The 54,812-nt window shown below is 60.1% G+C and carries 59 protein-coding genes and 1 other RNA gene (2 of these 60 cut by a window edge); 35 read left to right on the forward strand and 25 right to left on the reverse strand.

Going from position 1 to position 54,812, the window contains the following annotated elements; genetic code table 11:
• The 3 genes in view from ACQZ5G_RS10280 to ACQZ5G_RS10290 are tightly spaced (at most 48 nt apart) and all read right to left on the reverse strand, a layout consistent with a single transcriptional unit that may run on beyond the window.
• Positions 1–586, reverse strand: the 5' portion of a protein-coding gene (locus ACQZ5G_RS10280) for a 5-(carboxyamino)imidazole ribonucleotide synthase (protein ID WP_448737749.1). The gene continues 491 nt to the left of window position 1, outside the view; 586 of the gene's 1,077 nt are visible here — the first part of the coding sequence; its start codon is at positions 584–586; its stop codon lies off the left edge, out of view.
• Between the two features lie 11 nt (positions 587–597).
• The gene (purE, locus tag ACQZ5G_RS10285; RefSeq protein WP_035236741.1) at positions 598–1,065 is read right to left on the reverse strand and encodes a 5-(carboxyamino)imidazole ribonucleotide mutase; all 468 of its coding nucleotides are present in this window, start codon (positions 1,063–1,065) and stop codon (positions 598–600) included.
• A 48-nt stretch (positions 1,066–1,113) separates the two neighbouring features.
• Complete coding sequence (locus tag ACQZ5G_RS10290) at positions 1,114–1,317, reverse strand: YdcH family protein (RefSeq protein WP_003497661.1); 204 nt, start codon at positions 1,315–1,317, stop codon at positions 1,114–1,116.
• A 235-nt stretch (positions 1,318–1,552) separates the two neighbouring features.
• Between ACQZ5G_RS10290 and ACQZ5G_RS10295 the strand changes: the two genes are divergently transcribed.
• Positions 1,553–1,729: a YdcH family protein gene (locus tag ACQZ5G_RS10295; RefSeq protein ID WP_003506164.1), complete on the forward strand. Its 177-nt coding sequence runs from the start codon at positions 1,553–1,555 to the stop codon at positions 1,727–1,729.
• A 102-nt stretch (positions 1,730–1,831) separates the two neighbouring features.
• On the opposite strand, the gene ACQZ5G_RS10300 is transcribed toward ACQZ5G_RS10295, so the two are convergent.
• On the reverse strand, positions 1,832–2,596 hold the full coding sequence (locus ACQZ5G_RS10300) for a sulfite exporter TauE/SafE family protein (RefSeq protein WP_065656505.1): 765 nt from the start codon (positions 2,594–2,596) through the stop codon (positions 1,832–1,834).
• Between the two features lie 104 nt (positions 2,597–2,700).
• Here ACQZ5G_RS10300 and ACQZ5G_RS10305 point away from each other — a divergent pair, with 104 nt between their 5' ends.
• From ACQZ5G_RS10305 to ACQZ5G_RS10330, 6 genes are all read left to right on the forward strand, one after another.
• A complete protein-coding gene (locus ACQZ5G_RS10305; protein WP_035262906.1) occupies positions 2,701–3,354 on the forward strand; it encodes a thiamine phosphate synthase in 654 nt (217 codons plus the stop codon).
• 8 nt (positions 3,355–3,362) lie between these two features.
• A complete protein-coding gene (locus tag ACQZ5G_RS10310; RefSeq protein ID WP_035262893.1) occupies positions 3,363–4,463 on the forward strand; it encodes a tetratricopeptide repeat protein in 1,101 nt (366 codons plus the stop codon).
• 164 nt (positions 4,464–4,627) lie between these two features.
• Positions 4,628–5,428, forward strand: coding sequence for an inositol monophosphatase family protein (locus tag ACQZ5G_RS10315; RefSeq protein WP_035262908.1), 801 nt, complete (start codon positions 4,628–4,630; stop codon positions 5,426–5,428).
• A 201-nt stretch (positions 5,429–5,629) separates the two neighbouring features.
• Positions 5,630–6,646 (forward strand): hypothetical protein, encoded by a 1,017-nt coding sequence (locus ACQZ5G_RS10320; protein WP_003520359.1) that lies wholly within the window; start codon positions 5,630–5,632, stop codon positions 6,644–6,646.
• A 2-nt stretch (positions 6,647–6,648) separates the two neighbouring features.
• Entirely contained in the window at positions 6,649–7,680 is a 1,032-nt protein-coding gene (locus ACQZ5G_RS10325) for a peptidoglycan -binding protein (RefSeq protein ID WP_035262896.1), read from the forward strand.
• Positions 7,681–7,769: 89 nt separating this feature from the next.
• The gene (locus ACQZ5G_RS10330; RefSeq protein WP_448737748.1) at positions 7,770–9,416 is read left to right on the forward strand and encodes an FAD-binding dehydrogenase; all 1,647 of its coding nucleotides are present in this window, start codon (positions 7,770–7,772) and stop codon (positions 9,414–9,416) included.
• A 1-nt stretch (position 9,417) separates the two neighbouring features.
• On the opposite strand, the gene ACQZ5G_RS10335 is transcribed toward ACQZ5G_RS10330, so the two are convergent.
• Positions 9,418–11,217 (reverse strand): ABC transporter transmembrane domain-containing protein, encoded by a 1,800-nt coding sequence (locus ACQZ5G_RS10335; protein ID WP_448737747.1) that lies wholly within the window; start codon positions 11,215–11,217, stop codon positions 9,418–9,420.
• Between the two features lie 260 nt (positions 11,218–11,477).
• Here ACQZ5G_RS10335 and rpmE point away from each other — a divergent pair, with 260 nt between their 5' ends.
• On the forward strand, positions 11,478–11,699 hold the full coding sequence (rpmE, locus tag ACQZ5G_RS10340; protein ID WP_003497640.1) for a 50S ribosomal protein L31: 222 nt from the start codon (positions 11,478–11,480) through the stop codon (positions 11,697–11,699).
• 156 nt (positions 11,700–11,855) lie between these two features.
• Here the strand turns inward: rpmE and rcdA are convergent, their stop codons facing one another.
• From rcdA to ACQZ5G_RS10355, 3 genes are all read right to left on the reverse strand, one after another.
• Positions 11,856–12,371, reverse strand: coding sequence for a protease adaptor protein RcdA (gene rcdA / locus ACQZ5G_RS10345; RefSeq protein ID WP_035262902.1), 516 nt, complete (start codon positions 12,369–12,371; stop codon positions 11,856–11,858).
• Between the two features lie 404 nt (positions 12,372–12,775).
• The gene (locus ACQZ5G_RS10350; protein ID WP_448737746.1) at positions 12,776–12,967 is read right to left on the reverse strand and encodes a DUF1192 domain-containing protein; all 192 of its coding nucleotides are present in this window, start codon (positions 12,965–12,967) and stop codon (positions 12,776–12,778) included.
• On the reverse strand, positions 12,964–14,253 hold the full coding sequence (locus ACQZ5G_RS10355; protein ID WP_035262904.1) for an MFS transporter: 1,290 nt from the start codon (positions 14,251–14,253) through the stop codon (positions 12,964–12,966). The genes ACQZ5G_RS10350 and ACQZ5G_RS10355 overlap by 4 nt, the downstream gene beginning before the upstream one ends.
• 137 nt (positions 14,254–14,390) lie before the next feature.
• Here ACQZ5G_RS10355 and ACQZ5G_RS10360 point away from each other — a divergent pair, with 137 nt between their 5' ends.
• Positions 14,391–14,546, forward strand: a complete 156-nt coding sequence (locus ACQZ5G_RS10360; protein ID WP_003520354.1) for a hypothetical protein — start codon at positions 14,391–14,393, stop codon at positions 14,544–14,546.
• Positions 14,547–14,575: 29 nt separating this feature from the next.
• Here ACQZ5G_RS10360 and ACQZ5G_RS10365 read toward each other — a convergent pair whose 3' ends face one another.
• Positions 14,576–15,061, reverse strand: coding sequence for an Lrp/AsnC family transcriptional regulator (locus tag ACQZ5G_RS10365; protein WP_065656502.1), 486 nt, complete (start codon positions 15,059–15,061; stop codon positions 14,576–14,578).
• A gap of 161 nt (positions 15,062–15,222) precedes the next feature.
• On the opposite strand from ACQZ5G_RS10365, the gene ACQZ5G_RS10370 reads away from it, so the two are divergent.
• Positions 15,223–15,789, forward strand: a complete 567-nt coding sequence (locus ACQZ5G_RS10370; protein ID WP_448737745.1) for a DUF296 domain-containing protein — start codon at positions 15,223–15,225, stop codon at positions 15,787–15,789.
• Positions 15,776–16,183 (forward strand): PPC domain-containing DNA-binding protein, encoded by a 408-nt coding sequence (locus ACQZ5G_RS10375; protein ID WP_003520351.1) that lies wholly within the window; start codon positions 15,776–15,778, stop codon positions 16,181–16,183. The genes ACQZ5G_RS10370 and ACQZ5G_RS10375 overlap by 14 nt, the downstream gene beginning before the upstream one ends.
• A 38-nt stretch (positions 16,184–16,221) precedes the next feature.
• Here ACQZ5G_RS10375 and ACQZ5G_RS10380 read toward each other — a convergent pair whose 3' ends face one another.
• The 11 genes from ACQZ5G_RS10380 to ACQZ5G_RS10430 all read right to left on the reverse strand — a co-directional run bounded on the left by ACQZ5G_RS10380 (position 16,222) and on the right by ACQZ5G_RS10430 (position 30,437).
• Complete coding sequence (locus ACQZ5G_RS10380; protein ID WP_448737744.1) at positions 16,222–17,115, reverse strand: PCC domain-containing protein; 894 nt, start codon at positions 17,113–17,115, stop codon at positions 16,222–16,224.
• Positions 17,112–17,891 (reverse strand): SDR family NAD(P)-dependent oxidoreductase, encoded by a 780-nt coding sequence (locus tag ACQZ5G_RS10385; protein WP_174037001.1) that lies wholly within the window; start codon positions 17,889–17,891, stop codon positions 17,112–17,114. Before ACQZ5G_RS10385 ends, ACQZ5G_RS10380 begins: the two co-directional genes overlap by 4 nt.
• 31 nt (positions 17,892–17,922) lie before the next feature.
• Positions 17,923–19,548, reverse strand: a complete 1,626-nt coding sequence (locus ACQZ5G_RS10390) for an acyl-CoA synthetase (protein WP_065656498.1) — start codon at positions 19,546–19,548, stop codon at positions 17,923–17,925.
• Entirely contained in the window at positions 19,545–20,714 is a 1,170-nt protein-coding gene (locus tag ACQZ5G_RS10395) for an acetyl-CoA acetyltransferase (RefSeq protein ID WP_065656497.1), read from the reverse strand. Before ACQZ5G_RS10395 ends, ACQZ5G_RS10390 begins: the two co-directional genes overlap by 4 nt.
• Positions 20,711–21,568, reverse strand: coding sequence for an IclR family transcriptional regulator (locus ACQZ5G_RS10400; protein ID WP_448737743.1), 858 nt, complete (start codon positions 21,566–21,568; stop codon positions 20,711–20,713). Before ACQZ5G_RS10400 ends, ACQZ5G_RS10395 begins: the two co-directional genes overlap by 4 nt.
• 1 nt (position 21,569) lies before the next feature.
• Positions 21,570–22,373 carry an SDR family NAD(P)-dependent oxidoreductase gene (locus ACQZ5G_RS10405; protein WP_448737742.1) on the reverse strand — a complete coding sequence of 268 codons (804 nt, stop codon included), beginning with the start codon at positions 22,371–22,373 and terminating at the stop codon, positions 21,570–21,572.
• A 76-nt stretch (positions 22,374–22,449) separates the two neighbouring features.
• Positions 22,450–23,460: a TRAP transporter substrate-binding protein gene (locus tag ACQZ5G_RS10410; protein ID WP_448737741.1), complete on the reverse strand. Its 1,011-nt coding sequence runs from the start codon at positions 23,458–23,460 to the stop codon at positions 22,450–22,452.
• A gap of 66 nt (positions 23,461–23,526) precedes the next feature.
• Entirely contained in the window at positions 23,527–25,404 is a 1,878-nt protein-coding gene (locus tag ACQZ5G_RS10415) for a TRAP transporter large permease subunit (RefSeq protein ID WP_448737740.1), read from the reverse strand.
• A 680-nt stretch (positions 25,405–26,084) separates the two neighbouring features.
• Positions 26,085–27,110, reverse strand: a complete 1,026-nt coding sequence (locus ACQZ5G_RS10420; protein ID WP_003523197.1) for a class I fructose-bisphosphate aldolase — start codon at positions 27,108–27,110, stop codon at positions 26,085–26,087.
• Between the two features lie 191 nt (positions 27,111–27,301).
• A complete protein-coding gene (locus tag ACQZ5G_RS10425; RefSeq protein WP_448737739.1) occupies positions 27,302–28,504 on the reverse strand; it encodes a phosphoglycerate kinase in 1,203 nt (400 codons plus the stop codon).
• A 67-nt stretch (positions 28,505–28,571) separates the two neighbouring features.
• Entirely contained in the window at positions 28,572–30,437 is a 1,866-nt protein-coding gene (locus ACQZ5G_RS10430) for a potassium/proton antiporter (protein ID WP_448737738.1), read from the reverse strand.
• Between the two features lie 400 nt (positions 30,438–30,837).
• Between ACQZ5G_RS10430 and ACQZ5G_RS10435 the strand changes: the two genes are divergently transcribed.
• Positions 30,838–31,101, forward strand: coding sequence for a hypothetical protein (locus ACQZ5G_RS10435; protein ID WP_448737737.1), 264 nt, complete (start codon positions 30,838–30,840; stop codon positions 31,099–31,101).
• Between the two features lie 197 nt (positions 31,102–31,298).
• Here the strand turns inward: ACQZ5G_RS10435 and gap are convergent, their stop codons facing one another.
• Both gap and tkt read right to left on the reverse strand, forming a co-directional pair.
• On the reverse strand, positions 31,299–32,309 hold the full coding sequence (gene gap, locus ACQZ5G_RS10440; protein WP_003523203.1) for a type I glyceraldehyde-3-phosphate dehydrogenase: 1,011 nt from the start codon (positions 32,307–32,309) through the stop codon (positions 31,299–31,301).
• Between the two features lie 62 nt (positions 32,310–32,371).
• The gene (gene tkt / locus ACQZ5G_RS10445) at positions 32,372–34,354 is read right to left on the reverse strand and encodes a transketolase (RefSeq protein ID WP_174058042.1); all 1,983 of its coding nucleotides are present in this window, start codon (positions 34,352–34,354) and stop codon (positions 32,372–32,374) included.
• A gap of 325 nt (positions 34,355–34,679) precedes the next feature.
• Between tkt and ACQZ5G_RS10450 the strand changes: the two genes are divergently transcribed.
• From ACQZ5G_RS10450 to ACQZ5G_RS10480, 7 genes are all read left to right on the forward strand, one after another.
• Positions 34,680–34,952, forward strand: a complete 273-nt coding sequence (locus ACQZ5G_RS10450; protein ID WP_035263131.1) for a DUF4164 domain-containing protein — start codon at positions 34,680–34,682, stop codon at positions 34,950–34,952.
• A gap of 10 nt (positions 34,953–34,962) precedes the next feature.
• Positions 34,963–35,340: a cell division protein ZapA gene (locus ACQZ5G_RS10455; RefSeq protein WP_003523207.1), complete on the forward strand. Its 378-nt coding sequence runs from the start codon at positions 34,963–34,965 to the stop codon at positions 35,338–35,340.
• A gap of 79 nt (positions 35,341–35,419) precedes the next feature.
• A non-coding RNA gene (gene ssrS / locus ACQZ5G_RS10460) (6S RNA) lies at positions 35,420–35,578 on the forward strand.
• Positions 35,579–35,810: 232 nt separating this feature from the next.
• Positions 35,811–37,073 (forward strand): hemolysin family protein, encoded by a 1,263-nt coding sequence (locus tag ACQZ5G_RS10465; RefSeq protein WP_020812224.1) that lies wholly within the window; start codon positions 35,811–35,813, stop codon positions 37,071–37,073.
• Positions 37,073–37,690, forward strand: a complete 618-nt coding sequence (locus ACQZ5G_RS10470; protein WP_448737736.1) for a 5-formyltetrahydrofolate cyclo-ligase — start codon at positions 37,073–37,075, stop codon at positions 37,688–37,690. Before ACQZ5G_RS10465 ends, ACQZ5G_RS10470 begins: the two co-directional genes overlap by 1 nt.
• Before the next feature lie 174 nt (positions 37,691–37,864).
• The gene (locus ACQZ5G_RS10475) at positions 37,865–38,689 is read left to right on the forward strand and encodes a TIGR00282 family metallophosphoesterase (protein ID WP_003523211.1); all 825 of its coding nucleotides are present in this window, start codon (positions 37,865–37,867) and stop codon (positions 38,687–38,689) included.
• A 104-nt stretch (positions 38,690–38,793) separates the two neighbouring features.
• The gene (locus ACQZ5G_RS10480; protein ID WP_003523212.1) at positions 38,794–39,636 is read left to right on the forward strand and encodes an MBL fold metallo-hydrolase; all 843 of its coding nucleotides are present in this window, start codon (positions 38,794–38,796) and stop codon (positions 39,634–39,636) included.
• Between the two features lie 38 nt (positions 39,637–39,674).
• Here ACQZ5G_RS10480 and ACQZ5G_RS10485 read toward each other — a convergent pair whose 3' ends face one another.
• Entirely contained in the window at positions 39,675–40,178 is a 504-nt protein-coding gene (locus ACQZ5G_RS10485) for a pyridoxamine 5'-phosphate oxidase family protein (protein WP_003523213.1), read from the reverse strand.
• 194 nt (positions 40,179–40,372) lie between these two features.
• Here ACQZ5G_RS10485 and ACQZ5G_RS10490 point away from each other — a divergent pair, with 194 nt between their 5' ends.
• The gene (locus ACQZ5G_RS10490) at positions 40,373–41,119 is read left to right on the forward strand and encodes a YebC/PmpR family DNA-binding transcriptional regulator (protein ID WP_003523214.1); all 747 of its coding nucleotides are present in this window, start codon (positions 40,373–40,375) and stop codon (positions 41,117–41,119) included.
• A gap of 52 nt (positions 41,120–41,171) precedes the next feature.
• On the opposite strand, the gene ACQZ5G_RS10495 is transcribed toward ACQZ5G_RS10490, so the two are convergent.
• Positions 41,172–42,173 (reverse strand): LLM class flavin-dependent oxidoreductase, encoded by a 1,002-nt coding sequence (locus ACQZ5G_RS10495; RefSeq protein WP_080819508.1) that lies wholly within the window; start codon positions 42,171–42,173, stop codon positions 41,172–41,174.
• 130 nt (positions 42,174–42,303) lie between these two features.
• Positions 42,304–44,613, reverse strand: a complete 2,310-nt coding sequence (locus ACQZ5G_RS10500) for a methyl-accepting chemotaxis protein (RefSeq protein ID WP_448737735.1) — start codon at positions 44,611–44,613, stop codon at positions 42,304–42,306.
• A 246-nt stretch (positions 44,614–44,859) separates the two neighbouring features.
• Here ACQZ5G_RS10500 and ruvC point away from each other — a divergent pair, with 246 nt between their 5' ends.
• The 15 genes from ruvC to pal all read left to right on the forward strand — a co-directional run.
• Positions 44,860–45,372 carry a crossover junction endodeoxyribonuclease RuvC gene (gene ruvC, locus ACQZ5G_RS10505; protein WP_003523217.1) on the forward strand — a complete coding sequence of 171 codons (513 nt, stop codon included), beginning with the start codon at positions 44,860–44,862 and terminating at the stop codon, positions 45,370–45,372.
• Between the two features lie 32 nt (positions 45,373–45,404).
• Positions 45,405–46,022, forward strand: a complete 618-nt coding sequence (gene ruvA, locus ACQZ5G_RS10510) for a Holliday junction branch migration protein RuvA (protein WP_003523218.1) — start codon at positions 45,405–45,407, stop codon at positions 46,020–46,022.
• A 55-nt stretch (positions 46,023–46,077) separates the two neighbouring features.
• A complete protein-coding gene (locus tag ACQZ5G_RS10515; protein ID WP_003523219.1) occupies positions 46,078–46,356 on the forward strand; it encodes an AbrB/MazE/SpoVT family DNA-binding domain-containing protein in 279 nt (92 codons plus the stop codon).
• Positions 46,353–46,760, forward strand: a complete 408-nt coding sequence (locus ACQZ5G_RS10520; RefSeq protein ID WP_142780736.1) for a PIN domain-containing protein — start codon at positions 46,353–46,355, stop codon at positions 46,758–46,760. Before ACQZ5G_RS10515 ends, ACQZ5G_RS10520 begins: the two co-directional genes overlap by 4 nt.
• On the forward strand, positions 46,757–47,797 hold the full coding sequence (ruvB, locus tag ACQZ5G_RS10525; RefSeq protein WP_003523226.1) for a Holliday junction branch migration DNA helicase RuvB: 1,041 nt from the start codon (positions 46,757–46,759) through the stop codon (positions 47,795–47,797). The genes ACQZ5G_RS10520 and ruvB overlap by 4 nt, the downstream gene beginning before the upstream one ends.
• Before the next feature lie 52 nt (positions 47,798–47,849).
• Complete coding sequence (locus ACQZ5G_RS10530; protein WP_080629651.1) at positions 47,850–48,068, forward strand: hypervirulence associated TUDOR domain-containing protein; 219 nt, start codon at positions 47,850–47,852, stop codon at positions 48,066–48,068.
• A gap of 36 nt (positions 48,069–48,104) precedes the next feature.
• Complete coding sequence (locus ACQZ5G_RS10535) at positions 48,105–48,686, forward strand: DinB family protein (protein ID WP_448737734.1); 582 nt, start codon at positions 48,105–48,107, stop codon at positions 48,684–48,686.
• A complete protein-coding gene (locus tag ACQZ5G_RS10540; protein WP_448737733.1) occupies positions 48,683–49,207 on the forward strand; it encodes an NUDIX hydrolase in 525 nt (174 codons plus the stop codon). The genes ACQZ5G_RS10535 and ACQZ5G_RS10540 overlap by 4 nt, the downstream gene beginning before the upstream one ends.
• On the forward strand, positions 49,204–49,740 hold the full coding sequence (locus ACQZ5G_RS10545) for an NUDIX hydrolase (protein ID WP_448737732.1): 537 nt from the start codon (positions 49,204–49,206) through the stop codon (positions 49,738–49,740). Before ACQZ5G_RS10540 ends, ACQZ5G_RS10545 begins: the two co-directional genes overlap by 4 nt.
• Positions 49,737–50,177, forward strand: a complete 441-nt coding sequence (gene ybgC, locus ACQZ5G_RS10550; RefSeq protein ID WP_065656478.1) for a tol-pal system-associated acyl-CoA thioesterase — start codon at positions 49,737–49,739, stop codon at positions 50,175–50,177. The genes ACQZ5G_RS10545 and ybgC overlap by 4 nt, the downstream gene beginning before the upstream one ends.
• A 261-nt stretch (positions 50,178–50,438) precedes the next feature.
• Positions 50,439–51,158: a protein TolQ gene (gene tolQ / locus ACQZ5G_RS10555; RefSeq protein ID WP_003523238.1), complete on the forward strand. Its 720-nt coding sequence runs from the start codon at positions 50,439–50,441 to the stop codon at positions 51,156–51,158.
• A gap of 52 nt (positions 51,159–51,210) precedes the next feature.
• A complete protein-coding gene (gene tolR / locus ACQZ5G_RS10560) occupies positions 51,211–51,669 on the forward strand; it encodes a protein TolR (RefSeq protein WP_003523240.1) in 459 nt (152 codons plus the stop codon).
• Between the two features lie 9 nt (positions 51,670–51,678).
• Positions 51,679–52,845, forward strand: a complete 1,167-nt coding sequence (locus ACQZ5G_RS10565) for a cell envelope integrity protein TolA (protein ID WP_448737731.1) — start codon at positions 51,679–51,681, stop codon at positions 52,843–52,845.
• A 20-nt stretch (positions 52,846–52,865) separates the two neighbouring features.
• Positions 52,866–54,173 (forward strand): Tol-Pal system beta propeller repeat protein TolB, encoded by a 1,308-nt coding sequence (gene tolB, locus ACQZ5G_RS10570; protein ID WP_003523242.1) that lies wholly within the window; start codon positions 52,866–52,868, stop codon positions 54,171–54,173.
• Positions 54,174–54,383: 210 nt separating this feature from the next.
• Positions 54,384–54,812: the 5' portion of a peptidoglycan-associated lipoprotein Pal gene (gene pal / locus ACQZ5G_RS10575; RefSeq protein ID WP_003506243.1), read on the forward strand. Its footprint extends 105 nt past the window's final position; 429 of the gene's 534 nt are visible here — the first part of the coding sequence; it begins with the start codon at positions 54,384–54,386; its stop codon lies beyond the right edge, outside the window.

Here is a 54,812-nt window from a genome sequence, read left to right on the forward strand (position 1 = left end):
AACGGGCGGCAATGATCGAAATTTCCCGCTCGAAGGAGATGAAGCTTTCGAGAATCAGCGGCACGCCGCCGAGCGCCGCAAAAGCGCCTGTAAGGTCTTCCTCACCGCGGAAAAGACGCTGGCCCTTGCCGTCATAACCCATGCGGCGGGTCTTCAGCACGCCCTTGCCGCCGAAGGCGGCCAATGCGGCCTCCAGCTCTTCCTGGCTGTCCACGGCGCGGAAATCGGCGGTCGGGATGCCGCAGCCGTTGAGGAAGCGTTTTTCCGTCAACCGGTCCTGCGAGGCGCTGAGCGCTTTCGGAGGCGGATAGACGGGAACGGAGAGGCTGAGCTTTTCGGCGGCCGTGACAGGCACGTTCTCGAATTCGTAGGTCACGACATCGCAACGGCTTGCGAGTTCCGCAAGCGCGTTTTCATCGTCATATTCCGCCACAATCTGCTCGTTGCAGGCCTGCGCAGCCGGACAATCGGCCTGCGGTTCCAGTACGATGGTACGGTGGTTGAGACGGGCTGCGGCCATCGCCAGCATACGCCCGAGCTGCCCGCCACCGATGATGCCGATGGTCAGGTTGGTCGTCTTTGCCATCACTTTTGTCGTCACTGAGCGCTGTCCATGGGATATTCCGCGACAGCCGCCGACTGGCGCGCGCGCCAGGCATCCAGCCTATCGGCGAGGTCCTCGTCGCTCAGCGCCAGCACCGCGGCGGCGAGAAGGGCGGCGTTGATCGCGCCGGCCTTGCCGATGGCGAGCGTGCCGACCGGAATGCCGGCGGGCATCTGCACGATGGAATAGAGGCTGTCCTGACCGGACATGGTCTTGGACTGAACCGGAACGCCGAAGACCGGAAGCGGCGTCATGGCGGCCGTCATGCCCGGCAGATGGGCGGCGCCGCCCGCACCGGCGATGATGACCTTGAAGCCTTCGTCCTTCGCGCCATTGGCGAAGTCATAAAGCCGGTCCGGGGTACGGTGGGCGGAAATGATGCGGGCTTCGTATTCGATATCGAGCGCATCCAGCGTATCGGCGGCGTTCTTCATGGTCTCCCAGTCGGACTGGCTGCCCATGATGATGGCGACGGGGGGCGTTTCTGCTGTCACGTAATGTCTCCGGGCTCAGGCGATGATATCGGGAATGACCTGGTCTTCGAGCTGGGTCATCTTGTCCTTGACGGCCAGCTTCTTCTTTTTCATGCGCTGTATTCTCAGCGCATCGCAGCTGGTCTGGATCATCGCGTTGATCGCCGCGTCATAATCCTCATGCTCCTGGCGCAGCCGCGCCAGCGTGAGCCTGATGTCCGCCTGGTCCTGATCGGGCATCTCGTCATCCCCATTTTATGCCAGCCGGAGAGTGTCCGGCGCGTATGTCATCCGTTCTGGAGGCTCTATCATCAAATCGCGGTAACGGGAAGTTATCCCTTGCGACCAAATTGCCCACTTATTGCCTTCATTTCGCCTTCGACAAGCCGGTCGATCCGTGTCACATTGTCGTCGCAAACCTGAAACTCCAGCGATGGAGAGCTGGAGGTAGGTTCAAAAAGGAAGGACGTGCCGCATGACCATTCAGGCTCATATTGCATCGCTCGAAAAGAAACACGGTGCTCTGGAGGAGGAGCTCGAAAGTATTCTTGCTTCCCCGTCGTCTGACGATAGAGAGATCGCGGACCTTAAACGTCGAAAACTGCGCCTGAAGGATGAACTGCAGAGGCTCAAGGCCTCGACAAGACATTGATTTATGCCAGGCCGCGGCCCTCGATGAATGAGGAGTCAACGGTCTGAGCTTTTCGAGCTCTGGCGGCGAAAACCTGCTGCCAGAGCTTTTTTATTGTCGGATTTAGAACGGCAGTCCGTCCCACAGCAGTTTAAGCGCCGCAATCAGCGCCATGGCATACATGAGTGGGTAAAACACGGCGGGTTTCAGATATTTCACCACCCTGGCGCCGGCAAGCGTCGCCAGCATCGCCACCGGCAGCAGGCTTGCCGATGTCTTGAGGTTGGTGGCGTCCAGCGCGCCGAGCGCGAAATAGGGAATGAGCTTGATCGCATTCATGATGGCGAAGAAGCGCACGCTCATGCCGGTATAGGTCTTTGGATCGAGCTTCAACGGCAGAACATAGATCTGGAAGGGCGGACCGCCCGCATGGGCCACGAAACTCGCATAACCCGACAGGCTGGACCAGAGGGTCGCAGCAGCCGGTCTTTGCGGCTTGGCCGGGATTTCCTGGCCCTTGCGGCTTTTGAAGCTCTCATGGAAATAACGCAGCACGAACAGGATCGTGACAGAGGCGACGACGAGACGCATGGCGTCTGCGGAAATGAGACTCGAGGTCGCCCAGCCGAGCGCGATACCGGCGATTGCGCCCGGCAGCATGATGAGGAGCGTTTCCCGGTGGTTGTAGTGCCGCCAGGCAAAAAGCGCCACGATATCCATGACGATCAGGATCGGCAGGAAGATGGCCGCCGCCTGCACGGGCGATACGGCAAGCGCCATCAAGGGCACGCCCATAAGAGCGAGAGCGCCGCCCAGCCCGCCCTTGGAAAGGCCGACGAGCACGACTGCGGGGATGGCGACGAGATAAAAATGAAAATCGGTGAGCATGGATGGACGGTTGATCCTTTCGCCGGTCCGGTTTATCGGATTTGTCATATGAAAACGAGTGCAGATTGCGCGGTAAGCGTCTTCTGTCTGAAATGGACGAACCGATGACCCTAGTTGAAGATCGTTGCCGCCTTGTCCTGATCGTTCCGCAATCGGACGACGCGCAAAAGCAGGCGACAGAGGTGGAAGACGCATTGCGGGGCGGCGATGTCGCTTCCGTCATCATTCCGCAATATGGTCTGGATGACGCCGCTTTCCAGAAACGCGCCGAGCTGATCGTGCCGGTTGTCCAGAAGGCAGGTGCGGCAGCGCTCATCGCCGGTGACAGCCGCGTTGCCGGTCGCGTGAAGGCGGATGGCCTGCATGTGGTTGGCAATGGCGAGGCGCTTGCCGAGGCCGTGGAAAAATTCACCCCGAAGCTCATCGTCGGCGGCGGCAATGCGGATGACCGTCACAAGGCGCTGGAGCAGGGCGAGGCCAATCCGGATTATGTGTTTTTCGGAAAGCTCGAAGGCGACATCAAGCCGGAAGCCCACCCCAAAAATCTGGCGCTCGGCGAGTGGTGGGCCTCGATGATCGAAATCCCGGCCATCGTCATGGGTGGTACCGATGTCTCCTCGGTGGTTGCAGTGGCCGAGACCGGTGTGGAGTTCGTGGCGATGCGCAGCGGTGTTTTCGATAACGCCAGTGGCGCTGCCCAGGCCGTTTCTGAAATCAACGCCCTGCTTGACGAAAAAGCGCCACGGTTTGACGGTTGATACAGGCGATGATCATGCGCTCGGTTCACCTCTGCCTTTCCGTTTCGCTGCTGGCGCTCGCTTTCGGCGCCCCGGCGGGTGTCGCTTTTGCCCAGTCCGGGCCGCAGAGCGAAAGCAATGCGCTGTCCCGCCAGCTGGAAAATGAGGCTCAGCCGACCCGTCAGGGCAGGGTGCAATCAGAAGAGCAGAAGGACTTGCAGCCGTCGGCAGGCGTGAATGTCTATCAGCGCATGGGTGCGGAGTTGCCGGCGCTGCCGCCTGAAAAGGAATTCAAGGGCCGGGTGGACGAAGCTTACGGGCATTTCCAGCGCGGCGAATATGTGCAGGCGCTCGACAAGGCGCTGAACCGCGCGCAGAACGGTGATGCAGCCGCCCAGACGCTGGTGGCGGAAATGATGTCGCGTGGTCTGGGCATCGCCCGTGACGAGAAGACCGCTGCTTTCTGGTATCAGCAGGCGGCTCAGGGTGGCGATCCCGTCGCCATGTTCAAATTCGCGCTGATCCTGATGGAAGGCAAATTCGTCACCCGCGACAAGGCGAAGGCCGACGATTTCATGCGCCGTGCGGCGGAAGCCGGCAACGCCTCTGCCCAGTTCAACTGGGGTCAAATACTGGTTTCGGAAAATCCCGGCGCCAAGGGCCTGCTGATGGCTTTGCCGTTCTATGAGAAATCCGCTGAACAGGGCATTGCCGATGCGCAATATGCGGTGTCGCAGATTTACTGGTCGCTCAAGGATGTGCCCGCCGAGAAGAAGGCAAAGGCGCGGGACTGGCTGACACGGGCCGCGAAGGCTGGATACGATACCGCGCAGGTCGATCTCGGCATCTGGCTGGTCAATGGTTTCGGCGGCGAGCGCAATCTGGATGAGGGCTTCCGCTGGCTCTACGGCGCGGCACAGCGCGGCAATGTCGTGGCGCAGAACAAGGTGGCGCATCTTTACATTCAGGCGCTCGGCACCCGGCCCGATCCGGTCGAAGCGGCCAAATGGTATGTGCTTTCCCGCCGCGCCGGGTTGAAGGATCCGTCTCTCGAGGACTTTTATCTCGGCATCACCGACGAGCAGCAGAAGAAGGCGATTGAGGCCGCAAATCGTTTCCGCCCGACGTGATGGAAGGGGAGCCTTCCGGCACCGGCGTCGACCCATGGGCTTTTTGCCTTGAATTTCCGCGCGTTTTGTGGTCTTGAACCGCAAACTTTCAATTCAAGAAAATAATGACGTGCCTGCCCGGTGAGCTTCCGGGCGGTTCGCAAGCTTTCCAGGAAACAACATCGATGGCCCGTTCAGCCCTTCTCAATGTCATGGTTCAGGCCGCCATCAAGGCGGGTAAGTCTTTGTCGCGTGACTTCGGTGAAGTGCAGAACCTTCAGGTCTCGGTCAAGGGACCGAGCGATTTCGTCTCGCAGGCGGACCTGAAAGCCGAGAAGATCGTGCGCGACGAGCTGATGAAGGCCCGCCCGACCTATGACTTTCTGGGTGAAGAAGGCGGCGAGGAAAAAGGCACGGACGGCGCACATCGCTGGATCGTCGATCCGCTGGATGGCACCACCAACTTCCTGCACGGCATTCCGCATTTCGCGGTTTCCATCGCGCTCGAGCGTAACGGTGAAGTCGTCGCTGGCGTGATCTTCAATCCGGCCACCGACGAACTCTACACCGCCGAGCGCGGCGGCGGTGCGTTCCTCAACGATCGCCGCATCCGCGTCGCTGCGCGCAAGGCGCTGACCGATTGCGTCATCGGCTGCGGCGTGCCGCATCTCGGCCGCGGCAATCACGGCAAGTTCCTCGTTGAACTTCGCCACGTCATGGGTGAGGCAGCCGGCATCCGCCGCATGGGTGCGGCTTCGCTCGACCTCGCTTATGTTGCCGCTGGCCGTCTCGACGGTTTCTGGGAAGCCGATCTTTCGCCCTGGGACATGGCGGCAGGCCTCGTGCTGATTCGTGAAGCCGGCGGTTTTGCCTCCGACATCAAGGGCGGTACGGATATCTTCGGCAGCAGCTCCGTGGCTGCCGGCAACGAATATATCCACAAGGCGCTCGTTGAGGTCGCCAACCGTCCCATTCCGGGCCGCTGATTGGTTTTCGGCGGAAAACCTGCCGTTTTCTGCAAGTTTTAGGCGCCCGGCGAATATTCGCCGGGTGTTTTTGTTTTTCGTCATCCGGTTCCAGGCTGTTTTCGTGAAACGCCTGTGACGAAAGACCGGCTTTTCGCTTCAAATCGTCGCAATTTTCAAATAGCTTCCGCTGGATAGCTGACCAGAGGGAATGCGAACGTTATGGCGGATTCGGAGCTGCTCGATCTTGGCGTCGAGAAACCGGTGACCACACGGCAATACAGCCACAAGCTGTCCAGCCCGACACCGTTTCTCTGGACGATGGTTCTGTTTCTGATCCTCGTGGGCTTTCTGGCGGCCATTCTTTACCGGCAGGCCCACACCGCCTTCATGACCAATCCGGGGCTCAACGGCTTTATTCTCGGTGTGCTGGCCATCGGCATCATTCTGGTGTTCACGCAGACGATGAGCCTGCGTTCCGAAGTTCGCTGGTTCAATGCCTTTCGTGCTGCCGGCAGCGTCGAAAAGGTCGGCCGTGCGCCCAAGCTGCTTGCGCCGATGAGCACGCTGATCGGTAAGCGTGGCGAAGTCCGGCTCTCTGCCGTTACGCAAAGGACGATCCTCGATTCCATCGCGACGCGCCTTGATGAGACGCGTGACACATCGCGTTATCTTGTCGGCCTGCTGGTGTTTCTCGGCCTGCTCGGCACCTTCTGGGGCCTGATTGGCACCATTGGCGCCATCAGCAATGTCATCCAGTCGCTCGATCCGAGCGCCGGCGACAGCAACGATATTCTCGGCTCCCTCAAGGCCGGCCTGACTGCGCCGCTAGCGGGCATGGGAACGGCCTTTTCCTCGTCGCTGCTCGGTCTTTCGGGTTCGCTGATTCTCGGCTTCCTCGATCTTCAGGCCGGTCGTGCGCAGAATCGTTTCTATACCCAGCTCGAAAACTGGCTTTCCTCGGTGACGGATACGACGGAAGGGCCGCGGGAGTTCAAGGGCGAACCCGGCGCCGTGGTCAGTACCGAGCGCTCGCTTGCGGCCATGACCAGCCTTGCCGAAGGCATTCAGGGCCTGGTCAAGAACATGCGCAGCGAACAGCAGATGTTGCGTGACTGGATCGAAGCGCAGCAGGAAGAATCGAAATCGCTCCGCCGCACGCTCGACCGGCTGTCGGCGCGGATCGACAGCGACACGAAATCTTCCGGACGCACCCGGCACGATAACGGGAGCGAGTAGCCATGGCGCTTGCGCGCAACCGCCGCCGCGACAGGGGTGTGGACTATTGGCCGGGTTTCGTCGACGCGCTGTCGACGCTGCTCATGGCCATCATGTTTCTGCTCACGGTCTTCGTGCTGGCGCAATTCGTTCTGTCGCGGGAAATCACCGGCAAGGATGAAGTGCTGACACGTCTCAACAGCCAGATTGCCGAACTGACCGAACTTCTGGCCATGGAAAAAGGCAACAAGCAGGATATTGAGGACGCGCTCGCGAGCCTGCAATCCACCCTTGCCGCATCCGAAAACGAGCGCTCGCGCCTGCAGTCGCTTCTCGATGCGGGGTCGGGCAACAACGCAAGCGCCAATGCCCGGATCGGTAGCCTGACCGGCGAGCTGGACGACCAGAAACAGGCCAATTCCCGCGCCTCCGCACAGATCGAATTGCTCAACCAGCAGATTGCGGCGCTGAGAGCGCAGATTGCCTCGGTGGAAGCCGCGCTTCAGGCATCGGAAGCCAAGGACGCCTCTTCTCAGGTCAAGATCGCCGATCTCGGCCGCCGTCTCAATGTCGCGCTGGCGCAGCGGGTGCAGGAACTGAACCGCTATCGGTCCGATTTCTTCGGGCGGCTGCGCGAAATCCTGTCGGATCGCGAAAACATCCGCATCGTCGGTGACCGGTTCGTCTTCCAGTCCGAAGTGCTCTTCCCCTCCGGCGGCAATGAACTCAACCCGGAAGGGCAGGCGGAGATGGAGAAGCTGGCTGTCGCGCTGCTCGATCTCGCCAAGGAGATTCCGGCTGAGATCAACTGGGTGCTGCGTGTGGACGGCCATACGGACAATGTTCAGCTTTCCGGTTCCGGCCGTTACCGGGACAATTGGGAGCTCTCCTCGGCCCGCGCCACCTCGGTGGTGAAATTCCTGATCTCCAAGGGCGTTCCGGCAAACCGTCTGGTCGCCGCCGGTTTCGGCGAATATCAGCCGATTGCCGAAGGCGATACGCCGGAAGCACGGCAGCAGAACCGCCGTATCGAACTCAAGCTTACCGAGCGTTGAAATCGCGGACCGCGTCATCGCGGTTGCCTTCTGATAAAAGTAAATTTACGTTCGCGTAAAAGTAATTCCGTCATATCTGGGAGGGGCTGATGGAAGGCTATGATGTGATCGTTGTCGGTGCGGGGCTTGCCGGGCTGGTGGCGGCAACCGAGGCGGCTGAGCGGGGTTTCAGCGTCTGCGTCGTGGATCAGGAGGGCGAGCAGAACCTTGGCGGGCAGGCCTTCTGGTCGCTGGGCGGTCTGTTTTTCATCGATAGTCCCGAACAGCGCCGGATGCGGGTGCGAGACAGTCTCGATCTTGCAAGACAGGACTGGCTCGGTTCGGCCGGTTTCGACCGTCCGGAAGATTATTGGCCGCGCCGCTGGGCGGAGGCCTATCTCGATTTTGCTGCCGGTGAGAAACGCGAATGGCTGCACCGCATGGGCATGCGCTGGTTTCCCGTTGTCGGCTGGGCCGAGCGTGGTGGCAGCCTCGCCCACGGCCATGGCAATTCCGTTCCGCGTTTCCATGTAACCTGGGGCACGGGTCCGGGCGTACTTGCACCTTTCGTAAAAAAGGCGAAGGCCATGGCGGCAACCGGCCGGCTGACCTTTCGCTTTCGCCACCGGGTTGATCGTCTGGAGATCGCCGACGGTCGGGTGACCGGTATTTCAGGGGCGGTTCTCGCAGCCGACCCCGTGCAGCGCGGGCAGGAGAGCAGCCGGCAAGAGCAGGGCGATTTTATCTTCGCCGCTGCGGCGGTCATCGTCAGTTCCGGCGGCATCGGCGGCAATCAGGAACTGGTGCGGCGCAACTGGCCGGTGGAACGGCTGGGCGAGCCTCCTGCCAGCATGGTCTGCGGTGTTCCCGCGCATGTGGATGGCCGCATGATCGCCATTACGGAAACCGCCGGCGGAGCCGTCATCAATCGTGACCGCATGTGGCATTATACCGAGGGTGTGAAGAACCACGATCCGATCTGGCCGGGTCACGGTATCCGTATCCTGCCGGGTCCCTCGTCCTTCTGGTGCGATGCGGATGGAAACCGCCTCGCCGCCCCCGCCATGCCGGGTTTCGATACGCTCGGCACACTTAAAATGCTGGGCGAACGCGGCAGCGGCCATAGCTGGTTCATTCTAACCAAGGCGATCATCAAAAAGGAATTTGCGCTTTCAGGCTCGGAGCAGAATCCTGATCTGACCGGCAAGGATATAAGGCTGCTGCTCAAGAGGTTGGGCAAGGAACCGCCGGGGCAGGTGCGTGCCTTCATGGAGCGCGGCGAAGATTTCGCCGTTCGGGATACGCTCGAAGAACTCGTGACGGCGATGAATGCCATCAGCGGCGACGACCGGCTGCATATAGACTATATCCGCCATCAGATAGAAGCGCGCGACCGCGAAATCGAAAACGGTTTCAGCAAGGATGCGCAGGTAACGGCCATCCACGGCGCGCGCCGTTATCTCGGTGACCGGTTGATGCGGACGGCAAAACCGCACCGGTTGCTTGATCCGGCAATGGGGCCACTGATTGCCGTGCGCCTGCATGTGCTGACGCGCAAGACGCTTGGCGGCCTTCACACCGATCTTGAGGCGCGGGTGCTGGATGGTGCCGGTGCGCCGGTGCCGGGCCTTTATGCCGCCGGCGAAGTGGCGGGTTTCGGCGGCGGCGGCATGCATGGCTATAATGCGCTGGAGGGTACGTTCCTTGGCGGCTGCCTGTTTTCGGGCCGCGTTGCGGGGCGCAAAGTGCTGGCGTGATCTAGGCCTGGGCGCGCAATTCGTCCGGCCCGGTCTGGAATTGCAGCCGGGCAAGCCGCGCATAAAGGCCATTCTGGCGAATGAGGCTCTGATGCGTGCCTTCTTCGATGATGCGGCCTTCATCCATCACCAGAATACGGTCAGCCTTCAGCACGGTGGCGAGGCGGTGAGCGATGACGATGGTGGTGCGGGTTTTCATCAGTTCATCGAGCGCCTTCTGAACCAGCGTTTCGCTTTCCGCATCCAGCGCCGAGGTGGCTTCGTCCAGCAGCAGGATTGGCGCATTGCGCAGGATGGCGCGGGCAATGGCGATGCGCTGGCGCTGGCCGCCGGAAAGCGTCACGCCGCGCTCGCCCACCTGCGTATCATATCCGTCGGTGAGACGTTCGATGAAGCTGTCGGCCTGTGCGGCGATGGCGGCGATGCGCACTTCCTCGCGCGTTGCGTCAGGCCGGCCAAAGGCGATATTGTCATGAATGGAGGAGGCGAATATCGCCACATCCTGCGGAACGATGGACAGGCGCGCGCGCAGATCGGCAAGGGTGACGTCGCGGATATCCGTGCCATCGACGGTGATGCGGCCCTGCTGCGGATCGTAAAAGCGCATCAGCAGCGAAAAGACCGTGCTCTTGCCGGCACCGGAAGGCCCGACGATGGCGACGGTTTCGCCGGCGCTGACCTTGAAGGAGAGGCCGGAAACGATCGGCCGTCCTGTCGCGAGCGGATAGACAAAATCGACATTCTCGAATTCCGCCTCGCCGCGCGGCTGCTGCGGCATGGCGACGGGCGATGTGGGTTCCGCGACGGGCGAGTGCTCGTTCAGCAGTTCGGAAAGCCGTTCGGCCGCACCGCCCGCCTGCGCCAGTTCACCCCAGACTTCGGAGAGCTGGCCGAGACCGCTTGCCGCGATGACCGAATAGAGCACGAACTGACCGAGCGTGCCCGCGGTCATGCTGCCCGACAGCACGCTTTGCGCGCCATACCAGAGAATGCCGACGACGCTGCCGAAGACCAGCGCAATGGCGACGGCGGTGAGGATGGAGCGGGCGCCGATGGCGGCGCGTGCGCCCTGATAGGCGGCTTCCACGGAGGCGCCATAACGGGCATTCGCCAGCACCTCGGCATTAAAGGACTGCACGGTGCGGCTCGCCGCAATCGTCTCGGAAGCATAGGCGGCGGAATTGGCCAATGTGTCCTGCGTGGTGCGGGAGCGGGCGCGAACCGAGCGCCCGAAGGCGATCAGCGGAAAAACGATGAAGGGAATGGCAAGCAGCGCAAGGCCGGAAAGGCCGGGGCTGGTGTAGATCATCATCGCCACAGCACCGCAGCACATGATGATATTGCGCAGCGCCACCGAGGCGGACGAGCCAAAAGCCGAGCGAATCTGCACGGTATCGGCGGTCAGCCGCGAGGTCAGCTCGCCGGATCGATTGCTATCGAAAAACTGCTGCGACAGGGTGGTGAGGTGGGCAAAGACATCGCGGCGCAGATCGGCGACGACCCTTTCACCGATGGTCATGACGTAATAATAACGCATGGCGCTGGCGAGCGCGAGGACAACAGCAATCGCCAGAAGCATGGCGAAATAGCTGTTGATCATGCCGCCATCCGGCGTCTGGAAACCGTGATCGATAATGCGGCGAACGGCAAGCGGCAGGGCGAGTGTCGTGGCGGAAGAAAGCATGAGAGCGAAAAGGGCGGCCGCCATCAGGCCGCGATAGCGCCGGAGATAGGGAAACAGGCCAAGAAGCGGCTTCAGGCTTCTTTGTTTCGCCGCTTTCTGCTCGTCAATGTCTGCCACGTCCTCTATGCTCCTCGTTCCCTGCCGTTTCGGGCCTTTTGCGGGTGAATTTCCCTCGTGCGGCAAAATTCCCGCCCCTTTGGCCATCTCCCTTCACAAGGGGATAGCAGGCTCTTGTTATCTGGGCGACCTTCATGTATAGGCTCCGCATCGAATTGGGAAGCCATAGCCCATCTGGTCTATGGCTTCATTTATTGAAATGGCTCAGTTGACGCAATTGCGGCAAATGGACCGCACGTCACTTAACCAGGAAGATTGTCATGAAGGCTGATATCCATCCCGATTATCACACGATCAAGGTGGTCATGACCGATGGCACCGAATACGAAACCCGCTCCACCTGGGGTTCGGAAGGCGCCGTCATGAACCTTGAAATCGACCCCAAGTCCCATCCGGCATGGACGGGCGGCAACCAGCAGCTTATGGACCGCGGTGGTCGCGTTTCCAAGTTCAACAAGCGTTTCGGCGGCCTCGGCCTCTGATCCTCTTGCGGACGGATCGTTTAAAAAAAGCCCGGTTTTGCCGGGCTTTTTTGTTGCCATTTTTCGGCGATGGCGCTCGCGCCCGCGTAGCACGCAAAAGAAAAAAGCAGGCCGGTGAGCCTGCTTTTCAAATTGTCCGGATAAGGTCGTCTTTTCTCAGTTGATCGAGAAAGCCGTGCGCAGGAGGTTGAGCTGCGCCTGCACGCTGTTTTCATTGTCCGGCACCTTGGCGGCTTCGGACGGGCGATAGATTTCGCGGTCGAGCAGGGCGATGCGGTTCTGGAGACGCAGCGAGCGCTCGATGAGGTCGCGGAAGGATTCCGGCAGGTCGTTCCAGCCGGGCGCATTGCGGTCGACGTTGAAGCTGTCGAGTCGCACCTTGTTCTTTTCGTTCAGAACCTGATCGCGCGTCATTTCACCGTTGTTGACGGCGCGCTGCAGAAGCAGCCAGGAGGCCATCTGCATCAGGCGGGTGGTGAGGCGCATCGATTCCGCCGCATAAAGCACCGAGGCCATACGCGGCAGCACCTTGGAGGCGGCGCGGCCGGCGCCGTCGAGATAACTTGCCGTTTCCTCAACCAAGGTCATGCCTTCGGTATAGAGGGTCTTGAACTGGTTGGAAGCAGCTGCGCGACCCGCAAAGCTTATGGTATTTAAAACCTGTTCCGACATTTTCTTTAAATCCCTGCTCACGCACCACACTGTCAGGCAACGACGACCCGGATATTTTGTTCCGGCCTTTAGTGTTTTCAGGATGGTATCTTTACCTGAAATGCGCAAGGCAATTATTAAAGAAGGGTTAATACCCACAGTTTTACGGAAACCGGCCAGCGGCAAAAAAAGAGCCGCGAAAGCGGCTCTCAAGGTAAAACAGGGAGAAAAATCAGACCAATTCGCCGTATGGAGAAGATGCCTGAGGTCCAGAAGAACTGGACATGTATAGTAATCTCTCAGAAAGCTTAATTTTTGGTTAATGGTAAACGAAAGACTGCCCCGTAATATTCATTTTCGGGCGCTGGCTGAACCTTAGCTTACGGCAGCGGAAGTGCAGTCGTGTACCTATTCTGCAGTGCGCATCAGGATCGGAAGAGATTTTCCGCCGCCTGCCTTCCGGCGGATTTCCGTGTCCTCTCCTCTTCGAGTCGAGTGATTTCGACTTGCAGAAGATCGATACGGCTGCTCAACTCGTCCACGGAAAGAAGGCTGAGATCGCCACCGATCTCATGCGCTGCCGGTTTTTGCGGACGGTCATCGTCAAAGAGGCTCATATGCCTGCTCCTTTTTCCACATAGTCGCCATCGTCGCCTGGATATTGCGGCGCGCGCGGGTCAAGCGCAATACTTTCCGGCGTGACGAGCGGTGAGGGTGTCGTTGGCATCATCGTCGAGAAATTGTCTTTTTCCTCGGTTGAAAGCGCAGCGCGCCGGCGACTTCTGATGATGGCATAGGCGGTGATGAGCAGATGCGCCACAGCCGTCACCAGAAACAGCGCATAGGGGCCGAAATGGGTCATGATCGCGCCACCGAGCGTCGGGCCGATGATGGTGCCGATGCCGTAAAGCAGCAGCAGACCACCGGAAACCTTGACGAAGTCTTCCGATGCGGCGAAGTCGTTGGCATGTGCCACGGCGATGGGATAGAGCGCGTTGGCGGCGGCGCCATAAATGGCGATCATCGAAATCAGCACATAGACATCATGCGGCTGGACCACCGCGACAGCCAGGCCGGCGACCGCGCCAAGCCCGGCCAGCCCGGCCAGCACATAGCGGCGGTCTATCCGGTCTGAAAGCCGGCCTGCGGGAAATTGCGCCAGCGCACCGACGAAAATCGTGACGGACACCATGATGGCGATCATGGTCGGGTCCAGTCCCGCCCGCGCACCGAAGACGGCGCCGAGCGTACCGTAAGCGCCATTGGCAATGCCGATCATCAGGATGCCGATGAAGGAAACCGGTGAGTTGCGGTAAAGGGCCGGCAGATCCAGCTTCACCTTCTGCAACGGCTGTGGGCTCGCCGCTTTCGAAAGTGTGGCCGGCAAAATCGCGATGCAATAGATGATGCCGCAGATCATGAACAGCGAGGTATTGCTGATATCCCCCATCGGCACGATCATCTGCCCCGCCACGACGCCGAGCAGCGTGATGGCGATATAAAGCGAGAATATCATGCCACGACTTTCATTGGTGGCGCGCTCGTTCAGCCAGCTTTCGATGATCATCGAGGTTCCGGCCGTGCAGAAACCGGTAAGCGCGCGCAGCGCGATCCATGAGGTGTCGTCGATGATAAGGCCGGTCATCAGTACCGTCAGGCACACCAGCGCCACGAAGGACCCGAATGCCCGCACATGCCCGGCGCGGCGCACGATGGCAGGCGCGACAAAGCAGCCGACGACGAATCCCGCCGCCCAGGAGGTGCCCAGAAAGCCAAGAATTTCATTGGAGTAACCTTCCGCCGAACCACGCACCGGCAGCACGAGGCCCTGAAGGCCGTTGCCGAGAAAAAGAAACAGAGTGCTGGATAAAAGAGCGAATACGGGTAGAAGATTTCTGCTCATGAAAACACTCTCATGCGTTCGGACGGACGGTCGGACAGGTCATAGGACGGGCGTTACCCGAATGAGTTGCACTCTTCTGGTGAACGGTAAAAATGTCCAGCCTGTGACGATGCAGAAATAAAGAAAAGGCTCAATAAATGACGAAGGCGATCGGCCTTTTTTTACTGCTGGCCATGGTGGTCCAGATCATCCGGCCGCTTGGTCTGCCGGGCCTGAAAAAAAGAGGCGATTGCTGGAAGATCGCGGTTGCCGCCTTTGTCATCTGGTCGGTGACGCTGCTTCTCCGTCCGTAACGAAAAGCCGCCGCGGAGGCAGGCTCCTTTCAGGCGGGTGGCGGCTCCGCATCGGGCACGACCGATAAAGTATGCTTGAGGCATTTAAGTGCGAAACAGGAGCGGGAATGGCGCACACCCTCGATCTTGTAAAGCTTGCGGCGCAGAAACTGCTCGTAGCCCGCGGTTCCCGCCACCGCCACCTTGATGAGATAATCATATTCGCCGGTTGTCAGATAGGCTTCCAGCACTTCGGGAAGAGCGGCCATGGCCTTACCGAAACGTTCCAGAACCTCATCGTCGTGACGTTCCAGCATGACCTCGATGATCACCGTCTCGGTCAGTCCCAGGTGGGCCTGATCGAGAATGGCGGTATAGCCTCGAATGACCCCTTCGTCTTCCAGCCGCTTGACGCGCTGCCAGCAAGGGCTGGGCGACAGCCCCACCTTTTCCGATAGTTCCGTATTGCTCAGCCTGCCGTTCTCCAGCAGGGCCCGCAATATTTTGCGGTCAATTCTGTCCAGCGGCTTCGTCATGCCGGCCTCCCTGAAATATATCGCAAAAAAATCTGCCGTCCGTGGGGCCGCCCGCGAAAGAAGTGTTTTCCGAAGGGCACTTTGGCGGCGCCATTCGAAAGCACCTTTGGCTGGTCTTTCAGTACCGTACTGCAAGGTACAGGCAGCAGGGAGGAGCAGGCATGGCACCAACACAGCAACAGCATTTTCCAAGGCCGAGAACGCTGATACACCCCGGTATTTCTTCGCCGGTGCGTATCAACAGCCTGCGCTCGCCGTCTGCGCGTCATATGCGGCTGTTCATCGCGCCGGGGTGCAGCCTCTACGATGGCATCGTGCGGTCTTTGGCCGAAAACGGCATCGAAAATGCCTCTTTGACCATTCTCGGCGGTTATTTCGACATCCTGTCCTATTGCGTGGCTCCACCCGACCCTTCCGGCAGGGCGGTTATCGCCTATACGAAACCCATCGATGCCGGGGCGGCCTGGCTGGTTTTCGGCAACGCGACGCTGGGGCGGAGCATGAAGGGCGAGCCGATCGTGCATTGCCATGCCGCCATGCGGACTGCGGCGGGTGTGGTCAAAGGCGGCCATTTGCTGACGGAATCCTGTATCGTCGGAGAAGGCGGCATTTCCGCACTCGTGACCTCGCTCGACAGTTTCGTGCTGCAGCAGTCCTACGATCCCGAAACCAATATTCCCCTTCTTCAACCCAGGAACCGCACGGAGCCCGCCGATGAACACGCATAACACTGTCGAATCCGGCTCCATGGGCCGCGTGGCCTATGCCCGCATCGCGCCCAATGAAGACCTCGTGCTCGGCGTCGAGAAACTGTGTCTGGCCGAAGGTTTCCGTAACGCCTTCGTGCGCGGCGCGCTGGGCAGTCTGGTGGATGCGTGCCTCGGCACCCGCAGCGGCGCGTTTTTGCAGATAAGCGGTCCTGCCGTTGAAATCGTTTCGATTGCCGGTGAGGTACGCGCCCAGCCGGATGGCTCCCTGCGCGCCGCGCTGACCGGCGTTGTCGCCGATACCGATGGCGCGGTTTACGGCGGTCCCTTCATTGCCGGCGCCAACCCCGTGTGCATGACCTTTGAGGTGACGCTGGAAGAATGGTTGCCTGCGGAAAAGCCGCAGGCGGCGTGAGGTGCGGTAAGGCGGGCGGTGGAGTTGCGCAGCGCAACTCATGCGGCCGCCCCCTGTCTTTCGGTCAGAAGCAGCTCGAAAGTGACGCAGACCGGATTCTTGCCGCGCACCAGCCGCCCGCCGCTGATCTGCGTGGTAAGATCGACCATCGCAATATCAAGCATTGCCCGTTCGCCACCCGTGGCGGAGGGGTGGATGCGGCCATTGCGGATGAGGATTTCGCTGGCATAGGCGGTGAGGCTTGTTCCGTCTTCATAATCCGCGCCGATCAGGCTGCCGATACCATTGACCTCGGCCTCTCGCAGGTCGAACTGTCTGCAGGCGGCTTCAAGCGCCGTGCAGATATCGGTATTGGGCCGCACGGTGCACAACAGCGCCCGGAGCCCTGCATCTTTCCGGTTGCGCGGTTGCGGGATGGGCGTGAAGAGGGGGAAATTGGTTTCCTCATCCTTCTGCACGTCCAGAATTGCGCCATCCAGTGCCAGCGCCTCAAGCGGCGTTTCTCCGGCAAATTCGGACTCCAAAGGCAGCAGGTGGCCCATGGATAGAACGCCTTCGGCACTTTTCCACGAACCATGGCAGTGCAGGAACGGCTGACCGTCGCGCCGCCCCATATGCAGGCCGGCATCGATGATCGTGCCTCCCGGCATGGAGAATGTTTCGCTATACCAGGCGGCATGGGCGTCATCGGGTGCGGCAGCGGGCATGACATAGTGCAACCGCTTCATCGGCACATTTTTCAGTCTGACATAACCGCCATCGAAACCCTGTTCGACAAAGGCTTCTGCAATCGCCTGGTTGACGCAGACACCGGGTCTGGCATTCAGCGTGACCGGATGGGCGTGGCAGCCGACGACGCGGAAGCGTTCGGGTGTTGCCGGCCCCGGATGGACGATGCTACGCGGAAGCCCCTCCGGGGGCGTTGTCGTCATACCGCAAGCCCTGCGGTAATGAAGCCGCCATCTACGGCCAGCACCTGTCCGTTGATGTAGCTCGCATCGTCCGACACAAGGAAAGCCACGGCAGAGGCGATCTCGTCCGTCCTGCCATAGCGGTGCATGGGAACGCGGCTGTGCCACTGGCTGCGAACATTCTCCGTATGAACCGCCTGGGTGAGGGGGGTATCGACGGGCCCGGGCGCGATCGCATTGACGCGAATCCCAGATTGCCCCAGCTCATTTGCCATAACCATCGTCAGAAGATTGACACCGCCCTTTGAAGCGCCATAGGCGCTGCGGCCGCGATTGCCGCACATGCCGGAAACAGAGCTGATATTGACGATCGAACCGGAAATTGCGCGGTCCAGCCAGTAACGCGCGGCGGCGCGGGCCACGGCGAAACTGCCGACGAGATTAACGTCAACGATACGACGGAACTCTTCCACGCTGGTATCGACGGAAAGCTTGTCGATGCCGATGCCGGCGCTGTTGACGACGGCCACCAGATCAACGGCATGATCGGCGCCGCCTGCCGTCAAGGCGGCGAAAGCCTCTTCTATCGACGTCTCATCCGCCACGTTGCAGACGATGCCGCGCGAAGCATCGATGCCGAGTTTTTCGCAGGCCGCATCCAGCGCCTCACGCTTGAGATCCAAAAGCCATGGCTGCCAGCCGCGCGCCATCAACAGCTGCGCCGTGGAAAAGCCGATACCCGATGCTCCGCCGGTGATGGCGACAGCGCCTTTCATCTCTCTCGTCTGCTGTGTCATACCGTCTCCTCCCGGTTATGCGTTATGGCCTTCAGCCAGTCAGTTTTTCCTCGAAAACCGGCATCTGGCCGCGCTTTTCCAGCTCCTCGCGGATCATCTTCTTGGTGATCTTGCCATAGGCGGATTTCGGCATGGCATCCCAGAACACAACGGCTTTCGGTAACTTGTAACGGGCCATCTTGCCGTCGAGATAGGCTTTCAGGTCGATGCCGGCGATATCCGCGCCCTCCCGCGCCACGCAGACGGCGACGCCGACCTCGCCCCACACCGCATCCGGCACGCCCAGAACTGCTGTCTCGCTGATATCCGGATGCATGAGGATTTTCTCCTCGATCTCACGCGGATAGATGTTCGAGCCGCCGGAAATATACATGTCGGAGGCGCGACCGGTGATGTAGACGAAACCGTTCTCGTCGCGGTGACCAAGATCGCCGGTGCGGAACCAGCCGTTGCGGAAGGCTTTGGCATTGGCATCGGGATTATCGTAATAACCCGCGAAAACAGCAGGGCCGATAACGCAGATTTCGCCGGTTTCACCGGCCTGAAGCTCCTCGCCCGCATCGTTCTGGATTTGCACTTCCATGCCGGTGCGATCAAAACCGCAGGTGCCGATCCGCGCCTCCGGGCCGTCTTCGGCATTGTGGAAGGAAGGCGGCAGCACGGTGATGTTGCCGGTCACTTCGCCAAGGCCGAAATATTGCACCAGCACCGGGCCGAGCTTGGCGAGCGCCCGTTTCTGATCGGCGCGATACATGGGCGCACCGGCATAGATGACATAGCGCAGCGAGGAATGATCGAAACGATCCACGGAAGGGTCTTCGATCAGCATTTTCAGAATGGTCGGCACGGTAAAGGCATTGGTGACGCGCCATTTCTCGATCAGCGCCCACACCGCGGTCACATCGAGTTTTTCCGCAGCCGGAAGCACCGTTTTTGCCCCATGCGCCACCTGCACGAGCTGGTGAATGCCCGCGCCGTGCGAAAGCGGTGCAACGACGATGGAAGCGTCGCCCGGTCCGGTGCCGGGCATCAGATCGCAAAGATGGTTGGTGATGACGAAGGCCATCTGGCCATGGGTCAGCACCGCAGCCTTGGGTCGACCCGTCGTGCCGGAGGTGAAGAAGAACCAGCAGGGATCGTCCCGATCCACCGCCTCGCTTTTTACTTTCTGGCCCAGATGGCGGGCCACGATAGTATCGTAGTCCTCGCCAAATTCGGCCGGGCCAATGGCGATGGTGAAATCGATCGCGGTTGCTTCGCGGCTTGCCCTTGCATGCTCGGGAAAAGCGCTGGCGCAGATCATGCCGCGTGCGCCGCTGGCTTTTGCCAGATAGGCCACCTCATCGGGCGACTGGCGATAATTGGTCGGCACCCACACCGCGCCCACGCGGAAGCAGGCGAACATGGATTCGAACATCTGGTTGTTGTTGGAAGACTGCACCAGAATGCGGTCACCTTTCCTGACGCCGAATTCTGTTACCAGCGCCTGCGCCATGGCATCGACGCGGGCGTCCATTTCAGCCCATGTCCAGCTCTTGTCACCCCATACGAAGCCGATGTCGGCGGGGTTGCGGCGCGCTGCCTGGGTCAGGAAATGCGAGAGATTCATGACCCGCGTGGTCGAAGGCGCAACCCCGCCCGGAGGATGTATCGTCATTTCACGCGCTCCATGATCGAGACATAGTTGGCAACCGCAGTTCCCCCCATGTTGAAAACACCGGCGAGCGAGGCGCCGGGGATCTGCATGTCGCCCGCTTCGCCCATCAATTGCATCGCCGCCATGACATGCATGGAGACCCCGGTTGCCCCAACCGGATGCCCCTTGGATTTCAGCCCGCCGGAGGGGTTGATCGGCAGGCGACCGGTTTTCAGGGCCGTGCCTTCGCGCACCACCCGGTGCCCTTCACCGGGCTTCGCCAATCCCATCGCCTCATATTCGATGAGTTCGGCAATGGTGAAGCAATCATGGGTTTCGACGAAGGAGAGGTCGTCGAGCGTCGCGCCTGCGAGTTCCAGCGAACCTGCCCAAGCGCGGCGCGCGCCCTCGAAGGCCAGCGGATCGCGGCGGCTGAGCGCCAGAATGTCATTGACATGCTTGCGGCCCCGGAAACCGATGGCCCGGTTGAGTGTCGCTGCGGTTTCCTCATCGGCCAGAATGATGGCGGCGGCGCCATCGGAAATCAGCGAGCAGTCGGTGCGGCGCAGCGGGCCTGCGACGTAAGGGTTCTTATCCGATACCGTGTTGCAGAAATCGAAGCCGAAATCCTTGCGCATATGGGCGTAGGGATTGACCGCGCCATTGGCGTGGTTCTTGGCGGCGATCATCGCCAGTTCTTCCGAGCGATCGCCATAGCGCTGGAAATAAGCCTGGGCGATACGTCCGAACTGGCCGGCAAAGCCGCCGGAAATATCGGCTTCTTCGGCACGGTAGCAGGCGGATAGCAGGATTTCACCCACCTCGGCGGTTGGCAGCGCCGTCATTTTTTCGGCGCCGACAACGAGCGCGATGCGCCCACGCCCGGCCTCGATGAAATCCATGGCGCTGTAAAGGGCGGCCGATCCCGTCGAGCAGGCATTCTCGAAACGCACGGCGGGCGTGTAGGCGAGGCGCTCATCGCCCATGGCCACCAGCGCGCCCTGAAAATCCTGTTTCGAGAAACCGTTATTCATCACGCCGACGAAAATGCCGTCTATGTCGCCGACATCGACGCCGGCATGGTCGATGGCCGGCGCCACGACTGAAGCCATCAGTTGTTCGGTATTTTCAAGGGCCGATTTGCCGAAAGGCGAATGCGCCCAGCCGACGATCTGCGCTTTGCTCATTTGCTCGTTCTCCTTGTTTGCCGTTTCGCGTCGCCTTCGCCGCGCGTGCGGGCGCGGCTGGCCATCATTTCCGCAATGCGTGTCTCGATGCGGGTCACTTCCTCGCGCAGCACCGCCGCCAGTTCCGGTTGGCGCTCCGGCCGCATGCGGCTGTCGACGGCGGCAATGCTCAACGCCCCCGCCACTGCGCCATCCGGTGTCCGGATGGCAACGCCGATACCCCAGGAATTCGAGAGGATCAGACCCGGATTGAGCGAATAACCATTGGTTCGCGTCAATTCGACATCGCGGCGCAGTCCGTCCAGCGTGATGCCGGGATAGTTCGCGGCAATCATCCCGCTATTGGCGGCAATGACGCTTTCCACCTCGGCATCGGGCAGCGCCGCCAGCATGGCGAGCGATCCCGCGCCAATGCCCAGTGGGTGCTCGAAACCGGCCTGAAGCGCGTGGGTGCGCACCGGCCAGGTGCCTTCTTCGCGATAGAGGCATAATGCGAACGTGTCGCGACGCACGGAAAGGAAGCTCGAATCCTCTGTCCGGCGGGAAATGCGCGTCAGACTGTCCTGGGCCATCTGCAGCAAGCCGAAACGGCGCGATGACAGGCTGCCGAGCACATAGGCTTCCTCGCCCAGATAATAACGCCGCGTTTCCTCATCCTGCTCCACCAGGCCTGCGCGGATCAGCGCCAGCAGCAGGCGTCGGGCCGTGGGCTTGTTCAGCCCGCTTTCGGTGACGATGACCGAAAGCGCCACACCGCGTTCGGCATGACGCCCCACCATCGATAGAAGTCCCAGCGCCCGGTCTACCGCGCGCGCGCCTGTCAGGTCGCTTTCCATCGGGATCATCGTGGCCATATCAGGAAAACGCTCCCACCGCACAGCTTTGCCCGCCATCGACCGGCAGGCAGATTCCGGTGATGAACTTGGCTTCATCGGATGCCAGAAAGACTGCCGCGCGGGCGATATCGAAGGCATCGCCCATGCGGCCTACTGGGACTGCGGCATTGCGCGCCGCCACCATATCCTCGACGGAGGCATATTGATTGCTGATCTGTTTGTAGATCAGCGGCGTATCGATCATTCCGGGCAGAACGCAATTGGCGCGAATGCCCTGGCGGGCATATTGCATTGCCAGCGCCACGGTTGCCTGGTTTACGGCGGCTTTCATGGCGTAATACGCAAAATAGGGATAACCGGTCCAGCGAATGGAGGCGAGCGAGGAGATGTTGACGATGGCCCCGCCGCCCTGCGCCAGCATCACCGGCAGTACCGCCTTGGCGGTGCGATAAACGGAGCCTATATTGAGATCGACCGAGGCTCGAAAACGTTCCTCATCCAGCTCGACCGGGCCGCCCATATGGGTCACGCCGACATTGTTGTGCAGGATATCGATGCCGCCGAAGACCTCGCAGGTCCGTGCAACCGTGGCCGATACGGAATCGAGTTCCGTGACATCGGCAGCAACCGCAATCGCCTCGAAACCTTCGCCGCGAATGATCTGCGCGGTTTCCTCGGCCGCGTCAGCGGAGAGGTCGACACAGGACACGCGCGCGCCTTCGCGGGCAAATTGCACGGCCGCAGCCTTGCCATTGCCGAAACCCGGACCAGATGATCCTGCGCCAAAAACTATGGCGCGTTTTCCCGTCAGGCGACCTGCCAAAACAGTCTCCATTACAATCGTCAGAAATAGTCGGGTCGGCCCCGCCTGACGCGGGGCCAGTTATTCAGCGGACCGATCAGGTCAGGCTGGCGCCAACGGCCTTTTCGAGAATGGCCCAGGCTTCATCGCCATATTTGCCCTTCCATTCGGAATAGAAACCGGCTTCCTTGAGGGTTGCGCGGAAGAGTGAGGCGTCGGTGTCGTTGAAGGTCATGCCGTTGGCAATCAGGTCTTCCTTCACCGAGGCATTGAGTTTCGCCACATCGGCCCGCTCGTCCTTGCCGGCCTGATTGAGGTTTTTGGCAACGATGGCGCGCAGGTCATCCGGCAGGCGCTCCCAGGCGCGCTTGTTCGCCAGGAACCAGAAGCCGTCCCACATATGGTTGGTGACCGAGCAGAATTTCTGCACTTCGAACAGCTTGGCGGTGGAAATGATCGCCAGCGGATTTTCCTGGCCATCGACAACGCCGGTCTGCAGGGCGGTGTAGACTTCAGCGAAATTGATCGAGGCTGGGGCCGACTTGAAGGCCTTGAACATCGAGGTCCAAAGCGGGCTTACCGGCACGCGGATCTTGAAGCTTTCGAGATCGGCCGGCGTGGCGATGGGCTTCGAAGCGCTGGTGATCTGGCGGAAGCCGTTATCCCAGATGGTGTCCATGGCAACGAGGTTCTGTTTGGCGATTTCGCCGCGCACATATTTGCCGAGATCGCCATCCATGGCCGCCCAAACCGAATCGTAGTTCGGGAAGGCGAAGCCGATGCCGCTGATGGATGCATTCGGCACCAGCGTCGACAGGATCAGTGGCGAAAGCGTAAAGAATTCAACGCCGCCCGAGCGTACCTGGCTCAACACATCCGTATCAGCGCCCAACTGGCTGCTGGGGAAGATGTTGATATTCACCTGGCCGTCGGTTTCCTTGGCGATACGGTCAGCCGCTTCCTTGGCGCGGATGTTCATGGGGTGCGCGGCAGGCAGGTTGTTGGCATATTTATAATTGAATTGCGCAGCGCGGGCGCGCGACACAAAAGCGGTGGCAAGAACGGCAGAACCGGCGCCGGCCAACACGGTACGTCTGTTGATATTCATTGCTTTCTCCTCCCAAAATAAAAGCATGTGTCATTCATCGGCGTGGCGGGTGGACCCGCCACGGTCTCAAAGCAGAATTGTCGAGAAGCCCGGAATTGCCGCAATCAGCAGCAGACCGATGACCATGGCTGCGAGATAGGGCCAGATGGCGCCCATGGCTTCATCAGGCGAAACATTGCCTATCTTGCAGGCGATATAGAAACCGATGCCGATGGGCGGCGCCATCAGGCCGATATTCATGGCGACCACCACCACCATCGAATAATGGATGTCGTTGATGCCAAGCGTGCGGGCGATGGGGAACATGATCGGTGCGAGCAATACGATTGCCGGCAGGCCTTCCAGCACGCAGCCGAGGATCATGAAAATCAGGATCGACACGATCATATAGGTCATCCAGCCGCCCGGCAGACCGGTGATCATCGCGGTCAACTGGAAAGCAAAGCCGCTCTGCGTCAACCCCCAGGCCATGGCCGAGGCGCAGCCGAGTATCAGCAGGATCGCCCCGGAAAGGGCGGCCGTCTCCACCAGCATGGAATAGAGCTTTTTGAGGCTGATGCCGCCATAAAGCACCGCACCGATAATCATCGCATAGAGCACGGCAATGGTGGAAACCTCGGTTGCCGTCGCCACGCCGCCGCCGACGAGGCTGCGGATGAGGAAGGGCAGAACCAGCGCCGGTGCGGCAACCAGCGCTGCCTTGCCGACCAGCGGCCACGGGGTGCGTTTTGCGCCTTCCATGTTTTCATGCCGCGCCTTCCAGCGGGCGAGCACGGCCAGCACCAGAAGCAGCACCATGGCGATCATGAAGCCGGAGGTGAACAGGCCGGCAATCGACACGCCCGCCGCCGAACCGAGAACGATCAGCACGATGGAGGGCGGAACCGTATCGGCCATGGCGGCGCCGGTGGCGAGCAGCGCAATCATTTCCTTGGGCTTGTGGCCACGGCGCTTCATTTCCGGAAACAGCGCCGGTGCAACCGTCGCCATATCCGAAACCTTGGAGCCGGAAATGCCCGAGACCAGAAACAGCGAGCCGAGCAGCACATAGGACATGCCGGCGCGAATATGGCCGAACATCGAGGATAGCAGCTCGACAATCGCCCTGCCCATGCCGGTGGCATCGAGCACACAGCCCAGCAGCACGAAAACCGGAACCGAGAGCAGAATGATGCCCGACATGCCCTCGTCAATGCGCCCGATCATCACGATGGTCGGAACCCAGGTGGTAAAGGTCAGGTAGGCGAGGGTTCCAAGGCCGAAACAGAAGGCGATCGGTACGCCCACCACCAGAAACACCGCCACGAACAGGCCGAGGAAGATCGCCAGATTGAAATTGCCGAAAGTTTCGAGCGTCGGCGATGCCAGATAGAGCAGGCCGGAGGCGAGCGTGACGGTGGCAACGGCTGCGATGATGTCCCGCAGATTTTCCCTGCGAAAGAGATTGTTGAGGACCAGCAGCAGCATCAGACAGGCGCCAACCGGCAAGGCCGCGGCGCGGAAGGACATTGGAATATTCAGCGCCGCCGAGGTGACGACCCATTCCTCGATGGCATATTCTATCGCGGGCTTGATAATCGCCGCAAGAAATGTCGCCACCAGCACAAGCGCGAGCGAATTGACATAGCCCAGAATGCGCTGCGGAAACATGTTGAGAAACAGCGTCAGTCGCAGGTGCTCGCTGCGGTCGATGGCAATTGCCGCACCCAGCATGGCAAACCACAGGAAGCTCAACGACGCCGTTTCATCGATCCAGACGATTGGCAAATGCAGGGCATAACGCGATGTCACGCCCAGCAGAAGCAGGCCGATCATCACCGCCAGCAGCACCGCCGCCACGGCCTCGACGGGTCGCATGAACCACGAGCCTGTTACGGGCCCCGTATGCAACAGCTCTCCGTCGAGTACAAATACGTCGTCATTCGCGTTTGCGGTCATGGTCATCGGGGCCTCCTCTCCCACAGAACAACCTTCGCAACGGACTGCGGCAGACAAAGAGAGTTATCCGCGTCCAGGCCAATATCATGACCGACGCATCAGGATATATCTGTCATTGCCAGACCGGCCAGACCCCTCCAAAAGCCTGAAACTAGCGGTATATTGCCTCCACAATATGGACCGTTAAAAAACTATGCGTTTGGGATACACAGGAAAAGTGCCGAAATCAACTGTATAAATGCAGTATTGCGCGGTTTTCATCGCATGTTTATAGGTCCACATAGTGGATCATACTATAATTGATTGAAATTTATCTGTGATGTAACGAGCGCGCAGCAATTTCCGGGGCTTTTCGAGAGCCGGTCGAGACGAAAGCGCTTATGACGCCGGGCGATCCGGATGGTCTGGCGCTATGCGCTGGAGAAGTCGGGGAGCGCATCCGCTGCCTATTGCGGCAATGACGGTCATAAAATCGTCAGGTCGCACGACTTGAGCGGATAAGGCTGCCCATGGTGGACATGCTTCCACGCAGGTAGCGATGCACAATCAAAACGGTTGAGAATTGTCAGTCAGGTAAAATGAAAGACGATTGGGTCCGGGTGACGGAATACGGATGATCTTGCTTTATCAAACGAAGCAGCCGCCCGTTGGGGCGGCTGCTGTTTATCTGATGTTCTCTGTCAGCCTCAGGCTGCCTTTTCGAGTTCCTGCTTCCAGTTACCCTTGGCGGCGAGGCTGTTCATCGCAGCGCGGTGCGTGAAGGCGCGCTGGCCGGCGGCGACGTTTTCCTGCTTACCGCCCCATGTCTTGAGGGCCGTATCCTGAAGCGCGCGGCCGTAGGAATAGGTCAGAGACCAGGGCAGGTCGTAGCCGGCATTCATGGCAGAGAGATGCGCCGTTGCCTCTTCGGAGGACTGGCCGCCGGAAAGGAAGGCGATGCCCGGAACGGCGGAAGGCACGGTCGCCTTCAGAACCTTCACGGTCTTTTCCGCCACTTCCTCGACGGAAGCCTTGCGGGCCTTCTTGCCGTCGATGATCATGTTCGGCTTGAGGATCATGCCTTCAAGATTCACACGGGCGTCGAACAGGTCCGCGAAGACGGTCTGGAGAACCCATTGCGTGACTTCCGCACAGCGGTCGATGTCATGCGTGCCCGGCTCGCCGTCCATCAGCACTTCCGGCTCCACGATCGGCACGATATCCGCCTGCTGGCAGAGGGCGGCGTAACGGGCGAGCGACTGGGAGTTTGCCTTGATCGAACCCCAGCTCGGACGCTGCTCACCGATGGTGATGACGCCGCGCCATTTGGCGAAACGGGCGCCGGCCTCATGATACTTGCGCAGGCGCTCGTAAAGGCCATCGAGGCCTTCGGTGATGAATTCATGCGGGTGGAAAGCCATCGGCTTGGCGCCGATATCCACCTTGATGCCCGGCAGGCTGCCGGCCGCCTTGATGATATCCACGAAAGGCGTGCCGTCGGCGGCCTTCTGGAACAGGGTCTCTTCATAAAGAATGACGCCGGAGATGTATTTCTTCATGGCGTCGTCGGAACGGAACAGCATCTCGCGATAATCGCGGCGGGCGGTCTCGGTGGACTCCAGATTGATGCTGTCGAAACGCTTTTTGATCGTTCCCGTGGATTCGTCGGCGGCGAGCAGGCCCTTGCCGTCGGCGACCATTTTGATTGCGATGTCTTCGAGACGTTCGGTCATTTGCTATTCTCCCAAGGCACAATAAATTTCCGATAACAGAAGTTCCAGGGCAGGGAAATGGCACGCTAACTCATTGAAACGATTGAAATGATTTCAATCGTTTGAAACTTTTCCTCCCGGTGCCGCTTACCAAAAAGCAAGGCCGGACAAGCATGGCTTGTCCGGCCTCGTGTCAGGCAAGTAGGATGAGTTTACTTGGCGGCGGTCAGGATGGCAACGCCCGGCAATTCCTTGCCTTCCATCCATTCGAGGAAGGCGCCGCCGGCCGTCGAAACATAGGAGAAATCCTCGGAAACGCCGGCATGGTTGAGCGCGGCAACGGTATCGCCGCCGCCGGCGACGGAGACGAGCTTGCCGGCCTTGGTGCATTCCGCCGCGTGTTTTGCAGCGGCAACGGTCGCCGCGTCGAAGGGCTCGATTTCGAAGGCGCCGAGCGGGCCGTTCCAGACCAGCGTTTCGGCGCGGGAAATCCAGGCCTTGATGCTTTCAACCGATTTTGGGCCGACATCGAGAACCATGGCATCAGCGGGAATGGCGTTGATGTCGACGATTTCATTGGCCGCACCGGCCTTGAATTCGCGGGCGACAACGCCGTCCTCCGGCAGAACGATGGCGCAGCCGGATGTAGCAGCCTCGATCATGATCTGCTTTGCGGTCTCTGCGAGATCATGCTCGCACAGCGATTTGCCGACCTGCGCGCCGCGGGCGGCGAGGAAGGTGTTGGCCATGCCGCCGCCGATGACGAGGGCATCGACCTTTTTGACGAGGTTCATCAGCAGATCGATCTTGCTCGAAACCTTGGCGCCGCCGACGATGGCGACGACCGGACGGACTGGCTGGCCGAGACCCTTTTCCAGAGCCTCAAGCTCGGCCTGCATGGTGCGGCCGGCATAAGCGGGCAGGTGGCGTGCAAGGCCTTCGGTGGAAGCGTGCGCGCGGTGGGCGGCGGAGAAGGCGTCGTTCACATAGATATCGCCATTGGCTGCCAGAGCTTCGACGAAGGCCGGGTCGTTCTTTTCCTCGCCCTTGTGGAAACGGGTGTTTTCCAGAAGCAGGATATCGCCGTCGTTCAGTTTCGCGACGGCATCCGCCGCCGGCGCACCGACGCAGTCGGTCGCGAAGGAAACGGCGTGATCCAGCACTTCCTCGACGGCGGGCACGATCTGGGAAAGCGACATATCGGCCACCGGTTCGCCCTTCGGACGGCCGAAATGGGCAAGCAGAATGACTTTCGCGCCCTTGGAGGACAATTCCAGAATGGTCGGCGCAACGCGTTCGATACGGGTTGCGTCCGTCACCTTGCCATCTGCGACCGGCACGTTGAGATCAACGCGGACGAGAACGCGCTTTCCGGCAATGTCGTTGAGGTCGTCGAGGGTCTTGAAAGCGGGCATAGGTCGATCCTGATTTGTTGCGAGTTCGGCACGGACCATACTATGCCTGATTGACGACGCAAGCCGGTCAGGCCTCATTTTCTCTCACTGTATTCGGAGCGGCGGGGGCGCTTTCTTCAACGTTGGCGGAGTGTGGCTGGCGCTTCTCTGCCAGATGGTTGCGCACACGATTGAGGATTTCCGAAAAGCTGATGAAGATCGGCAGGCTGGTGGCCGGTTCCACCGGTTCGAGGGAGATGCCCACACCGGTTATCGCCTCGTGTTCGTCCAATGTGCGGACGATCAGCACGATGGAGCCGAGGCGCACGCGGTCGGCATAATCGGCCTTTCCGGCAAGACGGGCCTCGATGAGTTCCGCGACGCTCATCGCCTGTTCGGCGGGCGAAAGCAGGCCGGGACCATAGGCTGCGTCCAGCTCCTTCGCTGGACGGGCGGGCGAGATCGCGAAGGTGCCGAAGAAATCGGCGTCGTCATCGGCAACCGGCAGGGCGCTGGCGAACAGTCGGTCGATCAGGCGGGAATAGCCGGGCGCGATGAAGAGGTAGACGAGATCGTTCTCGCGCAGCCGTCCGGCATATTGGTAGCGGATCGATTTGCCGTCGCGCACCACCAGCGAGGGCATGGCCCAGCGCGGAATACGTTCGCCCTGCATGATGGCGCTGCCCTTGGCGACCCGGTAGGAGATCAGTTCGTGATTGGCGGTGCCGGGAAGGTCCACCTCCAGCTTGTCCACCTCGCCCATGCGCGGCGGCACGATCAGTCCGAGTTTCGTCGCTACCGGCTTGATGGTCCAGCCCTGCACCAGCAGCGACACCAGCACGATGATGAAAGCGGCGTTGAAATAGACCTGCGCATCGTCAAGGCCGCCGAGAATGGGCATGATGGCGAGCAGGATGGAAACCGCGCCGCGCAGGCCCACCCATGCCACGAAGGAGGTTTCCTGCTGGGTATAGTTGAAGGGCATCAGGCTCAGCCAGACCGCGAGCGGGCGGGCGACGAAGATCAGGAACAGCGCGAGCAGCACGGCCGGAATGGCGATTGCCGGAAACTGCGACGGGGTGGCGAGCAGGCCGAGCATCAGGAACATGATGATCTGGGCAAGCCAGGTCAGCCCCTCATGGAAACGGCGAATGGTTTCCTTGGCGAAAATCCGGCGGTTGCCGGCAACGATGCCTGCCACATAGACCGCCAGAAAACCGCTGCCGCCAATTGTGCCGGTGAAGGAGAAGACCAGCAGCGCCAGCGCCAGCACGAAGATGGGCGCCAGCCCGCGGTCGGCGGCGAAACGGTTGACGACGGTGGCGATCATGACGCCGCCGAGCAGGCCGAAAATCACGCCAAGGCCCATCTGCTCGATGAAAAGCAGCAGAAAGCCGCTATCGATGCCGGCCAGCCCCTGGCCCTTGGCGATGATTTCGACCAGGGCGATGGTGAGGAAGATCGCCATCGGATCGTTGGTGCCGGATTCGACTTCCAGCGTCGAACGCACCTGATCGCGGATATGGATGCCGCCGATGCGCAGCAGGAAGAACACGGCCGCCGCGTCCGTGGAGGCGACGATGGCGCCAAGCAGCAGGCCCTCAAGCCATGAAAGCCCGAGCAGCAGGGCCGCCGCGCCGGCAAAAAAGACGGATGTGAGGATGACGCCGACTGTGGCGAGAGCGACGGCGGGTGCTGCGGAAAGCCGGAAGGACTGGATAGATGTGCCGAACCCGGAATCGAAGAGGATGACGGCAAGCACGAGCGAGCCGAGCATATAAGCCAGCGGATTGTTGGTGAATTCGATGCCGAGGCCGTCCACACCGGCTACAAGGCCGATCATCAGGAAAAGCAAGAGGAGGGGCGCGCCGAAACGGAAGGCGATGAGGCTGGAAAAGGCGGCGACGAGAACGAGAACGGTTGCGACCAGCAACAGAAGATAAAATGATTCCACGTCCACCGCCTCATTCAAACCGCGTTGATAGACCGCAACCCGTGGCGCAATGAATGCTCTGCGCGTCTGCAGTCAATGCGCCACGGGTTGCGGTCTGTCAGCGCTGTTTCTGCTGGCGTTGAAAGGCGACGCAAGGCGGGGTGTATCGAATGATACGGCAGGGCCGAAGTGCATTGCGCACGACCGTTATCCCTGTTCTCCTTGTCCGTTTCAAAATGGACCAGACAAAGGCAGGAAATTGGAATTTTTTCGGCGTGCAGGGAAAACATGCAAGGCCTGGAGAAGCGGCACATACTCTGCAGAAACAATTCATCAGCCGGTGTTTGAGCGTAACATAGAGACAATGCAGCTGCGTTAGTTCTCGCCTCCGAATTGCTTTACCCATGATCGGAGCGATCGGATGAAACGGATATCTACCTTTATGATGCTGCTGGCGGCCAGCCCGATAATTTCGGGTTGCTCGAGTACGGAGCAGACGGCAGAAAACATGGCCGCGCAACGAGAGCGCTGTCGCGTCTTCGGCTATTACGAGGGCTCGCGGGATTTCGCCGACTGCATGATGAAACTCTCCATGCAGCAAAGCGAATTGAGGCAACAGACTTTCGATACGATCTGGAGCAGTGCCGGGAATTCCGGTCCGGTCATTATCAACAATAGAAAATGACGAATGCGCGTGCCTCTTCCGGCTGGTTGAGGGACGGCTTGCATCGTCGCTTGGCCAGTGACGGTTTTCGATCCGAAGCGCCCCGCCTTGCTTCGGGATCGACGCTGGCGGGATCCCTCACTCCCGCCGGCATTTTTCAGGCAAACAAAAACCGGCAGGATTGTTCCTGCCGGTTTTTTTATGGAAGCGATGCCTGCTTAGATGGTCTTCGCGAAGGCGACGGCCGTGTCCGACATGCGGTTGGAGAAGCCCCATTCGTTGTCGTACCAGGACAGAACGCGCACGAACTTGCCTTCCATGACCTTGGTCTGGTCGATCGCGAAGATCGAGGAATGGCTGTCGTGGTTGAAGTCGCGGGAAACCAGCGGCTCTTCGGTATAGCCGAGAATGCCCTTCAGCTTGCCGTTGGCGGCAGACTTGATCGCCTCGTTGATTTCCTCGACCGTCGTGTCGCGCTTGGCGATGAACTTGAAGTCGACGACCGAAACGTTCGGGGTCGGAACGCGGATCGAGGTGCCGTCCAGCTTGCCCTTGAGGTGCGGCAGAACGAGGCCAACGGCCTTGGCGGCGCCCGTCGAGGTCGGGATCATGGAAAGGGCTGCGGCGCGGGCGCGGTACAGATCCTTGTGCATGGTGTCCAGCGTCGGCTGGTCGCCCGTGTAGGAGTGGATCGTGGTCATGAAACCATGATCGATGCCGACGACGTCATCGAGAACCTTCACGACCGGCACGAGGCAGTTGGTGGTGCAGGACGCGTTGGAAATGACCAGATGGTCCTTCGTCAGCTGGTCGTTGTTGACGCCGAAAACGACCGTCAGGTCTGCGCCGTCAGCCGGAGCCGAAACGATGACGCGCTTTGCGCCGGCCGTCAGGTGAGCGGCCGCCTTGTCGCGGGCGGTGAAAATGCCCGTGCATTCCAGCGCGATGTCGACGCCGAGTTCCTTGTGCGGCAGCGTTGCGGGATCGCGAACAGCCGTAACCTTGATCGGCTTGCCGCCGCCAACGATGATCGTGTCGCCTTCGACCTTCACATCGGCCGGGAACTTGCCGTGGATCGAATCGTAGCGCAGCAGGTGCGCGTTGGTTTCAACCGGGCCGAGGTCGTTGATGGCAACGACTTCGATATCGGTGCGGCCGGATTCGACGATGGCGCGCAGGACGTTGCGGCCGATGCGGCCGAAGCCGTTAATGGCAACTTTTACAGTCATTTACAGTCTCCCGAACAAGAATGGGCGTGGTCTTTGCTGAATGGTGAGGGCCTGGGAAGCCCTCACGCAAGTTTTGCCTCGACTGCGGCGACGACGGCTTCCGCCGTGATGCCGAAGTGCTTGAAGAGATCCTTCGCCGGCGCGGACGCTCCAAAGGAGTGCATGCCGACGAAAGCACCGTCGTTACCGATGAAATAATCCCAGCCCTGGCGGATGGCGGCTTCGACCGCTATTCTGACCGGAGCCTTGCCGATGATGGCGTTGCGATAGGTTTCCGGCTGTTCCTTGAAAAGCTCGAAGCAGGGAACGGAAACGACACGGACGGAAACGCCGTTGTCCTTCAACGTTGCGGCGGCCTTCAGCGCCACTTCGACTTCCGAACCGGATGCGAAGATCGAAACCTTGGCGTCGCTGGCGGAGACGAGTTCGTAAGCGCCGTAAGCGGAGAGGTTCTTCTCTTCATATTCCTTGCGCGAGGGCGCAAGGTTCTGGCGGGTAAGGGCCAGCGCGGAAGGACGATGCTTCTGCTCGAGAGCCAGCTGCCAGCATTCCGCCGTTTCGGTTTCATCCGCCGGGCGGAAGACGAGCAGGTTCGGAATGGCGCGCAGGGCTGCGATCTGCTCCACCGGCTGGTGGGTCGGGCCGTCTTCGCCGACGCCAATGGAATCATGCGTCAGAACGTGGACGACACGGATGCCCATGAGCGCTGCAAGGCGGATCGACGGACGGCAATAATCCGAGAAGATCAGGAAGCCGCCGGCATAGGGGATGAGACCGCCATGGAGCGCGATGCCGTTCATCGCGGCAGCCATACCGTGCTCGCGGATGCCGTAATGCAGATAACGGCCAGAGAAATCCGTCGGCGTGATGGACTTCATCTGGCTGGTCTTGGTGTTGTTGGACGGCGTCAGGTCAGCCGAACCGCCGATCATTTCCGGCAGGACGCCGTTGATGACTTCGAGCGAATCTTCCGAGGCCTTGCGGGTGGCCACAGTCGGGTTGTTTTCGATGATCTTCTTCTTGAAGGCATCGATGGCGCTGTCGAAATTGCCAGGCAGGTCGCCGGCGAAGCGGCGCTTGAATTCGGCCTTCTTGCCGGCTTCAGCGGCTTCAAGGCGGGCTTCCCAGTCCTGGCGGGTCTTGGTGGAGCGCAGGCCGGCGAGACGCCATGCATCGAGCACGTCTTCCGGAACGACGAAGGCTTCGGCTTCCCAGTTCAGATGCTTGCGGGTGGCGGCGATTTCTTCGGCGCCGAGCGGGTTGCCGTGAACCTTGTGGGTGCCCTGCTTGTTGGGCGCGCCGAAACCGATGACGGTCTTGCAGGCGATGAAGGTCGGGCGGTCGGATTTCTGCGCGGCTTCGATGGCGGCGGCAATCGCGTCCGGATCGTGGCCGTCGACGCGGATGGTGTTCCAGTGAACGGCCTGGAAGCGGGCGATCTGGTCGGTGCTGTCAGAGAGGCCGACTTCGCCGTCGATGGTGATGTTGTTGTCATCCCAGAACAGAACGAGCTTGTTGAGCTTCAGGTGGCCGGCAAGCGCGATGGCTTCGTGGCTGATGCCTTCCATGAGGCAGCCGTCGCCGCAGAGCACATAGGTGAAGTGGCTCTGCAGGTCGGAGCCGAATTCCTCTTCCAGCTTGCGTTCGGCAATCGCCATGCCGACGGCGTTCGCGATGCCCTGGCCGAGCGGGCCGGTCGTCGTTTCGATGCCGGTCGCGTGGCCATATTCGGGGTGGCCGGCGGTCTTGGAACCGAACTGACGGAAACGCTTGATCTCGTCGATCGTCATGTCCTCGTAGCCCGTCAGATAGAGCAGCGAGTAAAGAAGCATCGAGCCATGACCTGCCGACAGCACGAAGCGGTCGCGATCCGCCCAGAGCGGCGCCTTGGGATCGAATTTCAGGTAACGGGTGAAGAGAACGGTGGCGACATCAGCGGCGCCCATCGGCAGACCGGGATGGCCTGAATTGGCCTTCTCCACTGCATCCATGGCAAGAAATCGGATCGCATTTGCCATCCGGTTGTGTTTGTCGCGAGAAATCATGGCTTTTCCGTCTGTTTCCGGGTGAAAGGAGATAGTTTTACGCAACTATCCAAAAAGCGGGTTGATCCATAGCAGGTGAGGCCGGCAAGTCAATAAATCCACGGGCGTTTGCGGTTCGCTGAGGGAGAAAAAATCGTTTAGAAAATCGGGCATCCTGACAAAATCCGTGCGATAGGCGCTGCCGCCTCTTCGTTCATCCACAGAGCAAAACGTCTCAATGCACTGGTTTGATTGACGGGATGGTAAATCGGGTAATAACCTCGTGATTGTTGAAAAGGCCTGAAACCGGACGATTCGGCCGGTGGCGTGCGAGTTGGAAAAAACGATGTCGGCTGACAAGACCGTACAATCTGCGCTGACGGAGCTGAATGCTGCCATCACAAATCTCGAAAATGCCATCGATATGCGTATCGAGCGGCAAAGGGAGACGGGCGAGATCGATAATGAGGTCAAGCGGGTCCATGTCGACCGCGCAAGGCTCGCGCATGAGCTGGATCAGGCCGAGTTTCGCGCCAATCGTCTTGAAGAAGTCAACCGCGAGGTTTCCCGCCGGCTGGTGACGGCGATGGAGACGATCCGCGCGGTGCTGGATCGATAGGAGCGGGCTCATGGCGCAAGTCACAGTTATGATCGACGGCAAGGCCTATCGCATGGCGTGCGAGGCGGGGCAGGAAGACCATCTGACCGATCTCGCGACGAGGTTCGACCGGTATGTCGGGCACCTCAAGAGCCAGTTCGGCGAAATTGGCGATCTTCGCCTGACCGTCATGGCGGGCATCATGGTGATGGACGAGCTTTCCGAACTCAATCGCAAGATCGAGAAGCTGGAAGGGGAAGTCGCATCCCTTTCCCGCAACCGCGACGGCATGGCCGAGCACCGGGCGAAATCGGACGAGATGGTGGCGCTCGCCATCGGCGATCTGGCCGACCGCCTGAACGGGATTACCGAAAAACTGCTGGCGCGGCCGAAGCCCGCCGCGCATTGATGGCCTGAAGGTTTCTGAGGCGGCAAAATTTCGCGCGCTGCCCTCTGGCGGTTTTCTCCGATCCGTCCTATATCTTCTATGCGTTCTGCGCTTCCCGACAGGAACCACAATCCCTGGGGCCATACTCGATCCAAAGGGAGCTGTCCCTGGCCAGTCCCGTGGGGCTGGACACACGGTGCCCACCTACTTTTGTAGGCGCCCAGGATCGTAAATCTCCATCGGTCGCCGTGGATCGCGCTTGAAGTTTCGGATCAACCTCCGGGGCTTCCCTGTATCCTTGATATATTCGACAGTCATTTTTCATAACTGCCGGACGCGGCTTTTTTATATCGCCGTCATTGCAATGGCGGAACAATTCCTTATTATCCGGATTGGTATGTCTGTCATGCCCTTTTAAAAAAAGGGCGCTGCGGTCAAAACCGCGACGTGCCGTTCAACAGCCCAAAGAGCTAAACTTGTTTACTGAAATTATGATCGTGGTCCTGCTCACCGTATTGAACGGTGTGCTTGCCATGTCCGAGCTTGCCGTTGTCTCCTCCAGACCGGCGAGGCTCAAAGTGCTTGCCACACAAGGCAGCAAGGGCGCCACAATGGCGCTCAGCCTTTCCGAAAATCCCGGACGCTTTCTCTCCACGGTGCAGATCGGCATCACGCTGGTCGGCGTCCTTTCCGGCGCTTTTTCCGGCGCCACGCTCGGCGCGCGCTTCACGGCGTGGCTTCTGGAGCAGGGCGTTCCCGACCGTGCCGCCGATGCGCTCGGCGTCGGCTCGGTGGTCGTCGCCATCACCTATCTGTCGCTGATCGTCGGGGAACTTGTGCCCAAGCAGATTGCGCTGCGCGATCCCGAAAAGGTCGCCGCCCGCGTCGCCCCCACCATGATGCTGCTGTCCAAGGTCGGCGCGCCGCTGGTGTGGCTGCTCGACCGGTCGGGCAAGGCCGTTCTGGCGCTTCTCGGCCATAGCGGTGAATCCAACGCGTCGGTCACCGACGATGAAATCCGCACGGTTCTGGCCGAAGCCCACAGTGCCGGTGTGATCGAGACCGAGGAATCGGCGATGATCACCAGCGTCATGCGCCTTGCCGACCGCAATGCGCGCGGCCTGATGACACCGCGTCGCGATGTGGAAGTGGTCGATATCGAAGACAGCGCCGAAGAAATCCGCGAGCAGCTTCGCCAGACGCAGCGTTCGCGGCTGCCGGTGCGCAACGGCGCTTCGGATGAAATTCTCGGCGTGCTTTTCGCCAAGGACGCTTTCGATGCGCTGGCTTCCGGCAAGGAACTCAACATTCGCGAGCTTCTGCGGGAAGTGCCGGTCGTATCGGATCTGACGAGCGCGGTGGACGTCATCCAGTCGCTGCGCCGTTCCACCGTACATATGGTGCTGGTCTACGACGAATACGGCCATTTCGAAGGCATCATCAGCTCCGGCGACGTGCTGGAAGCCATCACCGGCGCGTTCCAGGAAGATGACGATGAGGAGCCGGCCATGGTCGAGCGCGAGGACGGTTCGTTCCTCGTCGCCGGCTGGATGCCCGCCGATGAGTTCGCTTATCGCATGGGTTTCCAGATCGACGAGGATGCCGAGTTCGAGACCGTTGCCGGTCTGGTTCTGGACGAGTTCCGCCGCCTGCCGGAACTGGGCGAACATGTCACCCGCAATGGCTGGCGTTTCGAGGTCATCGATCTCGATGGCCACCGCATCGACAAGGTTCTCGTGAGCCGGGCCGCCTGATGCCCGGTGACGTTGCCGAAAAAGCAAGGCTGCGCGGCGAAAGGCTCGCCGCGCGCGATGCGCTGACGCTGGCGGAGCGCCAGCAGAAGAGCCAGTCCATAACGGCCCATGGCGCCTCCGATATCCCCTTTGCACCGGGCACCGTAATTTCCGGCTTCATGCCGATCCGCTCCGAGGCCGATACCCGGCCGCTGATGGAAGCGTTGCGGACAACGGGCGGGCGTCTTGTCCTGCCCGTTGTGCTGGATCGTGAAACCATCGTCTTCCGCGCCTTTGAAACGGATACGCCGCTGGTGAAGACCGGCTTCGGCACGACCGGTCCGGGTGAGGATGCGGAGGTTCTCGATCCGGATATTCTGCTCGTGCCTCTCTCCGTCTTCGATGGCAAAGGTCAGCGGGTCGGTTATGGCGCGGGCCATTATGACCGCGCCATTGCGCGGTTGCACGCAAGGGGTCGTCAGCCTGTGCTCATCGGCGTCGCCTTCGATTGTCAGGAAGTGCCGTCCGTACCGGCGGAGCCACATGATGTGTCGCTTCACGCCATTCTGACGGAAAGCGGCCTGCGCTGGTTTTCCGCCCCGTTGTCGATCTCCGATAGTGGGCAAAAGGCGCTTTAGCACTTTTTAAAAGATGGATTACCCGCTGGAGGGTCTCCACTTTTCCTTGAATGGCGAAGACCCTCTAACTCTTTGTTTCGTCGCATTTCCGGACGGAAAACCGGGTTCCACTTTTCCTGGAAATGCACTAGAGGGGACGAAATATAGAAACATGCGCAAGATCGGGGCGGGTGAATGAGGCTTCTTTTTCTCGGAGATATGGTTGGCAAGACCGGACGCACGGCTGTCTGGGAGCGGTTGCCGGGGCTGATTTCCGACCTGAAGCTGGATTTCGTCATCGTCAACGGTGAAAATGCTGCCGGCGGTTTCGGTATCACCGAAGATATCTATCTCGAGACCATCAATGCCGGCGCCGATGTGGTGACGACCGGCAACCATGTCTGGGACCAGAAGGAAGCGGTTTCCTTCTGTGAGCGCCACGACCAGTTCCTGCGGCCCGCCAATTATCCGGATGGTACGCCGGGCAAGGGCTCGGGCATTTTTTATGCCCGCAACGGCGCGCGCATACTGGTTGCCAACATCATGGGCCGGGTCTTCATGCATCCGGAACTGGACGATCCCTTCAAGTCGGCGGAAAACATTCTTGCCGCCTGCCCGCTGAAGGAACAGGCCGACGCCATCATTTTCGATTTCCACGCGGAAGCGACCAGCGAAAAACAGTGTTTCGGCCATTTCGTCGATGGGCGCGCTAGCTTCGTTGTCGGCACCCACACCCATGTTCCGACCGCCGATGCCCAGATATTGAACGGCGGAACCGCTTACATGTCGGATGCCGGTATGTGCGGCGATTATGACAGCTCGCTTGGCATGGAGAAGGAAGAGCCGATCAACCGCTTCATTTCCAAAATGCCGAAGGGCCGTTTCGAGGCAGCGAGCGGACCTGCGACGATCTGCGGTGTCGGCGTTGAGATTTCCGACCGAACCGGACTTGCGGAAAAGATTGCGCCGCTGCGCATCGGGCCGCGGCTTTCGGAAACCCTGCCGTCCTTCTGGGTTTAATCTTCCCCCGACGCGTTCACAATGACGAGAGTGTGAGCTCTTGTAACTGGACGCTCGCCAAAACCTGTCCCATCCTCTCAGCTTCGCAAGTTCAGGGGAGTGGCATGATGCTGCGCGTGCTAATGCTTGCAATATCGGGGCTGATCGCCTGTTCGGGAGCGGCCTTCTCCCAGACGGCGAGCCGCCCTCCCGTCAGCCAGTGCCAGGCGATCGCCAGCAACATTCCGGGCGTCATGTTCGCGAGCTTCAATCCGCCGGGTGTTCAGCTGGCGCAGGCGACGGCGAAGGAAGAGGTGAAGATCAGCTTCATCGGCCATTCCACCTATCTCATCGAAAGCCCCGGCGGTGTGACTATCGCCACCGATTATAACGGCGTCTATCGTCCGCCCGTCACGCCGACTGTCGTGACGATGAACCGGGCGCATTCGACGCATTTTACCCTCAGTCCGGACCCGGCCATTCAATATGTGCTGCATGGCTGGAGCGATACGCCGGGAGAAAAGGCCGAGCACAAGGTTCTGGTGGGCGATGTCTATATCCGCAATGTCGCAACCGATATCCGCAACCGCTGGGGCGATTACGAGTCCTTCCAGGAGAACGGCAATTCCATCTTCATCTTCGAGGTTGCCGGGCTGTGCATCGGCCATCTCGGGCATCTGCATCATGAGTTGACGGATACGCATTATGCCGAGATCGGCCGTCTGGATGTTCTGATGGTGCCGGTGGATGGCGGGCTGACCATGGGGGCCGACAGCATGAGCCGGGTGGTCAAGCGCCTGCGCTCCGCGCTTATCCTGCCGATGCACCGCACCGGCCCGCCGCTGGAGCAGTTTCTGACGATGTTCGGCGAAAGTTTCCGCATTGCCTATGCGACCGATCCGGTGATCCGCGTTTCGATGAGGAACCTTCCCCGCCAGCCGCAGATACTGGTGCCAAAAGGCATGTAGCATAGCGACGGGCGAGGAAGGCCGGGGAGAGCCGTTTCTCAGGCAAAGGTGAGGTGCTGGCGAACGCCGACGTCAGGCGTCTTGTCATCCGACATGTTCGCCTTGGCGATTTCCCAGCCGAATTTCAGCGTGCTGTCCGTCGAAGCCCAGATATCGGCATCGTCGACATGCAACGCCAGCATGGTCAGTTGCGGGTCGCTTTTGCCATGTTCGTACCATGCGGCGGTGACGGAGTTCCAATATTCGTCGATCTTGGTTTTATCCTCGCGCGCTTCGAGGATGCCTGAAAGGCAGGCGTGGTAGTCATGGTCCTTGCCCACCACGCAGAAATGCGCCCGGGAGCCGGATTTCAGCGATTTCACCAGATCGGTGTCTTTTTTGGAGAAAAACCAGATGGTGTTGGTCTTGGGGTCCGCATGAGGCGCCATGGGCTGCATGTGGTTGTGCAGTCCTTCGAGACCGAGCATGCCGGCATGGACGGAATTGATCTCGTCCCAGAGCTGGCGGGCCGGTGCTTCTCGTGCTTCAGTCAGGCTGACCATATGTTTTCTCCTTCGGGTGTCATGCTGCGACGGAGGAAAAATGCCCTGTTCCGCCGCGTTCATGATCAGAACGAAGAGCGGATAAATCAGTTCCTTCCGTTGTTGCAGCAAGAGAAAGCGCTTGCGGGGTTGAATGGCGCGGCTATCGCACTTATAAGGCCCGCAATCTCCAAATTACGACAATCAGGTTTTCCATGGCTGGTCATTCACAGTTCAAGAACATCATGCACCGCAAGGGCAAGCAGGACTCCGTGCGGTCCAAAATGTTTTCCAAGCTTGCGCGCGAAATCACCGTTGCGGCAAAGACGGGCATGCCCGACCCGAACATGAACCCGCGCCTGCGTCTGGCAATCCAGAACGCCAAGGCCCAGTCCATGCCCAAGGACAACATCGAGCGTGCGATTAAGAAGGCGTCCGGCGCGGATGGCGAAAACTATGACGAAGTCCGTTACGAGGGTTACGGCCCGGGCGGCGTCGCCGTCATCGTCGAGGCCCTGACGGACAACCGCAACCGCACCGCCTCCAACGTTCGCTCCATCTTCACCAAGGCCGGCGGCGCTCTCGGCGAAACCGGTTCGGTCTCCTTCTCTTTCGATCGGGTTGGCGAAATCTCCTACAAGGCTGAAGTCGGCGATGCCGACAAGGTCATGGAAGCCGCCATCGAGGCCGGTGCCGACGATGTCGAATCTTCCGAAGATGGTCACACCATCATCTGCGGTTTCGAAGCGATGAACGAGGTTTCCAAGGCGCTGGAAGGCGTGCTGGGCGAAGCCGAAAGCGTCAAGGCCATCTGGAAGCCGCAGAACACGGTGCCTGTGGATGAAGAAAAGGCGCAGTCGCTGATGAAGCTCATCGACAATCTCGAAGACGATGACGACGTGCAGAACGTCTATTCCAACTTCGAAGTGTCCGAAGAAATTCTCGCCAAGCTTTCCGCCTGACGTCTCATATTTCAAAAAAAGCCCCGGTAGCGTCCGCTCCGGGGCTTTTTGTTTAGGCAGCCTTCTTTATGGAGGTTCGCACGTCAGCAAAAATCTCCACGGATCGCAGCCGCTTTTCGATGTCATGGATCGGCATGGAAACGATCAGCTCATCCGCCTGCGTTTCCGCCAGGAAGCCGTCGAGATGGCGTTGGATCGTCTCAGGCGAGCCCACGGCTGCGAAACGCAGCGTGTGTTCGACAGAGAAACGTTCCATCTCGTTCCAGTAATCGTCCATGCTGTGCACCGGCTTCGGAAACTGCGTGCGCACGTTGCGGCGCAGGTTGACGAATTGCTGCTGCGACGAGGTGAAGAGATGTTGCGCCTCCTCGTCCGTATCGGCGCCGACGCCCATCACACCCACCATCACATAGGGCTTGTCCAGCACTTCGGAAGGCTGGAAGCGCTCGCGATAGATATGGATGGCTTCCATCAGCATATCCGGCGCGAAATGTGAGGCGAAGGAATAGGGCAGGCCGAGGGCTGCGGCGAGATGTGCGCTATAGGTGCTGGAGCCGAGCAGCCAGATCGGCACGTTGGAATTCATGCCCGGCACAGCGAGAATGGCTTGATCCTGTTGCGGCGGGCCGAGGTAACGCTGGAGTTCGACGATATCGTGCGGGAAGTTTTCCGCGCCGGCATCGAGATTGCGGCGCAGCGCCCGTGCCGTGCGCATGTCGGTTCCGGGCGCACGGCCGAGACCGAGATCGACACGGCCGGGAAGCAGCGCCGCAAGCGTGCCGAACTGCTCGGCGATGACGAGCGGGGAGTGGTTGGGCAGCATGATGCCGCCGGAGCCGACGCGGATATGTTTCGTGGCCGCGCCCACATGGGCGATGACCAGCGATGTTGCAGCACTGGCGATACCCGGCATGCCGTGGTGCTCCGCCAGCCAGATGCGGTTATAGCCGTGTTCTTCGGCCTTGATCGCCATTCGGCGGGAATTTTCAAGCGCCTCGCTGACGCTCTCGCCTTCGCCGATGGGCGAAAGGTCGAGAATGGAAAAGGGGATCATCCGACGCTCCTGCGAAATTTAAATCTTTGCTGCGGATGTAAGGCGCGTGTCCCGATTTACCAGTGAAGTCGCGCAGAATTGAAGGATGGTTCAAAAAAATTGGGGCCTCCGAAGAGGCCCTTTTGCTTTTTCAGCCTGCCCGCCGAATTTGTCGGGCGTCGCGATGACCAGCCGCATCCCGGTCGGAAGCCAGCGTGAATTGTCCAAGCCTGCCATCCATTTCACCCGCTTCGGAGGCGAGATTGTGAATGGCGGCCGTCGTTTCTTCCACCATGGCGGCATTCTGCTGGGTCATGGTGTCGAGGCTGGCGACGGTGCTGTTGATTTCCGAGAGCGTGTGCGCTTCCTCGCGGGTGGAGTCCATGATCTCCTCGATGCGCGCGCTGATGGTCTGCACATGCTTGCCGATGCCGGAAAGCGACGTGCCTGCTTTTTCCACCAGCGCCACGCCGGCGGAAACCTCGTCGGTGGAGCGTTTCAGCAGGCTGGTGATCTCCTTTGCGGCCGCCGCCGAACGCTGCGCCAGTTCGCGCACCTCCTGCGCCACGACCGCAAAGCCCTTGCCTGCTTCGCCCGCGCGGGCTGCCTCCACGCCGGCATTGAGGGCGAGAAGATTGGTCTGGAAGGCGATTTCATCGATGACGCCGATGATCTGGTTGATCTGGCGTGACGAGGTCTGGATCGCCTCCATGGCGGCGATGGTCTGCTCCATCACGCGGCTGGATGCCGTGGCCTCCGCGCTGGCATCGCGGGCGATCCGCGTTGCCTGTTCGGCGCGTTCGATCTGGTCGCGAACGGCCTCCGTGATCGCCTTGATGGCGCTTGCCGTTTCGGTGATGGAAGCTGCCTGTCGCTCGGTACGTTCGGCGAGCTGATCGGCGCCCACCCGCATTTCCTCGGAACCGCCACGAACCGCGGCGGAGTTGCCGCCGATGGCCTGCATGGTTTCGCTGAGCCGGGAAAGCGCCGTGTTGAAGTTATGGCGCAGGCTTTCGAGATCGTCGGGGAAGACGGTTTCGATACGATAGGCGAGATTGCCGTTCGCCAGCCGATCCAGACCTTCATCCAGGGAATGCACGACCATCTGCAGGGTGCCGGCCTCGGCCTCCCGTTCCGCAAGATGCGCGCGGCGGGCCGTTTCGGCTTCCTCACGCGTGCGCGATGCGGTTTCTTCCATCTCCCGCTGCAGGATGAGCTTTTCGCGGAAACTGCCGAGCGCCCGCGCCATGCGGCCGATCTCGTCCTTCCGGTCCTGATTGCCGATCTCCGCATCGAGACGGCCTGCGGCCACTTCGCCGGTCAGTCCCGCAAGCTTTTCCAGCGGTGCGAACAGGCGCCGCGCGAAGAAGGCCGTCGCCGCGCACATGGCGGCCAGAACGCAAAGGCCGATCACGGCCAGCGTGCCGGCAATCGAAACCGAGCCCGCATTCAATTCGCTGCGCAGCATGCTTTCCACTGCGAGATATTTTTCCCCGGCAAAGGAGAAGGGGCGGGCATAGGCATTGGCCTCGCCATCGGCACGGTCGATCTTGGCAATCGTCATGCCCGTCGTATTCAGCGCCTGCCCATGGAAGCCATAGATTGCCGGATCGAGGCCGACCAGCCTGTTACCCTCCACGCCGATAACCTTGCCATCGGCGGAAACGATTGCGGACTGTTCGGAACTGCCGGCCGTCACACCCTTCGTGAGGATTTGGCTGAAGACCTCTTCCTTGACCCGGAAGAGCACGATGCCCTTGAACGCGCCGAACTTGACGACCGAAACGCCGAAATAAATGCCGGCCTCTTTCGTGGCGGCATCGATGCGCAGGCCGGAGAAGCTGGTCTGCGCCACGTCGTTCACGGCCTTTTCGGCATTCGCGGCGCCGCGTGCGAAAGCCGCGCCGAGGCCGCTTTCCGCCCAGGCGCTGCCGGTGACGGTTTCCCCGAAAGCCGATCCTTTCAGGTAAGAGTAATAGACCGTGCCTGCGGGATCGATGAAGAGAACGTCGCTGAACGGCGTTCCCTGCAGATAACCGCCAATATCCGTCTGGGTCTTCTCATGGGTTGAATAATAGAAGCCGCTTGGGCTTTCCGGCTTGATCAGTTTTTCCTTTTCGCCAAAGGGGTTTTCCTTGACGAAGACGCGCTGCAGTTCCGCCTTCGCATCGCCGGAGTTCTTCTGCACGGTCGCCCAGCCGCTGCGCATGGAGACGACAGCCATTTGCAGGGATTCGATCTTGGCAATGGAATCCGCCTGTGTTTTCAGCTGCTCAAGACGCTCCTGGAGCATGTCGCCGCGAAAGACGAGAATGCTCTCCATGGATTTCGACGCCTGTTCTTCAAGAACGCCGCTGCTGCTTTGATAACCGAGAAGTGTCAGAGCCCCGGTCGAGATCGCCATAAGCGCCAGGAAAATCGCCAGCACTTTGGTGGATATAGAATGAAAACGGTTCAGCATGGCCGATACAGCCCCCAATGCCGGATCAGTTCCCGCGCCATGCATGTGGCGCCACCGGATGGCTGATATGGCTCAAATATTATGCCGCGGATCATCATGTCCGCAGCTCCCCTTTTTTGATTTTGTGGGGGAACAATGCGGTACGCGGTTTAAGCAGAGGTAAATGCTGCACTGCAAATTTGATGAATGTTGTCGTTTTGTTCACTTATCGCTGGCAGGGTCGCAGCCGGAAAGATAAGGTGCCTCATGCAAAAGACGATTCGAATCATTGGCATTGACCCCGGATTAAGGCGCACCGGCTGGGGGGTGATCGACACTCTCGGCAACAGCCTGCGGTTTGTCGCCTCCGGCACGGTGACGTCGGACGGCGATATGGATCTGGCCTCGCGGCTCTGCCAGCTGCATGACGGGCTGGCGGATATTGTGCACAGCCACCAGCCTGATGAAGCGGCGGTGGAACAGACTTTCGTGAACAAGGATGCGGTTGCGACCCTGAAACTCGGCCAGGCGCGCGGCATCGCCATGCTGGTTCCGGCGCGCGCAGGGTTGCCGGTCTTCGAATATGCGCCGAACGCGGTGAAGAAGGCCGTCATCGGTGTCGGGCATGGCGAAAAGCAGCAAATTCACATGATGCTCAAAATCCTGATGCCGAAGGCCGAATTCAAGGGTAACGATGCGGCGGACGCGCTCGCCATCGCAATCTGCCACGCCCATAATCGCGGCGGTGACAGGATGCGGCGACTGCTGGCGGCCGGTTGAATATTTAAAGTCTCATTGCAGCGGGCGGCATCATGATCGGAAAACTGAAAGGCAGCATCGAGGAAATCGGCGCGGACTATGTGCTGGTGGATGTTCACGGCGTCTGTTACGTCGCCTATTGTTCGGCGCGCACGCTGTCGAAAATCGGCTCCGTCGGGGAGGCGGTGGTGCTGTTCATCGAAACCTATGTGCGTGAGGACCAGCTGAAGCTCTTCGGGTTCCTCTCGGCGCTAGAGCGGGAATGGTTCAACCTGCTGCAGAGCGTGCAGGGTGTGGGATCGAAAGTGGCCTTGGCCGTTCTTTCCACGCTGTCGCCCTCCGAACTGGCCAATGCCATTGCGCTACAGGACAAAACGATGATCTCCCGCGCGCCGGGCGTCGGGCCGAAGGTGGCGGTACGTCTTGTGACCGAGCTTCGCAACAAGGCGCCGGCCTTTGCCGGAGAGGCTTCCGCCTCGATCGGCCTCAAGCAGGAGCTTGGCGAAGGCGTCGCATCCGCGCCGGTAGCGGATGCCGTTTCCGCGCTCACCAATCTCGGCTATTCGCGCGACCAGGCCGCCAATGCGGTTGCCGCCGCGCTGAAGAACGGCGGGGAGGGCGGCGACAGCGCCAAGCTGATCCGGCTCGGGTTGAAAGAGCTTTCGCGTTGATGCGCTTGATGCTAAATTCCTTACAATGGGTGAAAAGTAAGAAAAGGGCAGCAGCATGGGCTTTCAGGTGACAATCACCTCCAAAGGGCAGATGACAGTTCCCAAGAACGTGCGCGAACAATTGAAAATCAAGCCCGGCGACAAATGTTACGCCTGGGTTCGTAACGGGGAGATGATCGTTGTCCCTCGTAATAAATCTCTTGCCGATCTGGCCGGAATTCTCGGTAAACCTCCGAATGGCAAAAAGCTTACCGTCGAGCAGATGAATGACGCAATTGGTGAGGGAGCCGTTGCGCGATACAAGCGTTCTACGGGTAAGACGGAAGACGAATGACCAGCCGTTTCGGAATAGACACGAATATTCTGCTCCGTATCGTGGTAGATGACGATGTCGAACAAAAAGAAACGGTGAAGCGTCTTCTTACACGGCTTGAGGACGGAGAAACCCTGCTTGTAAGTCTTGCTGTGATTTTGGAGACGGCGTGGGTACTAGGCCAGTTCTACGGTTATCCTAAAAGCACCGTTCTGGAGTTTTTCCAGCTTATGCTTGAGCGGCGGGAACTGGAAATTCCGGATTATGAGGCGATTGGCAATGCCATCGACATATGCCGGAATACAAATGCGGATTTTTCCGACGCAATTGTATCGGAAAGCAACAGGGTCAATGGCTGCGTGGCGACATATACGTTTGACAAAAAGGCTGCTCGCAAGCTGCCCGGAATGGAACTTCTGACATGAGTGATGCGGCAAGGCTGATCACCCCCGAAAAGCGCGGTGAGGACATCGACACCACCCTGCGCCCGCAGTCCCTGGACGATTTTACCGGCCAGGCGGAGGCCCGCGCCAATCTCAAGGTATTTATCGAGGCGGCCAAGAACCGTGGCGAAGCGCTGGATCACGTGTTGTTCGTCGGCCCGCCCGGTCTCGGCAAGACCACGCTGGCGCAGATCATGGCCAAGGAACTTGGCGTCAACTTCAAATCCACCTCCGGCCCCGTCATCGCCAAGGCGGGCGATCTCGCCGCGCTTCTGACCAATCTCGAGGAGCGCGACGTACTCTTCATCGATGAAATCCACCGTCTCAACCCGGCGGTGGAAGAAATTCTCTATCCGGCAATGGAGGACTTCCAGCTCGACCTCATCATCGGCGAAGGACCGGCGGCACGTTCGGTGAAGATCGATCTTTCCAAATTCACCCTTGTCGCCGCGACGACCCGTCTTGGGCTTTTGACGACGCCGCTGCGCGACCGTTTCGGCATTCCCGTCCGGTTGGCTTTTTACACCGTCGACGAACTGGAACTGATCGTCCGGCGCGGCGCGCGGCTGATGGGGCTGAACATGACCGACGAGGGTGCGCGCGAGGTGGCAAGGCGTGCTCGTGGCACGCCGCGTATCGCCGGACGGCTACTGCGCCGCGTGCGCGATTTCGCCGAGGTGGCGCGGGCGGAAGCGGTCACGCGTGAGATCGCCGATGAGGCCTTGACCCGGCTTCTGGTCGACAAAATGGGTCTCGACCAGCTCGACATGCGGTATCTCACCATGATCGCGGTCAATTTCGGCGGAGGCCCGGTTGGCATCGAAACCATCGCCGCCGGCCTTTCGGAGCCGCGCGACGCTATCGAGGATATTATCGAACCCTATATGATCCAGCAGGGTTTCATCCAGCGCACGCCGCGCGGCCGTATTCTGACCGGCACGGCCTGGAAACATCTGGGCATGCAGCCGCCCAAGGATATTGAGGCGGCGCAGTTCCGGCTGACCCTGGAGGAGGATTGAGGGAACAAGCCCGGCGTGCCGGCATTTGATCGTCTTTGGCACGGAGATGATCATGTCGGTGTATCGCAAGGGCACGAAAGTCCGGTGGAACTGGGGCAGTGGTACCGGTGAAGGTAAAATCGTCGAGACTTTCACGGATGATGTCGAACGCACCATCGCCGGCTCCAGAATAAAGCGGAAGGCGAGCAGGCAGGAGCCTGCCTATCTGATCGAACAGGAAGACGGCGCAAGGGTTCTGAAAAGCAGATCGGAGCTTGAGCGCGTCGATTGAACGACGCCGTCCTTCGGCGGCAATGGAGGAGCCTTCATGTCTTACGATCCGCTGCGGGTCTTCCGCAAACTCGCGCGCAACAACCGGCTGGCCAATTTTCGGCTGCATCAGGCCTGTCTTCAGCTTTCGCAGGAGGCGTTTGTGGCTTCCCGTGTGAGTTTCTTTCCGACGCTGAGGGCGACGCTGAACCACATCTACACCGTTGACCGGTTTTATATCGATGCCTTGCAGGGCGGCACACTCGGCCTTGCGGCCTTTGCCGAAGAGGAGCCCTTCGCGGCCATGGCGGATTTGCATGTTGCCCAGACGGAGTTGGACGAGGTGCTGATCGCATTTGTCGACAGTCTCGATGAAGACGGCCTTGCCGCTAACGTCAATATTCATCGCGGCGCGCGTATCCAGTATGATCGCTGCGACGATGTTCTGTCGCATCTCTTCCAGCACCAGACACATCATCGCGGGCAGGCGCATGCGATGTTGTCCGGCACCGCGCTCAAGCCGCCGCAACTGGATGAATTCATTGTGGGAGATGACGCAAAGGCGAGAAAAGATGAGATGGATGCGCTAGGGTGGACGGAAACCGATTTGATGTTTCCAGCCCGCAGGTCAGCGCCATGACACACGATACCAAGCAGGACACCCGCATCCGCATGAAGTTCAAGCCGAAGCGCATTTTCCAGATGCGGGTGGCGGGACTGGCGTTTCGCGATGGCCACGTGCTGGTGCACCGGGCATCGCATGAAAAATTCTGGACCTTTCCGGGCGGCCGCGCCGAAATGGGCGAACGCTCCGAAGAAACGCTGGCGCGCGAAATGGTGGAAGAGCTTGGCGTCGAGGCCAAGATCGGGCGGCTTCTCTGGGCGGTCGAAAATTTCTTCCACTACGAAGGCAAGGACTGGCACGAACTCGGGTTTTATTACCTGATGGACCTGCCGGAGACGCTGCCCTTTCATCCGACCGATATCATTCACCGCGTTCAGGACGGCGACAACGAGCTGGAGTTCCGCTGGGCCGCCGCAACCCGTCAGGCATTGACCGAGCTGGATATTCCGCCCTATTTCATCGCCGACGAAATAGAGCACCTGCCGAAGGCCACGAGACATCTCGTCTGGCATGACGGCGATCTGGACGATAAATGACCTCCGCCCCTGAACGCCACATGATCCGGCTGGACCGGAAACCGCAGCTTTTCAGCATGCGCGTGGCGGCGCTGATCTTTCAGAACGGTCATGTTCTCGTCCAGCGCGGCACGAAGGACAGTTACTGGGCTTTGCCCGGCGGGCGTGCCGAAATCGGCGAAAGCTCGCAGGAAACCATCATCCGCGAGATCGGCGAGGAGCTTGACCGCGATTGTTCGGTCGAACGTCTTCTCTGGTCGGCCGAAAATTTTTTCGCCTATGACGATTTTGCGGCGCATGAACTCGGATTTTATTATCTCGTTTCGCTTCGCCGGCCCCTGCCGTTCCATGAAAGCGATATCGTGCATCGGGTGCTGGATGGCGTCGAGGTGGAGTTCCGCTGGCTGCCCGCGCAGCCTTCCGCGCTTCTGAAGAGCGATCTGAGGCCCCGTTTCATCGCGGAGCGTATCGAAGCGCTGCCGCAACGGCATGAGCATCTTATTGTCCGTGAAGGACGCCGCGATGCAGTTGAAATTCCCAAGGAGATAATATGAGCGAGCTTGTGGTTTCGCTTTCGGGTGAGCTTATCGAACATGGCCACCGCCTGACGCAGCGTGTCTATTACGAGGACACGGATTTCTCCGGCCTCGTTTATCACGCGCGTTACCTGCATTTTCTCGAACGTGGCCGCACCGATTACCTGCGTTGCCTCGGCTGCGAACAGAGCGCGCTTCTGACTGCCGATGAGGAGGGTCTGGTCTTCGTCGTGCATCGCATGGAGATCGATTTCAAAAGCCCGGCGCGGATGGATGACGTCTTGACGATCACGACCATCACCGAGAAGGCCGGCGGCGCGAAAATGGTGCTCAATCAGGAAATCCGGCGCGGCGAAACACTGCTGGTCGCCGCCAAGGTCATCATCGCCGTCATCAACGCCAACGGTCGCCCGAGGCGTCTTCCGGAGACAGTCGCGGAAAAATTCCTGAAGTAATTGGCGGTCCCATCCAGTAAATCCATCCGGCGTGGCCCCGCTGTAACACTCCTTTAACCATAATGGTGTCTTACTTTAGCAACTGGCATTTGTGCGGCGCACGCCTTCCTTTCACCAAATTTATTGGCAAGTAAGGCTTACTGGCAAGTATCGGGGTATGGCTAAGGGGTTGGCGGCTGTTGCCGCAGGACTTCGAGCGTTAACACGCGTTTGAATCGCCCGGTCCCGTACCGGGCGTTTGGATTCGGGGATTGGATATTTATGGAACAGGCAGGTTTGGCAGCGGCGACGCACGATGTAAGTCTCTGGGCACTGTTTATGCAGGCGGGCCTCATCGTGAAGCTCGTGATGATCGGACTTATCGCCGCCTCGGTCTGGACGTGGGCGATCGTCTTTGACAAATATGTGAGCTTCGGCAAGGCAAGGCGCCAGTTCGACCAGTTCGAGCAGGTTTTCTGGTCTGGCCAGTCGCTCGAAGAGCTTTATCGGACGTTGGCGGAACGCCAGAACGGCGGTCTTGCGGCGATTTTCGTTTCCGCCATGCGCGAATGGAAGAAATCCTTCGAGCGCGGCGCACGTTCGCCCATCGGTCTGCAGATGCGCATCGACCGGGCGATGGACGTGACCATGGCGCGTGAAAGCGAACAATACGAGGCGCGCCTCGGTTCGCTCGCCACCATCGGTTCGGCCGGTCCCTTCATCGGTCTCTTCGGTACGGTTGTGGGTATCATGACCTCGTTCCAGGCGATTGCCGGTTCGAAGTCCACCAACCTTGCGGTCGTGGCGCCGGGTATCGCCGAAGCGCTTCTGGCGACGGCCATCGGCCTTGTCGCGGCTATTCCCGCGGTTATCGCCTACAACAAGTTCACGGCCGATGCGCACAAGCTTTCCGCCCGCATGGAAGGTTTCGCCGACGAGTTCTCCGCGATCCTGTCGCGCCAGATCGATGAAAAACTTCAGACGCGGCAGGCAGCCCAGTAAGCGGCCGTATGCTGTGCAGTAATTTGCCGCAAGGCAAAATGGAGTAGATGATATGGGTATGTCAGCAGGTGGCAGCGGCGGTGGTTCCGGTGGACGCCGGGGACGCGGCGGACGACGCAGGGGCGGCGCGATTAGCGAGATCAACGTGACGCCGCTGGTCGACGTCATGCTCGTGCTGCTCATCATCTTCATGGTGGCAGCGCCGATGATGACGGTCGGCGTGCCGATCGATCTGCCGCAGACATCCGCCAATGCGCTGAACTCGGATACGCAGCCGATCACCATTTCCGTCAACGCCAATGGCCAGATCCATCTGCAGGAAACGGAAATTCAGGCGGCCGAAGTGGCCGACAAGCTGCAGGCAATCGCCACGACAGGTTATAACGAACGCATCTTTGTGCGCGCGGATTCCGTTGCCGCTTACGGCGTCGTCGCCGATGTGATGGCGCGTATCCAGGCGGCGGGCTTCAAGAATATCGGCCTTGTGACCCAGCAGAAACAGGACAATTGACGTAAAACGATGAAGGGCAGCCTTACCACATCCGCGATCGTGCATGCGTCGCTTCTGGCTTTCGCCCTCGTTTCCCTGGGCTCGCCGGAGCCCCTTGACGTGTCGCAGGCCGAGGCCCTGCCGGTGGAACTGGTGCCCATCGAGGAGCTGAGCCAGATCCAGCAGGGCGACAAGAACGCGCCGAAAGCGGAAAAGTCGGCCCCCGTTCCGACCACGCGTCCGGATATTGTCGAGAACGCCCAGAATGTCGGCAACAACACGGTCGATCTTGACGCGCCGCCGACGCCGACCACCAAGCCCAACGACAATATCAGCGCCGCCGCTCCGCCAAAGCAGGAAAAGCCGCAACCCGTCGTCGACACCAAGGCGAACGAGGTAAAGGAAATCGTCAAGGAAGAAACCTCGGCTCCGAAGCCGCAGGAAATGGCCGCCTTGCCCCAGACCAAGCCCGAGATCGCGCCGCAGCCGAAGACGGAGCCGCCGCAGGAAACCAAAGCCGAAGAGCCGCCGCCCGCGCAGCAGGAACCGGCCGAAATACCCGTGCCGCAGAACGTGCCGCGTCCGAATTCCCGTCCCGAGCCGCCGAAGCCGGAAGAGCCGAAGCAGGCCGAAACCAAGCCTGCCGAGCAGAAGCCCGCGGAAAAACCGGCCGAGACCAAGCCCGATCAGGCGAAGTCCACCGACAAGCCTTCCGACAAGAAGCCCGGCGAGAAGAAGCAGGAGACTGCAAAATCGGCTTCCTCGAAGGAAAGCGATTTTAACGCCGACGATATCGCCGCGCTTTTGAACAAACAGGCGCCTTCGGGTGGCGGCGCCAAGCGCTCCACCCAGCAGGCCTCGCTTGGCGGCAAAAAGACGACGGGCGGTTCGACGCTCAGCCAGACGGAAATGGATGCGCTGCGTGGCGCGATCCAGAAGAACTGGCAGATCATTCCCGGCATGGCGGATGCCTCGGACGTTCGCGTCCGGGTCACCATGAAGCTCGACCGTGATGGAACCATCATCGGTCGGCCCGAGATCGAGGCGACCGGCGGTTCCGAAGGAACACGTCGTGCTCTTTCCGGCGGAGCCTATCGCGCCATCATGCGTTCTGCTCCGTTCACCAACCTTCCTGCCGACAAATATGACGCATGGAACGAAGTTGTCGTGAACTTCGATCCCAGTGAATTGCTATGAATGCTGAAAGGCCTGGCAACATGAAGATATTTTCGCCGATCCGGCTGGTGCTCGCTGTCGCGGCCCTCATGTCGGTTTTCTCCGCACCGGCTTTTGCGCGGGTGGAAATCAACATCAACAAGGGCAATGTCGAGCCGCTGCCCATCGCCATCACCGACTTCATGTCGAGCGACGGCATCGGCGCGCAGGTTTCCGCGGTCATCGCCGCCGACCTGCAGCGTTCCGGCCTTTTTGCGCCGGTCAACAAGAACGCCTTCATCGAAAAGATCAGCAATCCGGATCAGCAGCCGCGTTTCGAGGACTGGAAGGTCATCAACGCCCAGGCGCTCGTGACCGGCCGTGTCACGCGTGAAAGCGATGGCCGCCTGCGCGCCGAATTCCGCCTGTGGGATACGTTCGCCAACCAGCAGATGACTGGCCAGCAGTTCTTTACCCAGCCTGAAAACTGGCGCCGCGTCGCCCACATCATCGCCGACGCCATCTATGAGCGCATCACCGGTGAAAAGGGCTATTTCGACACCCGCGTCGTTTTCGTCTCTGAAAGCGGCCCGAAGACGGCCCGCAAGCGCCAGCTGTCGATCATGGACCAGGATGGCTTCAACGTCCGTAACCTCACCAACTCGAACGACATCGTCCTGACGCCGCGTTTCTCGCCGAACCGTCAGGAAGTGACCTACATGTCCTTCGAAGGCCAGCAGCCGCGCGTTTATCTGCTGCAACTGGAAACCGGGCAGCGCGAAGTTGTCGGCAATTTCCCCGGTATGACGTTCTCGCCGCGCTTCTCTCCGGATGGCCAGAAGGTCATCATGAGCCTGCAGCAGGATGGCAACGCCAATATCTATACGATGGACCTGCGCTCTCGCACCACGACGCGGCTGACGAATACGTCGGCGATCGATACGGCGCCGTCCTATTCGCCGGATGGGCAGCGCGTTGCCTTCGAAAGCGACCGTGGCGGCCGCCAGCAGATTTACGTCATGAATGCCGATGGTTCCGGCCAGCAGCGCGTTTCCTTCGGCGATGGTTCCTATTCCACGCCGGTCTGGTCGCCGCGCGGCGATCTGATCGCCTTCACCAAGCAGTCGGGTGGCAAGTTCTCGATCGGCGTGATGAAGACCGACGGTTCGGGCGAGCGCATCCTGACCAGCGGTTTCCACAATGAAGGCCCGACCTGGGCGCCCAACGGCCGCGTGCTGATGTTCTTCCGTCAGAACGCCGGTGCGGGCGGTCCGCAGCTCTATTCGATCGACCTGACGGGCTACAACGAACAGCTCATCAAGACGCCGACTTTCGCTTCGGATCCGGCATGGTCGCCGCTTCTGGACTGATATGACTGCCATGACGGCGCCGGCACGAACCGGCGCCGTCATGTTTTATTTGATACCATGGGGAAGTGCGCCTCTTTCTTGCCGCAAACTGTTGTGAGGGAGCAAAAAAATGGGACATTTCCTTTCTGTTAACCATAAGCGTTTGCCGGCTATTAACCGCGATCAGTTAGTGTCCGGCAACGTTATTGAAATCCTAAGGAGAGACCGGCGATGAGCCGTACACACATTTCGGCACTCAGCCCCATGCAGAAACTGGCCCGTAACCCGGCTGTCATCGCCATGACGCTCGCGCTTGCCCTCGCAGGTTGCGCGAACAAGAAGAACATGCCGAACAGCGCCGGTGAACTTGGCCTTGGTGGCGCGGGCTCCGCAACGCCGGGCTCCCAGCAGGACTTCACGGTCAATGTCGGCGACCGCATCTTCTTCGACACCGACTCCACCTCGATCCGCGCCGACGCCCAGCAGACCCTGCAGCGCCAGGCTCAGTGGCTCGCCCGTTATCCGAACTACGCCATCACCGTTGAAGGCCATGCCGACGAACGCGGCACGCGCGAATACAACCTGGCGCTCGGCGCCCGTCGTGCGGCTGCAACCCGCGACTTCCTGGCTTCCCAGGGTGTTCCGGCAAACCGCATGAAG

Source organism: Agrobacterium sp. 22-214-1, from assembly GCF_053522465.1.

Bases quoted from the DNA above. Each gene is read 5' to 3' on its own strand.
- ACQZ5G_RS10540 (WP_448737733.1), top strand. From the start codon at position 48,683: ATGACACACGATACCAAGCAGGACACCCGCATCCGCATGAAGTTCAAG.
- ACQZ5G_RS10290 (WP_003497661.1), bottom strand. From the start codon at position 1,317: ATGCCCGATCAGGACCAGGCGGACATCAGGCTCACGCTGGCGCGGCTG.
- ACQZ5G_RS10465 (WP_020812224.1), top strand. From the start codon at position 35,811: ATGATCGTGGTCCTGCTCACCGTATTGAACGGTGTGCTTGCCATGTCC.
- ACQZ5G_RS10565 (WP_448737731.1), top strand. From the start codon at position 51,679: ATGAAGGGCAGCCTTACCACATCCGCGATCGTGCATGCGTCGCTTCTG.
- ACQZ5G_RS10530 (WP_080629651.1), top strand. From the start codon at position 47,850: ATGTCGGTGTATCGCAAGGGCACGAAAGTCCGGTGGAACTGGGGCAGT.
- ACQZ5G_RS10500 (WP_448737735.1), bottom strand. From the start codon at position 44,613: ATGCTGAACCGTTTTCATTCTATATCCACCAAAGTGCTGGCGATTTTC.
- ACQZ5G_RS10425 (WP_448737739.1), bottom strand. From the start codon at position 28,504: ATGCCCGCTTTCAAGACCCTCGACGACCTCAACGACATTGCCGGAAAG.
- ACQZ5G_RS10305 (WP_035262906.1), top strand. From the start codon at position 2,701: ATGACCCTAGTTGAAGATCGTTGCCGCCTTGTCCTGATCGTTCCGCAA.
- ACQZ5G_RS10330 (WP_448737748.1), top strand. From the start codon at position 7,770: ATGGAAGGCTATGATGTGATCGTTGTCGGTGCGGGGCTTGCCGGGCTG.
- ACQZ5G_RS10490 (WP_003523214.1), top strand. From the start codon at position 40,373: ATGGCTGGTCATTCACAGTTCAAGAACATCATGCACCGCAAGGGCAAG.
- ACQZ5G_RS10535 (WP_448737734.1), top strand. From the start codon at position 48,105: ATGTCTTACGATCCGCTGCGGGTCTTCCGCAAACTCGCGCGCAACAAC.
- ACQZ5G_RS10395 (WP_065656497.1), bottom strand. From the start codon at position 20,714: ATGAGCAAAGCGCAGATCGTCGGCTGGGCGCATTCGCCTTTCGGCAAA.
- tkt (WP_174058042.1), bottom strand. From the start codon at position 34,354: ATGATTTCTCGCGACAAACACAACCGGATGGCAAATGCGATCCGATTT.
- ACQZ5G_RS10515 (WP_003523219.1), top strand. From the start codon at position 46,078: ATGGGCTTTCAGGTGACAATCACCTCCAAAGGGCAGATGACAGTTCCC.
- ACQZ5G_RS10380 (WP_448737744.1), bottom strand. From the start codon at position 17,115: ATGACGACAACGCCCCCGGAGGGGCTTCCGCGTAGCATCGTCCATCCG.
- ACQZ5G_RS10325 (WP_035262896.1), top strand. From the start codon at position 6,649: ATGGCGCTTGCGCGCAACCGCCGCCGCGACAGGGGTGTGGACTATTGG.
- ACQZ5G_RS10455 (WP_003523207.1), top strand. From the start codon at position 34,963: ATGGCGCAAGTCACAGTTATGATCGACGGCAAGGCCTATCGCATGGCG.
- ACQZ5G_RS10350 (WP_448737746.1), bottom strand. From the start codon at position 12,967: ATGAGCCTCTTTGACGATGACCGTCCGCAAAAACCGGCAGCGCATGAG.
- ACQZ5G_RS10310 (WP_035262893.1), top strand. From the start codon at position 3,363: ATGATCATGCGCTCGGTTCACCTCTGCCTTTCCGTTTCGCTGCTGGCG.
- ACQZ5G_RS10415 (WP_448737740.1), bottom strand. From the start codon at position 25,404: ATGACCATGACCGCAAACGCGAATGACGACGTATTTGTACTCGACGGA.
- ACQZ5G_RS10435 (WP_448737737.1), top strand. From the start codon at position 30,838: ATGAAACGGATATCTACCTTTATGATGCTGCTGGCGGCCAGCCCGATA.
- ACQZ5G_RS10480 (WP_003523212.1), top strand. From the start codon at position 38,794: ATGATGCTGCGCGTGCTAATGCTTGCAATATCGGGGCTGATCGCCTGT.
- ACQZ5G_RS10315 (WP_035262908.1), top strand. From the start codon at position 4,628: ATGGCCCGTTCAGCCCTTCTCAATGTCATGGTTCAGGCCGCCATCAAG.
- purE (WP_035236741.1), bottom strand. From the start codon at position 1,065: ATGGGCAGCCAGTCCGACTGGGAGACCATGAAGAACGCCGCCGATACG.
- ACQZ5G_RS10420 (WP_003523197.1), bottom strand. From the start codon at position 27,110: ATGACCGAACGTCTCGAAGACATCGCAATCAAAATGGTCGCCGACGGC.
- ACQZ5G_RS10475 (WP_003523211.1), top strand. From the start codon at position 37,865: ATGAGGCTTCTTTTTCTCGGAGATATGGTTGGCAAGACCGGACGCACG.
- ruvB (WP_003523226.1), top strand. From the start codon at position 46,757: ATGAGTGATGCGGCAAGGCTGATCACCCCCGAAAAGCGCGGTGAGGAC.
- ACQZ5G_RS10300 (WP_065656505.1), bottom strand. From the start codon at position 2,596: ATGCTCACCGATTTTCATTTTTATCTCGTCGCCATCCCCGCAGTCGTG.
- ACQZ5G_RS10320 (WP_003520359.1), top strand. From the start codon at position 5,630: ATGGCGGATTCGGAGCTGCTCGATCTTGGCGTCGAGAAACCGGTGACC.
- gap (WP_003523203.1), bottom strand. From the start codon at position 32,309: ATGACTGTAAAAGTTGCCATTAACGGCTTCGGCCGCATCGGCCGCAAC.
- ACQZ5G_RS10385 (WP_174037001.1), bottom strand. From the start codon at position 17,891: ATGACACAGCAGACGAGAGAGATGAAAGGCGCTGTCGCCATCACCGGC.
- ACQZ5G_RS10365 (WP_065656502.1), bottom strand. From the start codon at position 15,061: ATGACGAAGCCGCTGGACAGAATTGACCGCAAAATATTGCGGGCCCTG.
- tolB (WP_003523242.1), top strand. From the start codon at position 52,866: ATGAAGATATTTTCGCCGATCCGGCTGGTGCTCGCTGTCGCGGCCCTC.
- ACQZ5G_RS10450 (WP_035263131.1), top strand. From the start codon at position 34,680: ATGTCGGCTGACAAGACCGTACAATCTGCGCTGACGGAGCTGAATGCT.
- ACQZ5G_RS10375 (WP_003520351.1), top strand. From the start codon at position 15,776: ATGAACACGCATAACACTGTCGAATCCGGCTCCATGGGCCGCGTGGCC.
- ACQZ5G_RS10495 (WP_080819508.1), bottom strand. From the start codon at position 42,173: ATGATCCCCTTTTCCATTCTCGACCTTTCGCCCATCGGCGAAGGCGAG.
- ACQZ5G_RS10485 (WP_003523213.1), bottom strand. From the start codon at position 40,178: ATGGTCAGCCTGACTGAAGCACGAGAAGCACCGGCCCGCCAGCTCTGG.
- ACQZ5G_RS10470 (WP_448737736.1), top strand. From the start codon at position 37,073: ATGCCCGGTGACGTTGCCGAAAAAGCAAGGCTGCGCGGCGAAAGGCTC.
- ACQZ5G_RS10410 (WP_448737741.1), bottom strand. From the start codon at position 23,460: ATGAATATCAACAGACGTACCGTGTTGGCCGGCGCCGGTTCTGCCGTT.
- ACQZ5G_RS10355 (WP_035262904.1), bottom strand. From the start codon at position 14,253: ATGAGCAGAAATCTTCTACCCGTATTCGCTCTTTTATCCAGCACTCTG.
- ACQZ5G_RS10520 (WP_142780736.1), top strand. From the start codon at position 46,353: ATGACCAGCCGTTTCGGAATAGACACGAATATTCTGCTCCGTATCGTG.
- ACQZ5G_RS10360 (WP_003520354.1), top strand. From the start codon at position 14,391: ATGACGAAGGCGATCGGCCTTTTTTTACTGCTGGCCATGGTGGTCCAG.
- rcdA (WP_035262902.1), bottom strand. From the start codon at position 12,371: ATGTCGGAACAGGTTTTAAATACCATAAGCTTTGCGGGTCGCGCAGCT.
- ACQZ5G_RS10390 (WP_065656498.1), bottom strand. From the start codon at position 19,548: ATGACGATACATCCTCCGGGCGGGGTTGCGCCTTCGACCACGCGGGTC.
- tolQ (WP_003523238.1), top strand. From the start codon at position 50,439: ATGGAACAGGCAGGTTTGGCAGCGGCGACGCACGATGTAAGTCTCTGG.
- ruvC (WP_003523217.1), top strand. From the start codon at position 44,860: ATGCAAAAGACGATTCGAATCATTGGCATTGACCCCGGATTAAGGCGC.
- ybgC (WP_065656478.1), top strand. From the start codon at position 49,737: ATGAGCGAGCTTGTGGTTTCGCTTTCGGGTGAGCTTATCGAACATGGC.
- ACQZ5G_RS10545 (WP_448737732.1), top strand. From the start codon at position 49,204: ATGACCTCCGCCCCTGAACGCCACATGATCCGGCTGGACCGGAAACCG.
- rpmE (WP_003497640.1), top strand. From the start codon at position 11,478: ATGAAGGCTGATATCCATCCCGATTATCACACGATCAAGGTGGTCATG.
- tolR (WP_003523240.1), top strand. From the start codon at position 51,211: ATGGGTATGTCAGCAGGTGGCAGCGGCGGTGGTTCCGGTGGACGCCGG.
- ACQZ5G_RS10295 (WP_003506164.1), top strand. From the start codon at position 1,553: ATGACCATTCAGGCTCATATTGCATCGCTCGAAAAGAAACACGGTGCT.
- ruvA (WP_003523218.1), top strand. From the start codon at position 45,405: ATGATCGGAAAACTGAAAGGCAGCATCGAGGAAATCGGCGCGGACTAT.
- ACQZ5G_RS10400 (WP_448737743.1), bottom strand. From the start codon at position 21,568: ATGGCCACGATGATCCCGATGGAAAGCGACCTGACAGGCGCGCGCGCG.
- ACQZ5G_RS10370 (WP_448737745.1), top strand. From the start codon at position 15,223: ATGGCACCAACACAGCAACAGCATTTTCCAAGGCCGAGAACGCTGATA.